The organism is Streptomyces sp. NPDC101152, assembly GCF_044768275.1.
Classification (GTDB): Bacteria; Actinomycetota; Actinomycetes; order Streptomycetales; family Streptomycetaceae; genus Streptomyces.
This window is the reverse complement of the sequence record NZ_JBIWPO010000011.1, coordinates 56,768-111,144: the sequence shown is the minus strand read 5'-3', so window position 1 is coordinate 111,144 and position 54,377 is coordinate 56,768. Positions and strand designations below refer to the sequence as shown.

The window sequence follows — 54,377 nt, the reverse complement described above, 5'->3', positions numbered from 1 at the left end:
AGGACATCACCGTGCACGAGGACGGCTCCCTGACGGTCGCACCCCCCGCCACCGCGGCGCTCGCCCAGGTGGTCGACCAGTTCTCGGCGGCCCTGGGCAGCCCGCGCCTGCTCGCCGCGGCGAGCTGAGCCCCATGTCCGCCCACGTCATCACCGACGACACCGAGGCCCTCGCCGTCGCGGCGGCCCTGGCCGAGGAGTTCCGCGCCGGGGCTTCCGCCCGGGACACCGAACGCAGGCTGCCACGCGAGGAGTTGGGCCGGCTGTCCGCCTCCGGGCTGCTCGCCGTGACCGTCCCCGCCGAGCACGGCGGCGCGGACGTCACCGCGACGACCCTCGCGGAGGTCTTCCGGCTGCTCGCCTCGGCCGACGGCAGCCTCGCCCAGATCCCGCAGAGCCACTTCGCGTACGTCAACGTGATCCGCCGTCAGGGCAGCGAGGAGCAACGGAAGTTCTTCTTCGCCGAACTGCTCGCCGGCCGCCGCTTCGGCAACGCACAGTCGGAGGCGGGCACCCGCCACGTCCAGGACATCCGCACCCGCCTGGAACCGCGGCCGGACGGCTCCTACCTGCTCACCGGCGTCAAGCACTACTCCACCGGCGCCCTCTTCGCCGACTGGATCCCCGTCCTCGCCCGGGCCGAGGACGACGACCTGCACGTCGCCTACGTCCCGCGCGACGCCCCCGGCCTGACCGTCGTCGACGACTGGGACGGCATGGGCCAGCGCACGACCGCCAGCGGCACCGTCCGCCTGGAGGGCGTCGCGGTGCCCGCCGACCGGGTCCTGCCGCACCACCTCACTTTCCAGGGACCCCAACTCCATGGCGCCGTAGCCCAGTTGCTGCACGCGGCCATCGACACCGGGATCGCCTCGGGAGCGCTCGCCGAAGCCGCCGCGTTCGTACGGACGAAGAGCCGCCCGTGGTTCGAGAGCGGCGTCGAGACGGCGGCCGAGGACCCGCTGCTCATCCAGCGTTTCGGCGAACTCGCCCTCCAGGTACGGGCGTCGGAGGCGCTGCTCCGCGAGGCGGCGAGGGCGGTCGACACGGCCCGCGGCGACCTGACCGACGACACGGCGGCCGAGGCGTCCGTGGCGGTCGCCGTGGCGAAGGTGCAGGCCGCACAGACGGCGGTCGAGGTGGCCGGTGCCCTGTTCGAGGTGTCCGGGACCCGCTCCGCGCTCAACTCCCTCAATCTGCACCGGCACTGGCGAGATGCCCGCACCCACACCCTCCACGACCCCACCCGCTGGAAGATCCAGCACATCGGCCGTTACGTGCTCAACGGCACCCGGCCACCCCGCCACGGCCTGCTCTGAAGGACGTCGCATGACGTGTCCGACGGCCCGAACCCCCGCGCACCCCTGATCGGAGACACCGTGTCCCTCACCTTCCACTGGTTCCTGCCCACCAACGGCGACAGCCGCCACGTGGTCGGCGGCGGCCACGGCACACCCGCCACCGCCTCCGGACGGGACCGGCCGCCGACGGTCGCCTACCTGAGCCAGATCGCCCGCGCCGCCGAGGATCTGGGTTTCGTCGGCGCGCTCACCCCGACCGGCGCCTGGTGCGAGGACGCCTGGCTGACCACCGCCATGGTCAGCCAGAACACCGAGCGGCTGAAGTTCCTGGTCGCCTTCCGGCCCGGCTTCGTCTCCCCGACGCTCGCAGCGCAGATGGCGTCCACCTTCCAGCGGCAGAGCGGCGGACGGCTCCTGCTCAACGTCGTCACCGGCGGCGAGAGCCACGAGCAGCGGGCCTACGGCGACTTCCTCGACAAGGACGCCCGGTACCGCCGTACCGGCGAATTCCTGGAGATCGTGCGGGGGTTGTGGGAGGGCAAGACCGTCGACCTGCGCGGCGAGCACCTCCAGGTCGAGGACGCCAAGCTGGCGCGGGTACCGGATCCGGTACCCGAGGTGTACTTCGGCGGGTCCTCGCCGGTCGCCGGGGAGGTGGCCGCCCAGTACGTCGACACCTACCTCACCTGGGGCGAGCCGCCGGCGCAGGTCGCCGAGAAGATCGCCTGGATCAGGGGGCTCGCGGCGCAGCAGGGGCGCACCCTGCGCTTCGGGATCCGGCTGCACGTCATCACCCGCGACACCTCCGTACAGGCCTGGGCGGAGGCGGACCGCCTGCTGGCCGGCTTCGACCCGGAGACCGTGCGGTCCGTGCAGGCCGGGCTCGCCCGCAGCGAGTCCGAGGGACAGCAGCGGATGCTCGCCCTGCACGGCGGCGGCAACCGCGACGGTCTGGAGATCCACCCCAACCTGTGGGCCGGCATCGGCCTGGTGCGCGGCGGGGCGGGCACCGCCCTGGTCGGCAGCCACGACGAGGTCGCCGAGCGGATCAAGGAGTACCACGCCCTCGGCATCGACGAGTTCGTCCTCTCCGGCTACCCCCACCTGGAGGAGGCGTACTGGTTCGGCGAGGGCGTCCTGCCGCGCCTGGCCGCCGACGGGGTGTGGCGGCACCCCTTCGGGACGCGGTCGGCACCGGCGGCGCAGGTGCCGTTCGCGAGCTGACGTTTCCTCAGGGCGTTCCCGACACGCCCTACCGCCCCCGGTTCGCCAGCGCCTGCCGCACCGCGCGCGTGACGATCGGGGGCATCAGGTCCACGCCTATGCGACGGGCACGGGAGCGCGGGCGGCGCGGGGCGGGAACCCGGGACGGGCTCGGGGCCGCCGCCGATTCCTGAGGCTCGGGCGCCGTGTAGTGACGCGAGTGCGGGAAGGGCGGGGCCTGCAGGCCCTTCTGGGCCCGGGTGCGCACCAGGCGGTGCCCGGCGGCGTCCTGCACGCTCAGACCGATGTCCGTGCGCCCCTCCAGCATCGCCAGCAGCTCTTCCTGGACGGCCACGGGATCGCCCCAGGTGCCGTACAGCTTCTGGGTGCTGAGGCAGATCGGGCGCAGTCCGCGGTTGAGCACCGCCTCCCAGGTGGCGACCGAGACGCCGGGGGTGTGCTCGGAGCGGAAGTCGTCGAGGACGACGATGCCGTCGGGCAGCAGCAGGTCGCGGGCGGCCGCTATGTCGTCGCGGACGTGCTCGTACAGGTGCGAGGCGTCGATGTGGACGAAGCGGCAGGTGGCCGGTTTCACCTCCGCCGAGATCACGGAGGACGGGGCCTCCAGCACCCGGGGCAGGGTGTCGTGGAAGGAGAGGTAGTTCCGTTCGAAGGCCTGGCGGGTGAGGGAGGAGTACGACTTCGCCGTCTCGGCCTGGTTGGCCCCGTCCGGTGCCTCACCGCCGAAGAGGTCGCAGACCGTGAACTCCTCGCCGTCCTGCCGGTGCCGGCCCAGCAGGATGGCGCTCTTGCCCATGTACGCGCCGAGCTCCACCAGATCGCCCCGGAACCCGGCCTTCTCCTGCCGGTCCAGGAACCAGGTGAACAGCAACTGGTCCAGTGGGGGGAACCAGCCGGGGACGTCTTTGAGCTCGCCGGGGTTGTTGTCGATTGCCTGTGCGGTCGCCATGGAACGAGTCTGCTCATCCGGCGCCGCAGAAAGTGGCCTCCGACTGAATGTCCAATGAACAGCTCAGACGGCCCACGATGCGGCCAGGGCGTCGAGGTGCGCCCGGCGCACCTCTGCCGTCTGGCCCTGCACGAGGAGGAACATCCCCTCCCGAGCGAGGCGTTGGGCGGTGCCGGTCACCGCCATGGCGCGGCCGCCGCCCGCCACGATCGCGGCGGTCGTGGCCGCGCGCATCAGGTCGTACGACCGTGTCTTGAGCGCCAGGCGTTCCTCGACGCGCTCGTGCGGGACGGGGTGTTCGGCCAGGGCGTAGACCTGCCGTCGTACCTCGTCCAGGTGCCCGCGCAGGGCCCGCGCCGTCTCGGTCTCGCCGGCCTCCTCCAGCACGTCCAGCGCGGCGTACGCCACGCCGAAGACGGCGGGCGAGGCGTTGGTGTTGCGGGGCCGGTCGACCAGGGCGAACTTCTCGTGCGGGGTGCGCAGGACCACCGACTCGCCGGGCAGCCACAGGCCGTCGAGATCGAGGGAGACGGTCCGGGCGGCGGTGAGCGCCGCCAGCCGCATCGGCGGCGAAGGGCGCAGCCCGGGCTGCTCGCGCGCCTCGGTGAAGGCGAACACGATCTCGTCCGCGTCGCTCACCCCGGCGAGCAGCATGACGTCGTTCAGGCCCCAGCCCGTGTACCAGGGCACGGTTCCGTCGAAGCGCCAGCCGCCGCGCTCGGCAGTGGCCCGCACCGGCACCCGGGGAAACGCGCGGACGTGCGCGAAGGCGATCCCGGCCAGCAGCTCACCGCTCGCCAGCGGGCGCAACAGCCGCTCCCGCACCGGGAGTTCGGACTGCGCCAGCAGCTTCACCGGCGTGTGGTGCTGGGTCTGCACGAACCAGGTCGAGCAGCAGGCCCCGGCCAGGATCTCCATGATCTCCCGCGCCACCGCGTCGGGGGCGCCGGCGCCGCCGTACTCCTGCGGCGCGCTCACACCCAGCAGTCCCGACCGCCTGATCGCCTCGATGTGCCCCGTCGGCACACCTTCCTGGTCGACGCGCGCCGCATGCGGTGCGAGGAGGGAGTCGGCGAGAGACCGGGCGGTGCTGACGAGCGGGTGCGGTGGGGTGGTCATGGAGAGGATTCTCCCGGTCCGGTCGTGCGCGGTGTCGATCCGGGGGCATGCCGTTCGTGTAGGAGGTGGAACAAGGAACACGACGCCGAGGAGGACGTCATGCAGTACTACCTGCTCAGTGTGATCACACCGGTCGACGGCACGCCGCCCGGGCCCGAGGCCATGGCCGAGATCCGCCGCGACCTCGACACCTTCCACACGGAGCTGCGCGAGGCCGGCGCCTGGGTGTTCGCCGGCGGACTGCACGGCCCGGAGACCGCGACCGTGCTGCGGCCCAAGGACGACGACGTGCTCATCACCGACGGGCCCTATGCCGAGGGCAAGGAGTACCTGGGCGGCATCTGCCTGATCAAGGCTCCCGACCTGGACGCGGCCCTGGAGTGGGGGAGGAAGGCGACCCGGGCCACCACCCTGCCCATCGAGGTGCGCCCGTTCCTGCACCAGGCACACCAGCAACATCAGGTAGAGGACTGACACCGGTGTCCGTCGACGTCGAGGCCGTCTTCCGCGCGGAGTACGGCCGAGCCGTCGCCGTCCTCGTCCGCTTCCTCGGCGACATCGACCTCGCCGAGGAAGCGGCCCAGGACGCCTTCACCACGGCGCTCGCGAAGTGGCCCGAGACCGGTGTGCCGCCGAGCCCGGCCGGTTGGATCATCACCACCGCACGCAACCGAGCGGTGGACCGGCTGCGCCGGGAGGCCAAGCGCGACGAACGGCACGCGGAGGCCGCCCTGCTGCACACCCCGGACGCCCCGGCCGAGGAGGGCCCCGTGCGCGACGACCGGCTCCGCCTGATCTTCACCTGCTGTCACCCCGCGCTCGCGCCCCAGGCCCGGGTCGCCCTCACCCTGCGCCTGCTCGGCGGCCTGACCACCGCGCAGATCGCCCGCGCGTTCCTGGTGCCGGAGCCGACCATGGCCCAGCGTGTCGTCCGCGCGAAGGCGAAGATCCGCGCCGCCCGGATCCCGTACCGCGTGCCCCGCGACGCCGACCTCCCGGACCGGCTGACGGGCGTCCTGGCCGTCGTGTACCTGATCTTCAACCAGGGCTACGAAGGCGCGCCCGAGCTGACCGCGGAGGCGCTGCGCCTGGGCCGGCTGCTCACCGAGCTGATGCCGGACGAGCCCGAGGCCGTCGGCCTGCTCGCGCTGATGCTCCTCGTCGACTCCCGCCGCGAGGCCCGCCAGGACGAGCACGGAGCGCTGGTGTCGCTGCCCGACCAGGACCGCGCCCGCTGGAACCGCGACCTGATCGCCGAGGGGCAGTCGCTGGTACGGCGCTGCCTGCGCCGCGACCGGCCGGGGCCGTACCAGATCCAGGCCGCCATCCAGGCCGTCCACTCCGACGCACCCACCGGCGAGGCCACCGACTGGGCCCAGATCCGGCAGCTGTACGACCAGCTCATGGCCCTCACCCCGAGCCCGGTCGTGGCCCTGAACCGGGCGGTCGTGGTGGCCGAGACCGAGGGCCCGTCGCGCGCACTGGACCTCGTCGACGCCCTGGACCTCGACGGCTACCACGTGTTCCACGCCGTCCGGGCCGATCTGCTGCGCCGCCTCGGCCGCCCCACCGAGGCGGTACGGGCGTACGAAGCGGCCCTCGCACGCACCGAGAGCGCCGCCGAACGCGCCTTTCTCGAGCGACGGCGACGGGAACTCCTCCGCACGTGAGCGCCACGCCACGGAAAGTAATCCTCCCGGTGGCGGAATTCGTCGCGGTGCAGGAAAGGTTGGCATATACACCTGACCGTTCCAGCAGCGAGGCACCGTGAACCACTCCACCTCCGAGCAGCCCGCCGGCATCGTCGCCCGGCTGCGCGCCACCTTCCGCACCGGCCGCACCAAGCCCGTCGAATGGCGCACGGCCCAGCTGCGCAGCCTGCGCGACCTGCTCACCGAGAACGGCTCCGAGCTGGCCGCCGCCCTCCACGCCGACCTCGGCAAGAGCGCCACCGAGGCCCAGCGCACCGAGATCGACTTCACGATCCGCGAGATCGACCACACCCTCGACCACCTCGCCGACTGGCTGCGCCCCGAGCCCGCCCCGGTACCCGCGCACCTCGGCGCCGACGCGAGCGCCTGGACGCAGTACGACCCGCTCGGCGTCGTCCTGGTCATCGCCCCCTGGAACTACCCCGCCCAGCTCCTGCTTGCTCCGCTGGTCGGCGCCCTCGCCGCGGGCAACGCGGTGGTCGTCAAGCCCAGCGAACTGGCCCCCGCGACCTCCGCCGCGATCGCGCGTCTGCTGCCCGCCCACCTCGACACCGACGCGGTCGCCGTCGTCGAGGGCGGCGTCCCCGAGACGACGGCGCTGCTCGCCGAGCGCTTCGACCACATCTTCTACACCGGCAACGGCACCGTCGGCCGCATCGTCATGCGCGCCGCCGCCGAGCACCTCACGCCGGTCACCCTCGAACTCGGCGGCAAGTCCCCGGCGTTCGTCGACCGTGACACCGACCTCGACGTCGTCGCCGACCGCCTGGCGCGCGGCAAGTTCCTCAACGCGGGGCAGACCTGCGTCGCCCCCGACTACGTGCTCACCGACCCGGAGACGGCCGCCGCCCTCGAGCCCGCGCTCACCCGCGCCGTCGAGGCCCTGTACGGCACCGACCCGTCCGCGTCCGGCGAGTACGGTCGCATCGTCAACGAACGGCACTTCGACCGGCTCACCGGCCTGCTCGACTCGGGCCGTGTCGTCGTGGGCGGCGACCGGGACCGCACGGCGAAGTACATCGCGCCGACCGTCCTGGCCGACGTCGACCCCGACTCGCCCGTGATGCAGGAGGAGATCTTCGGTCCGATCCTGCCCGTCGTCACCGTGTCGGACCTCGACAAGGCGATCGACTTCATCAACGACCGCGACAAGCCGCTCGCGCTGTACGTCTTCTCCGAGTCGGAGGGCACCCGGGCCAGGATCGCCGCCGAAACGTCCTCCGGCGGCCTCGGCCACGGTCTGCCGCTCGCCCATCTCACCGTCTCCGACCTGCCCTTCGGCGGGGTGGGGGAGAGCGGCATGGGCAGCTACCACGGCCGCTTCTCCATCGAGACGTTCAGCCACCGCAAGGCTGTGCTGGAGAAGCCGCTGGGCTGAGCCTGGTCCGGGTCGGCTCAGCGACGCCGACGGGACATCGAGGAGCACCTCCTGACCGACGACGGGCGGGGGCCGTCCTGTACGGGTATGTTCATCCCGATATGCGCCACCGTGCCGGAACGACCGCAGGGCGTGGCGCCGAACTCGGGAGGACCCATCAGCGCAACGACGTCGGAGAGCGGTTCCGGGGCCGTGGCGCGCAGTCAGCCTCCGGAAGCCGACCTGCTGCGGACCATGCTGGGCCGGCCGGAGTACCGCAAGGCCCTGGTGTTCTGCGCGTTGATCGGTGTTCCCGTCGCGCTGGTCGCATTCTGGTTCCTGGTGGCGCTGCGCCAACTGGAACAGCTGATCTGGACGACCTGGCCCAAGGACCTGGGCTGGAAACAGGCTCCCTGGTGGTGGGCACTTCCCCTGCTGACGACGGCCGGTCTCGTCGTCGGCCTGGTGGTCGCGCGATTTCCGGGGCAGGGCGGACACCTTCCTGCCGGGGGCCTGCACTCGGGCGGCGTCACCAGGGCGGCGTTGCCGGGCGTCTTGACCGCCGCTCTGGTCGGTCTTCCCCTCGGCGTCGTCCTGGGGCCCGAGGCCCCGCTGATCGCGCTGGGCGGCGGACTTGCTCTGCTCCTCGCGAGCCTGGTCAGGGCACCGGAGAACGAGGCGAGCACGGCGCTGCTCGGAGCGGCAGGCGCGGCCGCCGCCATCTCCGCGCTCTTCGGGAACCCGATCGTCGGTGCGGTGATGCTGATGGAGGTCGCCGGGGTGGGCGGGCCGCAGCTGTTCGCGGTGATGCTGCCGGTCCTGCTGGCCAGCGGGGTGGGAGACCTGATCTTCACCGGATTCGTCCACTGGACCGGCTTGCAGGCCGGGACCCTGAGCATCGGCCTGCCCAAGCCGCCACCCCTCGACTGGGGAGACGTGTTGTGGGTGCTGGTCCTTGCGCCCGCCCTCGCGTTCCTCGTCCACTGGACCTTCGTGGGTGGGCGGTTCGCGGCCCGCTTCGTGGCGACCCGGACGGTACGGAACACCATGGTCTGCGCGCTCGGCGCAGGGGTCTGCGTCACTCTCTACGCGGTCTCCACGGGGCGTTCGCCTGCCGAGGCGGCCCTGTCGGGGGAGGCGACTCTGTCCCGGCTGGCGCAGGATCCGCATGCCTTCTCGGTGGGCGCCCTCGTCGCCGTACTGGCCTTCAAGGGCCTGGCGTACTCACTGTGTCTGGGGAGCCTGCGCGGCGGCCCCGTCTTCCCCGCCCTGTTCCTGGGTGGGGCGGCCGGTGTGCTGCTTGCGCCGCTGCCCGGCCTGGGGCTGGTCCCGGGGATGGCGGTGGGGATGGCTGCCTCGGTGACCGCGGCCCTGCGGCTGCCGGTGAGCGGCGTCGTCCTGGTCGTGCTCCTGCTGGGCAACGTGCAGACGGTGGCGCTCGTCGTGCTGGCCGCGGTCGTGTCCTTCGTGCTCACCCAACTGCTGCCGCAGGGTCCGAGTATCCCGGCGGTCGGCGAGCGGCCGGCCGACCAGGCGGCTCACTGACACTTCTGGGGCCGGGTGAGGATCCGTTTCCGCCGGTCGCCCGGCGACCCGTCCGGCTACATGTCGTCGGACGGCGTGCCGGGCAGCGCGGGCGTGCCCAGACGGCTGGCCGCCCAGGGTTCACGGGCGACGACCGCGCCGGCGGTGATGCACAGGGTCGCGACCACGCAGAGCGTGATGAGCCAGGACAGCAGGGTGAAGACGGCACCCAACGAACCGTACTTGTCCAGGCTGCGGTTGAGGGCGTGGGGCATGTACAGGGGGGCGGTGGAGGTGAGGACGGTCAGGGACGCTCCGGTGAGCAGTGCGCCCGGCAGCAACGGCAGCCACGGCACCCGCGCGAGCAGCAGCAGATGCTGCGTCCACCACCAGATGGTGACCTCGGCGACCAGCAGCAGGGGCACGCCGATCCACAGGCCGAGCCCGAATCCCTCGCGCAGGCTCCCCTGCACCGCGAACATGACCAGCCAGGTCCCGAGCCATGCGATCCACCGCCAGGCGGCCATCCGCGCGCCCGCCTTGGGCAGGCTCCAGGCACGCTGGCACAACCGTTGCATGGCTCGGCTGCACGCGGTGGCCGAGATGAGCACCATCAGCCCGCCGACCACCCCTGTGGTCTGCCGAAGCTCGTTGGACGGGGCACCGGTGCCCTGGACGGCCTTGCTGAGTTCGGCGTTCGCGTTTCCGGACAGTCCGAAGGCGTCGTGCACGGAGTTGACGAGCTGGTCACGCAGCGCAGGCGGGGCGATGGAGGCCACCACGAACAGCAGCGGGACGGCCGTCAGGAACGTCTGGGCGGCCAGCCGGGTCGCCGAGTCGAGCACGTTCACCGAGATCAGGTGCGACAGCAAGTGCGTGATCACCGGGAACCGCGTCTCGGCCCGGTTCCGCAGCCCCGTCAGCCGGGACCACACCGAGGCACCCCGTTCCCGCCACGAAGCACGGTGTGCCGTGTCGTCCGGGCTGCCCTCGCCGTCGTCTGGCCCCATGGTGCAAGAGTGCCGCCATCACGACCGCGCGGCCCCCGGTGGGGGTAGCGGAAAGGTCCGCACGGGTTAACGGGACGGGCGAGCCATGGCGCGTTTGTGAGGTGTGGACACGGCGACGAGACTTATGGCCATGAGCGAAAGCCGCTCCGTGCCCGGGTGCGCAGCACCGCGCGGGGGCCGCGATGGTGCTTGATCTGGTGTTCATCGGCCTTGCGATCGCCGTGTTCCCCCTGTCGGTGACCGCGTTCGTCCTGGTGCTGTCGGCTCGCGGGGGAGTCCGGAAGGGCCTGGTCTTCATCCTCGCCTGGCTCGCGTGTTTCGTGGTCGTCCTGACCGCCGTTCTGCTCACCACCGGTGGCCAACCGCCGGCTCCCCAGTCCTCGCCCTCCACCGCCGCGTCCGCCGTCAAGCTCGCGATCGGCGTGGGGCTGGTCGGGTACGGGTGGCACCGGCACCGGAACCGCGAGCGGACCGACCGTCGGCACACAGCCTCCGGCGGGTTGATGGCACGGCTCGACCGGCTCTCGCTGTGGGGCGCTGCGGGGGTGGCCCCGCTGCTCCAGCCGTGGGGGCTCGTGGCGGCCGGCGCGGCGACGGTGGTCGACGCCGACCTGTCCCACGCCTCCTCCTACCTCGCGCTGTTCGGGTTCTGCCTCCTCGCCACGAGCAGTCTGCTGGCGATGGAGGTCTACACGACCTTCGCGCCGGACTCGGCCGGGGTGCGCCTCGGGAAGCTGCGCACCTGGATCGGGAGCCACCAGGAGCAGGCGCTCGTGGCCGTGGCGCTGGTGGCCGGGTTGTTCCTGGTGAGCAGGAGCATCAACCAGTTGACGTCCTGAGATCCAGGAACTCGCGAATGCCGAAGGCGACCGGCACGATCACAGCGGTCCAGATCACCACCAGCATGGTCGGGTAGCTCCAGGTGAACAGGACGATCGCGGCCACCGCGAGGATCGCCACTCCGATCCACTTCTTGAAGCGGTGCACGAACCGGCCCACCGGGCCCAGGCGCAGCACCGCCAGACCGCGACCACCGCGAGCAGGGCCAGCAAGGACGCCAGAGAGGTCCCGCTGAGGCGGATCGGGCGAGCGGGGGACACCGGAGGAGTGACAAGGGGCACGAAGTGCGCCGGCCCAAGCGGGGTGAACCAATGAAGAGGGCAACTCGGCCGACCTGGTATGCCAGGTCGAGATGCCGCCGGGTGCGGCTGATGGTCCAACGGACATGTCGTCGTCCATCGACTTCGGGGAAGGGGCGATTCCCACGCCAGTCAGGAGGCCCCGCCCTCGCCCGCACCCGCTGCACCCGCGGCCGGCGACATGACGAACAAGGTCGGCCAGCTCAAGCAGCTCGGCGAGCTGAAGACCCAAGGCGTCCTGGCGGAAGCCGAGTTCGAGGAACAGAAGCGCAGGCTCCTGGCCTGACGGCCCACCACTTCGGCGCGGCGCCGCGCCGGATCGGGAAGGGGGCGGAGCGGCCCACACCCATGACTGGTGCAGACGGCCGGCCGCCCGCAAGAAGCCCGACTTCCTCGCGGTGGACTGCTACGGCCTGGCCGACCCCGTCTCCGCCCTCGACACCCTCAACCCGTACACGTATCCGTAAAGCGGCCCCGGGGCAGTGCGAGCGGTGTGCGAGACTCCGCCGATGACCTCCGAAACGATCACCGCTGATGCCGCCGGCACCTGGCAACTGGCCGGCCTGACCGTCAACCGCGTGGGCTTCGGCGCCATGCGGCTGACGGGCAGCGCCGCCTTCCACCTCGGCACCCCGAGCGACCGGCAGCGCTCGATCGCCGTCCTGCACCGGGCGATCGAACTCGGCGTCAACCACATCGACACCGCCGCCTTCTACTTCTCCCGGCTGCGCTCCGCCAACGAGATCATCAACAGCGCCCTGGCCCCGTACCCCGACGACCTCCTCATCGCCACCAAGGTCGGCCCCTTCCGCGACTACTCCGGCGAGTGGGGGACCTCCGCCCGCCCCGACCAATTGCGCGGCCATGTCGAGGAGAACCTGCGCCAGCTCGGCCGCGACCACCTCGACCTGGTCTACCTGCGCCGCATGCGGCAGGAGTCCGTCGCCGAGCACTTCGGGGCCCTGGCCGATCTGCGCGAGGCCGGTCTCGTCCGGCACCTCGGCCTCTCCGACATCGAGCCCCGGCACCTGGCAGAGGCGCAGGCCATCGCACCGGTGGTGAGCGTGCAGAACCGGTACGCGCTCGACGACCCGAACCCCGTCACCGACGAGGTCCTGCGCCTGTGCGGGGAGCAGGGCATCGCCTTCGTGCCGTTCTACGCCGTCGCGGGGAAGAGCGGGGCGCACGCCGCCGCCGACGATCACGACGCCGAGGTGCGAGCCGTCGCCGTGGCCCACGGTGTCACGCCCGCGCAGGTCCGGCTCGCCTGGACCCTGCACCAGGGCCCGCACGTCCTGGCCATCCCCGGCACCGGCAACCCCGGCCACCTCGCCGAGAACGTCGCGGCGGGCGCGCTGCGTCTGACGGACGAGGAGCTGGGACGACTCGACGCCCTGCGCAGGCGGGCCGACTGAGCGCCCGTCGACCCGGTCAGCCGCGTCTTTTGGCCCCGAATCCCCGGACGACCCGTCCGGCCGCCACCTTCTGCAGCAGCCCGTAGGCGAGTACGGGCAGCAGGATCTGTGGGCGGTCCGGCAGTGTCGTCGTGATCAGCACGGCGCTTGCGCTGCTGTTGTTCATCCCGCAGGCCAGGGTCACGGACGCACCGGCTCGCGCGTCCAGGCGCAGCACACGGGAGGTGATCCGCCCCAGGGTGAACGACAGGGCGCACACGGTCGCGGCCACCGCGAGCGCGCCCGCGAGCAGCATCGGGCGCGGGTGTCTGAGGAAGGGGCCGAGCACCCCGCTGGCGTTGACGTACGTCAGCAGCAGGGACGCCGGAAGGGCCGCGGCGACGGCCGTGTCGGTGAGGCCAGCCGCGGCGCGGCGCGGCAGCAGGAACCGGAAGAGCATGCCCGCGCCGCAGGGCAGCACGACGGAGGTGAGCGCGAAGGCGTGTCCGGCCGTCCGGGCCGCGTCCGCCAGCCGACCCGCGTAGTCACCGTGCAGGAGAGGACACAGGGCGGTCAGGGTGAGGGGCACCGTCAACGGGCTGACCAGCGTGGAGGCGAGGACCAGTCCGACGGAGGTCGGCTGGTCGCCGTCCCCTTTGGCGGTCCACACCGTCGCCCCGGCCGCCACCGGCATCGCCACGAGCAGGATCATCGCGGTGACCATGCCGCTGCCCCCGTCCCGGTCGGGGGACCACCGCAGCAGGAGGGCCACACCGGGGACGATGAGCAGGGGCGCCACAACGTGCAGCGCCAGTCCGGCGATCAGGGCGGCCGGACGCCGCAGCAGCAGCCGCAGTTCGTGCAGCGGCACCTGGAGCCCGGCGCTGAAGAGGACGAGCGCGAGGAGTAACTGAGGGGTGCGGAGGGGGAGTTCAGCGAGACCCGGGACACCGGTCGGGTGCGGGGCGCGCAGCCACAGGCCGGGAGCCGGCAGCAGCGCGGCGGCCGCGTAGGCCAGGGCGATCGCCGGGCCGAGCCGGCTCCGCAGCAGGGCATGGGCACGGTGGGCGGCGGTGTTCTTCGAAGGCTGGGGACACATGCTTGCGCTCTTCCGTCGTCGGGCGTGGGCGGGGGCGGAAGGCGGGTATCGCGAAGGCGCCCGCGGGCGCTGTGGTCATGGGTTCCAGGGCCCCTTTCGTGGCATGCGGGAACATCGCGGCCGTGCACGACGACCGACTGACTACAGGGATGTAGACGATCAAGTGAACTCTAGACGATGCCTGTGACGGCGTCGGCTGGCTATCCACAGGTTTTACGTATAACCTCACCCGTCAACCGCCCCGCTCGGAAAGGTCATGATGAGCCGCATCGCCCTGGTCACCCTCGTCGTCGACGACTATGACGAGGCGATCCGCCACTACACGCAGGCCCTGGGATTCCAGCTCGTCGAGGACGCCCCCCGCCCTGACGGATCCCGCTGGGTCGTCGTCCGGCCCGGCGCCGGCGCGGAGGGTGCGGGGCTGCTGCTCGCCCGAGCCAAGGGCGAGGCGCAGCGTGCCCGGATCGGCGACCAGACCGGCGGCCGCGTCGGCTTCTTCCTGCACACCGACGACTTCGCCCGCGACCATGCCCGGATGCTCGCCGCCGGCGTGGTCTTCCTGGAGGAACCGCGCCACGAGCCGTACGGCTCGGTCGCCGTCTTCCAGGACCTGTACGGAAACCGCTGGGACCTGCTCCAGCCCGCCGCGTAACCCCCTCAGAACCCTCCCGTCCCAGAAAGTACCAGTCATGACCGCTACGCGCGTAGACGAAGATGTGATCCGCCGCCTCCCCAAGGCCGTCCTGCACGACCACCTCGACGGCGGCCTGCGCCCCGCCACCCTGGTCGAACTCGCCGCCGCGGTCGGTCACGCGTTGCCCACCACCGACCCCGACGAACTCGCCGCCTGGTACGTCGAGGCCGCGGGCTCCGGTGACCTGGTGCGCTACATAGCCACCTTCGAACACACCCTCGCCGTCCTGCAGACCCGCGAGGGCCTGCTCCGCGTCGCCGAGGAGTACGTGCTCGACCTGGCCGCCGACGGCGTCGTCTACGCCGAGGTGCGCTACGCCCCCGAGCTCAACACCACCGGCGGGCTGGCGATGGGCGAGGTCGTCGAGGCCGTCCAGGAAGGCCTCGCGGCGGGCATGGCGAAGGCGGCCGCCGCCGGCACCCCGGTCCGCGTCGGCACCCTGCTGTGCGGCATGCGAATGTTCGACCGGGTCCGCGAGGCCGCCGACCTGGCCGTCGCCTTCCGGGACGCCGGGGTGGTCGGCTTCGACATCGCCGGCGCCGAGGACGGCTTCCCGCCCGCCGACCACCTCGGCGCCTTCGAGCACCTGCGCCGCGAGAGCGTGCCGTTCACCATCCACGCCGGCGAGGCGCACGGGCTGCCCAGCATCCACCAGGCCGTGCAGGTGTGCGGCGCCCAGCGCATCGGACACGGCGTGCGGCTGGCCGAGGACATCGTCGACGGCAAGCTCGGCCGGCTCGCGGGCTGGGTGCGCGACCGCCGGATCGCGCTGGAGATGTGCCCGACCTCCAACCTCCAGACCGGCGCGGCCACGTCGATCGCCGAGCACCCGATCACCGCGCTGAAGGACCTCGGCTTCCGGGTCACCCTCAACACCGACAACCGTCTGGTGTCCGGTACGACGATGACCCGGGAGATGTCCCTGCTGGTCCAGGAGGCGGGCTGGACGCCCGAGGACCTGCGCACGGTCACGGTGAACGCCGTCAAGAGCGCGTTCATCCCGTTCGACGAGCGCAAGGCTCTGATCGAGGACGTCGTCCTGCCGGGTTACGACGCCGTGCTCTGAAGCAGCCCGCGGACGTAGGCGGCCTGTCCGACGTGCTGCAGGTCGTCGGACAGGACGCTGACGAGCCGTACGCCCAGGGTGACCGGTGGGTCCCAGCGCTCGTCGACCACACGGTCCAGATCTCCCGAGGCCAGCTCGCGCAGGACCGTGAGGGTCTGTTCGTGGACGGCGTCGTAGTAGCCCGTCAGCAGGTCACCGGAGTCGACCCGGACCTTGGCGACCTTCGTGGAGCTGTGCCCGTAGCCGGTGTCGTGGCGGGGCAGGTCGAGGTTGAATCGCTTGAGCCAGTCCTGGGTGAGCCAGACCTGCTCCCGTCCGAAGGCGTCGGCGACATGGTCGTCCTGGACCCGGGTGAGATGCCAGATCAGCCAGCTGACGGAGTTGGCGTCGTGCGAGGGGCGGGCGTTGAGCAGGTCCGCGTCGAGCCCCTCGACGGTGGCGTGGACTTCTTCCTGGATGCGGCTGTAGCCGTCGATGAGGATGTCCTTTGCATGCATGACTCCACCATCGCGCATCACATGCCGTCCTGCGTCGCCTGTTCCAGAAGGGCCATCAGTGCCCGGGCCGCGGGGCTGGTCGCCTGGGACGGCGGCAGCAGGGCCACCGTCTCGTAGACGGTCTCGCCGGTGCCCTTCACCGGCAGGGCGGTCAGCGCCTCCCGCTTGTGCCGGAAGTGCCGGGGGACGACGGCCACACCGAGGTTCTCGTCCACCAGGTCCAGCAGGCTGTGCACGTCGTTGACCTCCAGGGCGACCGTGCGCCGTACGCCAGCCGCCGTGAAGGCCGCGTCGGTGGTGCGGCGCGGGCCCCAGTCGGGCTGGAAGTCCACGAACACCTCGCAGCCCAGGTCGTCCGGGGTCACCGCCGCGCCGTCGGTCGCCAGTCGGTGGCTCGGATGGCACAGCACGGTCATCGGCTCCGCCGCCAGCGACACCGAGCGCAGTTGGTCGGTGTCCGCCTGCGTGCGGTAGGCGAACGCCAGGTCGAGCCGACCGGCCGCCACCTCCTCGGCGAGCTCCACCGAACCCGCCTGCCGCAGCCGGATCTCCACGTCCGGATGCCGGTGCCGGAAGGCGGCGAGCAGCCGGGCCACGTGCACGCCCGCGATGCACTGCTCGGTGCCCACCGAGAGCGTGCCCCGCAGCACGCCCTGCACGGCCGCGACCGCCTCGTGCGCCGCCCGCACCTGTGCCAGGATCCGCTCGGCCTCGCCCAGCAGCGCCCGTCCCGCCTCCGTCAGCGTCACCCGGCGGGTGGTGCGCACGAACAGCGGCGTCTGCAACTCCCGCTCCAGCGCGCGGATCGAGGCCGACAGCCCCGACTGGGAGACCATCAGCCGTTCGGCGGCCCGGGTGAAATGCTGGTCCTCGGCGACCGCGACGAAGTGCTGGAGATGGCGGAGTTCCATGATTGTGCAGCCTATCTGCTGAGTTCCATCGCATTCTCCTGTTGGACCACTGCCCGCAGGTCGCGCGAGAGTGGTAGCGGTCTCCCGGCATCCGAGACCCCTGTGCCAACCCCTCTGGAGTCGCGTTGTACACCGCACACCCCGACCGCTACGCGGACCTGCCCTACCGGCGCACCGGACGCAGCGGCCTGAAGCTCCCCGCGATCTCGCTCGGCCTGGGGCACAACTTCGGCCCCGCGGACCGGACCGTCGAGACCCAGCGGGCCATCCTGCGCCGCGCCTTCGACCTCGGCGTCACCCACTTCGACCTGGCCAACAACTATGGCCCGCCGCCCGGCGCCGCCGAGCTGGCCTTCGGCGAGGCCCTGAAGGACGACTTCGCGCGCTACCGCGACGAACTGGTGATCTCCACCAAGGCCGGCTACCTGATGTGGCCCGGCCCGTACGGCGAGTGGGGCTCGCGCAAGTATCTGCTGTCCTCGCTGGACCAGAGCCTCGCCCGCATGGGCCTGGACTACGTCGACATCTTCTACTCGCACCGCCCGGACCCGGACACGCCGCTCGAGGAGACGATGGGCGCCCTGCACTCCGCGGTCCAGCAGGGCAAGGCCCTCTACGTCGGCATCTCCAACTACTCGGCCGAGCAGACCCGGGAGGCCGCCCGCATCCTCGGCGAGCTGGGCACCCCGCTGCTGATCCACCAGCCGCGCTACTCCCTGCTCGACCGCCGCCCCGAGGAGGGGGGCCTGCTGGACGCCCTCGACGAGCTCCAGGTCGGCTCCATCGTCTTCTCGCCGCTGGAGCAGGGCCTGCTCTCCTCCCGCTACCTCGACGGCATCCCGGAGGACTCGCGGGCGGCGTCCGACAGCCCGTTCCTGCAGTCGGACGCGGTCACCGAGGACCTGGTGGCGAAGCTCCGCGCCCTCGACGAGATCGCCAAGGGCCGCGGCCAGACCCTCGCCCAGCTGGCCCTGGCCTGGGTGCTGCGCGGCGGCCGGGTGACCTCCGCGCTGGTCGGCGCGAGCAGCCCGCAGCAGATCGAGGACAGCGTCGCGGCCACCCGCAACCTGGACTTCGACACCGAGGAACTGGCCCGCATCGACGCCGTCGTCACGGCGTAGCACCCGCTCGCCGGAACGGGTGCCGTGCGCCTGGAGCCACTCCTCCAGGCGCACGGTCACCGACCACAAGCCGACGGGCTTCGGCCAGACCGGACAGGTCCGGCCACCGTCGTTCCCCGGGACGCCTGGCCCTCACGCGGCGTCGGGCACCCGGTCCAGGAAGCCCAGCACCGTGCGGATTCGGCCGTCCGCGTCCAGGGTGACCACGTCGGAGCCGGCCACCGGTGCCGAGCCGTCGGACTGGTCGACCAGCTCCCACGAGAAGCGGACCGTGTCGTGGTGGCCGTCCACGGCGCCGACCGGGCGGAACGCGAACCCGGGGAACTGCTCGTGGGCCGCGGTGATCACTGCGGCGATCTGGTCGTGACCGCTGACATCGGCCAGGGGGTCGGTGTAGGAGCCGTCCGCGGTCCAGGCGGCGGCGACCGCCTTCGCCAGCTCCTCCGGCCCGCCCGCGTTCCAGGCCTCGAAGTAGCGGGCGACGGCGCTCTCGTAACGGTCGGTGTTCGCGGACATGGCGATCAGCCTCCACAGAGGTAGTCGGTGCTGGTCAGGGCACGGATCGCGGTCTCGGCGACCCGGTACGACAACCATGCCCGGCCCGGCCGGGGGCGTCGATTACCCCTCGGGTAATGCCCTGACCGCAGCATTTCGGCCAACTGACCCGGTGAATATGCCAGGAGACTGGCCGGAAATTCATGGTGACAGTGGTTCAGCAGTGAACATACTCAACAGTTGAGGGACTTCACGGCGAGCGAAGTCGCCGTCACGTACCGCACATGAGCCGCACGGAAAGCGAGGCAAGGCCGAGAGGCGAACGAGCAGCGGGGGAATGACCATGCACGACGAGTTCTTATGCCACGTCACCGCGTACGGCGTCTGCGCAGGGCAGCGCATCGGCGTACCCCTGGGCACCTACCGGGCCCCCACCCTCGCTCTCGCGCTGTGGTGGCTGCGTGACCGCGCCAACTGGATCGCCGACCGCCTCGACCCGCAGCCCGAGGCCGAGCATTTCCCGTCGAGCTCGCTGGTGCCGGTCGCCGCGACCGTGCCGGACGTGCCCGCGGCGCTGCGCTGGTGGTGTGCCGACCTCGCCCAACAAGAGCTGGTCGCCGACGAGTTGGCGGCCGGACGGCTGGTGCGGGTCGCCATCAGCGACGAGACCACCGAGTACGAGCTGCTCGCCGAGTCCGTCGACGCGCTGCGCATGCAGCGGATCGTCCCCGCGCTGGTGATGCCCGTCGGCTGAGCTCTCGGGGCCGCCGCTCGCGCCGGGCACATATGTGGACCAATCGGTAGAATCTCGCACATGGCAGAGCGGCCGGTCGCTCCGACGGCGCCCGAACTCGTCCTGGAGACCGATCTGGGCTCCACGGTGATGAGTCCGAGCCACGACTACCACGTCGGACGCGACCCGTTGAGCGACATCGTCCTCGACGATGCCCGGGTCTCGTGGCACCACGCGGTGCTGCGGCCCGAGGACGGTCACTGGCTGGTCGAGGACGAGAACAGCACCAACGGCACCTTCGCCGACGGCCGCCGGGTGCACGAGTGGCGCATCGGCCCCGGCAGCGTCATCCGCTTCGGCAACCCGTCCGACGGCCCGCGCGCCGTCCTGCTCGACCGGCCGCCGCCGGTCGTGGAGCGCCCCTCGGCGGTCTCCATGCCCGGCCTCACCGGAACCTTCCGCCGCCCCACCACCGTACGGCCGCTGCCCGCCCGCACCCTGCGCATCGGCCGCGCCGCCGACAACGACCTGGTCATCGACGACCTGATCGTCTCCCGCCGGCACGCCGAACTGCGCGCCCTGCCCGACGGCAGCTACGAGATCGCCGACGTCGGCAGCCACAACGGCACGTTCCTCAACGGCACCCCCGTCACCGTCGCCCCCATCGGCCCCGGCGACATCGTCGGCATCGGCCACTCGGCGTTCTGCCTGGTCGGCGACACCCTGCAGGAGTACGTCGACACCGGCGAGGTCTCCCTCGACGTGCAGGACCTCACGGTCGCCGTCGACCGCGGCCGCAGGACGCTGCTCGATCACGTGTCCTTCCCGGTGGGGGAGAAGTGCCTGCTCGCGGTCGTCGGCCCGAGCGGCGCCGGCAAGTCCACGCTGCTGAACGCCCTCACCGGCCAGCGGCCCGCCGACCACGGCACCGTCCTGTACGACGGCCGCGACCTCTACCGCGACTACGCGGAGCTGCGCCAGCGCATCGGCCTGGTCCCGCAGGACGACATCCTGCACGCCCAGCTCACCGTCCGAGGCGCCCTGTCGTACGCCGCCGAACTGCGTTTCCCGCAGGACACCGCCAAGGCCGAACGCCGCGACAGGGTCGATGAGGTCATCCGCGAACTCGGCCTCGAGCAGCGTGCGATGCAGCCCGTGCACAGCCTCTCCGGCGGCCAGCGCAAGCGGGTCAGCGTCGCCCTGGAGCTGCTGACCAAGCCGTCCCTGCTTTTCCTCGACGAGCCGACCTCGGGCCTGGACCCCGGCATGGACCGCTCGGTGATGCACATGCTGCGCGGCCTCGCCGACGACGGCCGTACGGTCATCGTCGTCACCCACAGCGTGCTCAGCCTCGACGTCTGCGACCGCCTCCTCGTCCTCGCGCCCGGCGGCCGGGTCGCCTACTACGGGCCGCCCGAGGACGCGCTCGCCTTCTTCGGCTTCGAGCAGTGGCCCGAGGCCTTCGAGGCCTTCGAACGGGACACGGACCGCGACTGGGCGGGCGACTTCCGCCTCTCGCCCTTCCACCGGCACTACGTCACCGAGTCCACCGCCCAGCCCCGCGTGTCCCGCACCGGCCCGGTCGTGATCACCCCGCCCGCCCGGCCCCGCAGCCGCGCCGCCCAACTCGGCACGCTGGTGCGCCGCTACACCGCCGCACTGAGCGCCGACCGCACCTTCCTCGCCATCATGATCGCGCTGCCGTTCGTGATGGGCGCCATGGCCCGCGCCCTGGCCGGCCACCGGCTCACCCAGAACACGGCGATGAACGCGCTGCTCATCCTGTGCGTCGGCGGAGTCCTCACGGGCGCCGCGAACGCCGTGCGCGAGCTCGTCAAGGAGCGCACGATCTACCAACGCGAACGCGCGGTCGGCCTGTCCAGATCGGCCTACCTGATGTCGAAGGTCGTGGTCCTCGGCACCGTCACCGTGCTGCAGGCCGTCGTCCTGACCCTGGTGGCACTGCTCGGCGTCGACCTCGACGCGCCCGGCGGCACAGGCGTGTTGATGCCGCCCCTCGTCGAGATCACCGTCGCGGTCGCCCTGCTGGCGTTCACCGCGATGATGCTCGGGCTGCTGGTCTCCGCGCTGGTGCGCAAGGAGGAGGTGACGATGCCGCTGCTGGTGCTGCTCGCCATCGTCCAGGTCGTCTTCTGCGGCGCCCTGCTGAAGCTGCACGGTGTGCCGGGCCTGGAACAGCTGTCCTGGCTGGTGCCCTCGCGCTGGGCCCTCGGCGCGATGGCCGGCACGGTCGGGCTGGCCCGGATCGTGCCGGGCGACCTGACCACCGACCCGCTGTTCCGGCACTCCGCCGGGACCTGGCTGCTGGACATCGCCATGCTGGTCGTCCTGTCCGCCGTCTTCGGCTTCCTGGTGTCCCGGCTGCTGCGCCGCCACGAACCCGCCGTGATGCGTGACTAGGGGGTGTTGTGAAAGCCCCGCACAGCACCCGCGGCGCCCGGCACGCACCCTCGCCGCACCGGCCAAAGGCCCGAGTAGCTCCTCCCCCACTCTCGGCTACGCTCGAGCGGGGGGACCCCCGTCTAGGACCTTCGTCCGGCACGCCGAGGCCACGCACCGAACACCGCAGGCACCGCACTGGACTTCCACAACACCCCCTAGGAGCCGCGAGATGACGAGCCCGGGCTTCGGCCCCACCCACGTCGTCCCCCGGTGCGGCATGCCCGCCTGGGAGGCCCCCGACCCCGCCCGGCCCACGGTCCCCCTCGACCCGCTCCTGCCCGTGCAGCTGGTGGAGCGGCGCGGCGAGTGGGCCCGCGTCCTGTGCGCCAACGGCTGGTCGGCCTGGGTCGACGGCCGCCTCCTGGTCGCCGTACCCCAGGACCCGCCCGCCACCGGTGGCCCCCGGACCCGTGTCGACGACCCCCGGCCCCTCATCGCCCGCGCCGAACAGGCCCTGGCCCGCTACCGTTCCGCGGTGGAGGAACTCGCCGGCGGCCTGGACGGGGAGTCGTTCCGCGGCCGCACCCGCGGGCTGCGGATCGGGGTGGTCGTCGACGGCGAGTCCGTGTGGCTGTACGACACCGAGCAGGGCCAGTGGGTGTACGGCGACGGAGCGCGCCTGGGCACCTACGCCACGGACGACGGACCGCGTGCCGCCGCCAAGGACCCCGGCCACGCCCCGACGCAGGTCGTGACGCCCGATGGCCCATGACACGAGCCTCTTCTCGGGCGGCCCCTCCGAGCTCGTCGGCAGGCAGGTGGCCGGCTACCGCATCGAGCGCGAGATCGGCCGCGGTGGGATGGCCGTCGTCTACCGTGCCCGCGACCTGCGCCTGGACCGCACGGTCGCCCTCAAACTGCTCGCCCCGGAACTCGCCCGCAACGACACCTTCCGGCTCCGCTTCACCCACGAGTCCCGGGCGGCCGCCGCGATCGACCACCCGCACATCGTGCCGGTCTACGAGGCGGGCGAGACGGACGGCGTGCTGTACATCGCCATGCGCTACGTCGAGGGCAGCGATCTGCGCCATCTGCTGGACCGCCAGGGCCCCTTGGCGCCCGCCACGGCCCTGCGCATCGCCGCGCAGGTCGCCTCCGCGCTGGACGCGGCGCACGAGCACGGACTGGTCCACCGGGACGTGAAGCCGGGCAACATCCTGGTCGCCCGCGGCACCGACAGTGACCATCCCGAGCACACCTACCTCACGGACTTCGGCCTGACGAAGAAGTCCCTGTCGCTGACCGGCTTCACGACCGTCGGCCAGTTCGTCGGCACGCTCGACTACGTGGCCCCGGAGCAGATCTCCGGCCGCCCGGTCGACGGACGCTGCGACGTGTACGGCTTCGCCTGCGTCGTCTACGAGTCCCTCGCCGGCCGCCCGCCGTTCCGCCGCGACGACGACATGGCCCTGTTGTGGGCCCACCAGTACGACCAGCCGCCCCCGCTCACCGAGACCCGCCCGGACCTCGCCCCGGGGGTGGACACCGTGTTCACCAAGGCCCTGGCCAAGGCCCCGGACGACCGCCACGACTCCTGCCTCGCCTTCGTGGCCGCCCTGCGCGCGGCCCTGACCGCGGCGGCGACCAGCGGCCACCCGGCCACGGAGGTGGACCTGCGAGCTGTCGGGGAAGGGAAGGGGCGTCCCCAAGCGCCGCCCTTGTGGGCAGCCCCGGTCTTCCGGCCGCCCGGCCCGGCGCGCTGAGCGGGGACGACGTCAGCGCTCCCGCGCCGCGCCGGCCGCGCCCCGCCGCCGTGCCGGCCTGGCCAGCAGCGCGCCGAGGAAGCCGGTCACCAGGCCCCACAGGACGGCGAACGCGACCGCGGTCCACACCCTTGGCTGCAGGGACAGGTTTCCCGACAGGCCTCCGCCCAGGTCGCCGATGCCGAGCACCGACAGGCCGTAGTGCGCGGAGATCCGGCCGACCAGGCAGATCATCACAACGGTCAGCACGAGCGCGACCGCCATGTGCAGGGCGTGCTGCCAGGCGCGGATCCGGGCAGGGGAGCGAGCCGCCATCACGAAGGCGGCGGCGAGCAGCAGCACCGCGTCCACCACCACCAGCCACCACACCCGCCCGTCGTGGTCGGCCAGCGTGGTGAGGTTGAGCGTGGAGACGTCCTTGGTGCGCAGCACCTCGTCGAGAACGTGGGGCATGGGCAGCCCGAACGGCCCCTGCACCCTGCCGGTCCAGGTCGCGCCGAGGCCCAGGGTCAGGGCGAGCCAGACCAGGTTCGGCAGGCCCAGCAGGAGCACCGCCAGGGTCTCCGCGGCATGCCCGCGGGTCGCGGCGGTCAGCAGGCAGACGACGGCGCCGAGAGCGACGTACGCGAGGAGCAGGACGACCATCGCGTACGCGGCCGGGCGCACCGATTCCTGGAAGCGCAGCAACCGCCCCGGCAGCGGCGCCCCGCGCGATACCAGCAGTGCCAGCACCAGCACACCCAGCAGCCAGAGCAGACCGAACACCAGCGTCGTGGGCACGTCCGCCTTGAAGCCGACCTTCGGCGAGATGTCGAACAGGTTGCCGATGTCGCTGATGGTGCCGTTGCCGAGCGAGATGCCGAACGTCTGGCGGGCGCCGAGGGCGAGGCCCAGCAGGGCGAGCAGCCACAGGACGGCGATCCGGGCAGCCCAGCCCGCCAGTTCGGGGGCGCCCGCGACCGCTCGGTGGCGCAGCGGCCGCAGGAAGCCGGCCGCCAGCACGAGCGTGCCCACCAGCGTGACGGTCAACGGGATCACGGTCAGCCCGGCCCGGGAGCCGGCCAGGCCGTCGGCGTTCCCGGACAGCTCGATCGAGCCGCCGACGGCCGTCACCACGGTCGCCGTGACGATCCGGGGGAACGAGCCGCCGGGCAGGTCACGCGCTCCGGCCGCCCAGAGCCCGAGGGCGGCGGTCACCCCCATGGCGATCAGCGTGGCCAGCACCGTGAACAGGGCCTGCGCCCAGCCATGACGGGCCACGGCCGGGGCGGATGCGGTTCGCGGGCTCACGCCAGCCACGCTAAGCAGGGTCCGCCGACCCCGCCCGCCGGGAGGGCCGTCCGCGTCGGCTTGCGGGCGGCGTGAGACAGATGCAGACAATAGAGGAGAAAGTCTTCAAAGCGGCACAACTCGGGACATGCCGCAGGAGTCCAGCGTCGGGAAGTGGAGCTCGTGAGCGTCGAACCGCCGTCCTCCGGCCGCCCCACCGGACCGCCCTCCGGCCCGCTGTCGGGTCCCTCCCAGCCGCCGTCCGGGCCGCCGTCCCAGCCGCCGTCGGGCAGCAGTGGGGGCGGCCAACCCCCACCCGAACCCCACCGCCCCTGGTGGCGGTCGGCGCCGCGCGTCGCCGTCCTGACCACCGCCGTGGTCGCCGCGGTGGTCCTGGCGGTCGTCTTCACCCACTCGGGCGGCGGCTCCGGCAAGAGTGGCGAGGTCTTCCTGCAGGCCGCGGGCAAGACGGGCCCCGACCCGTTCACCCCGTCGACCGCCAACGACAGCTCCGCCGCACCCGTCTCCGCGGCCCCGCCCACCGAATCGGCCCCCGCGAACGCGGTACGGGGAGTCGACGGCGGGACAGCCGGTCTGTACGGCGGCAGCCGCAACGTCTCCAGTTGCGACGTGGAGAAGCAGATCGCGGTGCTCCAGGCCGACCCCGCCAAGAACGGCGCCTTCGCCTCCGTCGCGGGCGTCGCCCCCTCCCAGGTCCCCGGCTACCTGCGCTCGCTCACGCCCGTGCAACTGCGCATGGACACCCGCGTCACCAACCACGGATACCGCGGCGGAGCCGCCACCAGCTTCCAGGCGGTCCTGCAGTCCGGCACCGCCGTCCTGATCGACGGCCACGGCGTTCCCCGCGTCCGCTGCGCCTGTGGCAACCCGCTCACCCCGCCCGTCGCCCTGCCGACCACGCCGAAGCCGACCGGCGACACCTGGTCCTCGTACCGCTCCTCGAACGTCGTCGTGGTCACGCCCGCCCCGCAGATCATCAACGTCTTCGTGATCTACGACGCCGACCACCACGAGTGGATCGGCCGGCACCGCGGTGACACGGGACGCCACGACCGGCCGGCCAAACCGCCGGCGCAGCCCTCGCCGTCGGTGACCGTCACCACGCCCACGGCACCGTCCCCGCCGGTGTCCACCTCGCCGCCGTCGTCGCCGTGCGCCTCTCCGCCCAGCCCCGCCACGACGACGCCATCCTCATCGGCGACGCCGTCCGCGTCGACGACCTCGTGCCCGCCCACGTCGACGGCTCCGTCCTCGTCGTCGCCGAGTTCCCCGTCGTCCTCCTCGGTGCCGCCCACGCCGTCCTCGTCGCCGCCCACGACCTCGCCGCCCGCACCACCACTCACCCCGGCCACGACCGCCTCGACCTCTCTCGGCGCTCTTGTCTCGACTCTCACAACACCGGCGCTGTGATCTGAAGCGGACACTTCGGGCCGCCGCGGGGACTGCGAAGCGCGGCTCGGGGTACGAGCACTGGTGCAGCAGCGTCCGGCCGGGCCGGCTTCCGAGAGAGAAACGCATGGACGACCACGTGGGCGGAGCAGTGATACCGACTGGTTTTGACGTACCGGTGGATCCACTCCGACGGGCGGCCCACTACACCGGCGAGCCGGGATGCATCGCCGAGGCGAGGGCGTTCGCCGCGGACTTCGTCGGCCGCCTCAGAACCGAGTGGTGCGCCCAGATCGGCTCCCGGGTCGAGGAAGAGCTCATGCTGGTGGTGAGCGAACTGGTCACCAACGCGGACCGGCACAGCAACGGTCCCTACATCCTGGAGCTGGAGGGCACGGACACCTTCGTGTCGGTGTACGTGTACGACAGCAGTGGAGCCTTGCCCCGGCGCTTTCCGCGGGACCCCGAGCGGATCGGACGCCACGGTCTGGAGATCGTCCACGCGCTCGCGAAGCGGGTCACCGTGGAACGGGTGCCCGTCGGCAAAAGAGTGTGCGCCGTGGTGGGGCTCAGCTCCGACTGACGGTGACCGCCGCGACGGACGCGGCGGTCACCGGTGCGCGCGCCTGTCCCTCACGCGCAGCCCAGCTCGCCCAGCATGCCTTCGCGCAGTCGGGCGATGATGCGCTTGATCAGACGGGAGACGTGCATCTGCGAGCAGCCGAGCCGTTCGCCGATCTCCGCCTGCGTGGCCTCCTCCACGAACCGCATGTGAATGATCTGCCGGTCACGCTCCCCGAGTTCGGCCATCAGGGGGGCCAGCGACTGGAAGTCCTCGACGAGCCGCAGCCCGTCCTCCTCGACGCCGATGAAGTCGGCCAGCACCGCCTCGCCGCCCTCCGGACCGTCGCCGGTCAGCGCGGCGTCCAGGGAGGAGGAGTTGTATCCGTTGGCCGCGATCTGCGCCTCGACGACCTCGCCCTCGGAGATGTTCATGAGGGTCGCCAGTTCGGCGGTCGTCGGCTCCCGGTCCAGCCGGCTGGCCAGCTCCTCCCGGGCCTTGGCCAGCTCCACCCGCAGTTCCTGGAGCCGGCGCGGCACGTGCACCGCCCAGGTGGTGTCACGGAAGAACCGCTTGATCTCACCGACGATGTACGGCAGGGCGAAGGACGTGAACTCCACCTCGCGCGCCAGCTCGAACCGGTCGATCGCCTTGATCAGCCCGATCATGCCGGTCTGGACGAGGTCCTCCATGTCGTCGCCCCGCCCCCGGAACCTCCCGGCGGCGAACCGTACCAGCGACATGTTCATCTCGATGAGCGTGTTGCGCGCGTACTGGTACTCGTGTGTGCCCTCCTCCAGCTCCGCGAGCCGCTGGAAGAACTGGCGGGACAGCTCTCGTGCGTCGCGCGGTGCCACGGACCGGGGCTCCTCGATGCCCGGAAGGGGTCCGTCACCCGTGCCGGTCCCGGCGGTCGCCGCTGTGACCTGCGCCTTTGACCGATTCACGGCGGTATTCATTTTCCTCTCCCACGGATGTCAGGGTCCGACGTCTGGGTACCTCGGGTCCTCGGGATGCGGGTACCCAGGGTGTGACGGCGCATGCGTGCCGAGGAGCCGGCTGGCGTAAAATGTCAGTCCGGAACGCGCCCGGCGATGACGATCGCGGACGCAGACTGCAGACACGGACCGGACGGTGTGGCCGAATCTCATCGCTCCCACTGTTCGAAGTCCGCCACCCGTACGTCCACGCGCGGAAAGCTCCCTGGATTCCACCCAGGGCAGAATGCAGGTCCCCTCCCTCGGTGGCGATCGAATCTAGGCTGGAGAGGTGAGCAGCCAAGCGTCGAACGAAGTCCGGGTCATTCCGCTGCGCCGCCCGCAGGCCGAGCGCCCCGCCGCACCGCCGGCCGTGGCACCACCTGTGGACCCCGCGCCGAAGGAGCCGCTGTGGCGGGACCTGGTCGGGGACGTCCTCAGGCGTGAGCGGCTTGCTCAGGAGCGCACGCTCAAGGACGTCGCCGACGCCGCGCGGATCTCCATGCCGTACCTCTCCGAGGTGGAGCGCGGCCGCAAGGAAGCCTCCTCGGAGGTCCTCGCGGCCGCCGCCCACGCCCTCGGACTGGGCCTCGGCGACCTGCTGTCGCGGGCGCAGGGCGAGCTCACCCGCATCGGCAGCCTGCGGCACAACCGGAGCCGGGCCACGACCCCTTCGTCCTACGACGGGCTGTGCCTGGTCGCCTGAGGCAGGAAGCCCGGCCGGTGCCTCAGTACGCCACGAGGCGCCGGCTCAGCACCTCGTCCGCCAGCCCGTAGTCCACCGCCTCCTCGGCGGTGAACACCTTGTCGCGGTCCATGTCGGCGCGCAGCGTGGCGATGTCGTGGTGGGTGTGCCGGGCCAGCACCTCCTCGACCTGCGAGCGGATACGGACCATCTCCTTGGCCTGCACGGCCAGGTCCGACACGGTGCCCTGCCGGCCGCCGCTGGCCGGCTGGCCGAGCAGCACGCGCGCGTGCTCCAGCACGAACCGCCGTCCCGGGTCCCCGCCCGCCAGCAGGACGGCCGCCGTGGAGGCCGCCTGGCCGACGCAGAACGTGGAGATCGGCGCGTGCACGAACGTCATCGTGTCGTAGATCGCCATCAGCGAGGTGAACGAGCCGCCGGGGGAGTTGATGTAGATCGCGATCTCGTTCTCCGGGGCCGCCGACTCCAGGTGGAGCAGCTGCGCGATGACGACGCCCGCGACGCCGTCGTCGATCTCGGTGCCGAGGAAGATGATCCGCTCGGACAGCAGCCTGCTGAACACGTCGGAGGAGCGCTCGCCGTGCGCGGTCCGCTCGACGACGTACGGAATCGTGTAGTTCCCCATGGTCACAGCCCCATCCGTCGCTTGGAGGCGGCCGGGCGGACGTCCGCGAGGGACTCCACGACCCGGTCCACCATGCCGTACTCCCTGGCCTCCTCGGCCGTGAACCAGCGGTCGCGGTCGCCGTCCCGGGAGATCGTCTCCGGGCTCTGCCCGGTGTGCTCGGCGGTGAGCCGCTCGATGGTGCGCTTGGTGTGCTCCAGGTTCTCCGCCTGGATCTCGATGTCCGCGGTGGTGCCGCCGATCCCGGCCGACGGCTGGTGCATCATGATCCGTGCGTTCGGCAGGGCGTAGCGCTTGCCGTGGGCGCCGACGCTGAGCAGGAACTGGCCCATGCTGGCCGCGAATCCCATGGCGAGCGTGGAGACGTCGTTCGGGATCAGCCGCATGGTGTCGTAGATGGCGAGCCCGGCGTGGACCGAGCCGCCGGGGCTGTTGATGTAGAGGCTGATGTCGGTGCGCGGGTCCTCCGCGGACAGCAGGAGCAGCTGGGCGCAGACCCGGTTGGCGGAGACCTCGTCGACCTGGGTGCCGAGGAGGACGATCCGCTGCCCCAGCAGTTGGGCGGCCAGATGGTCGTCGAAGCGGCTGGGCGGGGTGTCGCCCTCCTCGGCGCGGGGTGCGAGCGGGGTGAGTGCAGTCATCGGTTCTCCCTCGAACGGTGATGCCGTCGACTCCACTCTTGGCCAGGGCGGGCGCCGCGAGGCGGATTCTCTGCCCGCGGCAGATTCGCCACCGGCAGAGGCGTGCCCTCAGCCCTTCTCGCGCAACTGCCTGAAGAACGCCCGCACATCGCCGACCAGCAGGTCCGGCTCCTCCATCGCCGCGAAGTGCCCGCCGCGGTCGAACTCCGTCCACCGCATCAGGTTCTCGGTGCGCTCCGCCTTGTGCCGCAGCGGGATCTGGGGCTCGGCCGGGAACAGGGCGAGCGCCGTGGGCGCGGTCGACGGCTCGGTCTCAAGGGCGGCGCGGCCGGTGGCGTGGGCGCGTTCGTAGTAGATGCGGGCGGCGGAGCCGGCCGTCCCGGTCAGCCAGTACAGCATCACGTTGGTGAGCAGCCGGTCCCGGTCCACGGCCTCCTCGGGCAGCAGCTGCGAGTCCGTCCACTCCTGGAACTTCTCGACGGTCCAGGCGAGTTGACCCACGGGTGAGTCCGTCAGCGCGTACGCCACGGTCTGCGGCCGGGTGGCCTGCAGGACGGCGTATCCGGTGCCCTCGCGCGACCACTCGCTCCACCGGCGCCACGACAGCAGCGCCCGCTCCTGCTCCTCCGTGCCGAGCGCGTCCAGCTCCTCCTGCGTCGGCTCGGTGATCTGCTGCGCCCCCGGCAGCAGGTTGAGGTGGACGCCGATCACCCGGTCGGGATGGGCCCGCCCCAGCTCGCGGGAGATGGCCGCGCCCCAGTCGCCGCCCTGCGCGCCGAAGCGCTCGTAACCCAGGCGCCGCATCAGCTCGGCCCACGCGTCCGCGATCCGGCCGGCCTCCCAGCCGGTGTCCGTCGGCGGTCCGGACAGCCCGAACCCGGGGACGCTCGGCACCACGACGTGGAAGGCGTCGGCCGGGTCGCCGCCGTGCGCGACCGGGTCGGCGAGCGGGCCGACCACGTCCAGGAACTCCACGATCGACCCGGGCCAGCCGTGCGTGAGGACCAGCGGGGTGGCGTCCGGCTCGGGGGAGCGGACGTGCGCGAAGTGCACGGTCGAGCCGTCGACGGTGGTCGTGAACTGCGGCCACCGGTTCAGCTGCGCCTCCGCGGCACGCCAGTCGTAGGTGTGGCGCCAGTAGTGCACCAGCTCGCGCAGGTAGTCGGCGGGCACGCCGTACGCCCATCCGGTGCCGGGCAGCTCGTCCGGCCAGCGGGTGCGGTCGAGGCGGTCGTGCAGGTCGTCGAGGGTGTGCTGCGGGATGTCGAGACGGAAGGGCAGGACCGGGTCGGTGGGGGATGACGTCATGTGCGGAGCCTAGGCCCGGGCCGCGAGGGGGCCATATGGATTAATCGGCCGCCCCGCCGATGAGTTCCGCGGCGAGGATCGGTCGATACAGGTGACCGCGTTCCACGCCCCAGGAGGTACCCGATGACCACCGACGGATTCACCACGTGTCTCTGGTTCGACGGCCAGGCCGAGGAGGCCGCCCACTACTACGTCTCGGTCTTCAAGAACTCGAGCATCGGCCGCGTCGGCCGGAACGTCGAGGGAGGAGCGGGCCCCGTCGGCTCGGTGCTGGCCGTGGAGTTCACGGCCAACGGCCAGAAGTTCGTAGCCCTCAACGGCGGCCCGCAGTTCAAGTTCAACGAGTCGGTCTCCTTCCAGATCTTCTGCGAGGACCAGGAGGAGATCGACTACTACTGGACCAAGCTCACCGAGGGCGGCGGCGAACCCGGCCCCTGCGGCTGGCTCAAGGACAGGTACGGCCTGTCCTGGCAGGTCGTGCCGGCCCGGCTCATCGACATGATCAGCGACCCGGACCAGGAGAAGGCGTCCCGTGCGACCAAGGCGTTCATGGCGATGTCCAAGTTCGACCTCGCCGCCCTGGAGAAGGCCTACGCGGGCGAGTGACGGCCGGCCCGGCACGCGCGGCCGGTGGGCCCCGAGGGGTCACCGGCCGCGTACGTGTTCCCCGATCACCCGGGTGATCTCCCGGGTCGTGCGCAGGATGCCGGGGGAGCGGACCGGGCACGGCCTTGCGGCGGACGTCGTCGGGACCAGGCAGAAGTGCAGGTAGTCCGTGTCCAGGTGGAGGGCGGTGCGGTCCTGGCCCGGCTGGGTGCAGTAGCCGGGGTGCGCGCGCTCGTAGGCGGTGCACGGCAGGTACTGCTGCCAGGTGTAGCGGGCCCCGGCCGGGCTGACCGTGGCGCCGGCGTCGGCGACCAGGTCACCGGACGCCGCGGCCTGCTGCTCGTACATCTGGTTGACCCGGCGCACCCGGTCCGGGGTCATCGGGTCGGGCCCTTGCAACACCCAGACGATCCGAGGGCGCCGGGCCCCGCCCGCGTCGGCGATCTGCGCGGTGAGCCGGCGCAGGTCGGCCTGGTACCGAGTGAGGTACCTCTGCTGCGAGCCGTTGTAGGTGATGCCGTCCATGCACCAGGTGAAGCCCCAGGCGTTGCCCCAGAACTGCATCACCACATAGTCGGGATGCCGTGCCCGCACCAGCGCGGCCGCCTTGTCCGCGTCCGGCACCAGGGAACGCGCCCCTGTGCCCTCCAGGTAGTCGCAGAGCGTGGTGCCCGAGAACGGGGCACTGGTGTAGGTCGCGTTCAGATCCGAGCGGAGCTGCTGCCCGAGGACGTTCTGGGCCTCCGTCGCCAGCGAGTCGCCGAGGTACAGCACCGTGGGGCCCACGTCCGGGGGGCCGGGAGATACGGGCGCCCGCTGGTGGGTCGTGGCGGCGGAGGCGCCCGGTACGGCGGGGGAGGGCGGCGGGCCCTCGGGTCCGGACGACGGATCGCCGCAGGCGCCGAGCAGCAGCGCGCCGGCCAGCAGCACTCCCACGATCCACGGTGTCCGCATGCAGCAACTCCCGCCCCGGCAACCGAAAACGGCTCCCCAGGCAAGCACAGGAGCATCCAAGGGGGAAGACACCAGGATGAGTTCAGGCCGAGCCCGGGCGTTCCAGGAGTTCCAGCAGGTCGGTGAGCGGCAGCGGTTTGGCCAGGTGGGCGTCGAAGCCGGCCGCGCGGGACAGGGCGCGGTCGGTGCCCTGGCTGAATCCGGACACCGCGATCAGGCGCAGCCGGTCCCCGTCGGGCCCGGCGCGCAGGGCGCGGGCGACCGCGTAGCCGTCCATGTCCGGCAGCCCCAGGTCGCACAGGACGACGTCGAAGGGCTCGGCGCCGACGGCGGCGACTGCGTCCGCGCCCGTGTGCACGGCGGTGACCCGGTGGCCGTGGCGTTCCAGGAGGGTCCGGTAGGTGGCGGCCAGGTCCGTGTTGTCCTCGACGATCAGCACGGACAGCGGGTGCGGCGCCGGGCGGCCGGCCGGGGGAGGCGACGGCCGCGGGGTCGTCGCGGCGGTGGTCGGCAGCCGTACCGTGAACGAGGCGCCCGTGCCGAGGCCGTCGCTGTGCGCTTCGATCCGGCCGCCGTGCAGCTCCACCACCGTCCGCGCCACCGCGAGTCCCAGTCCCAGGCCCTCCGGCGTGTCGGGACCGGCCGGGGCCGCCCGCATGAACACCCCGAACAGCTCCTCCGCCTGCCCGGGCGCGAAGCCGATGCCGTCGTCCCGCACCGTCAGCCGGGCCACGCCCTCCTCGAGGGTGAGACCGACCTCGGTGTGCCCGCCGGGCCGGGTGTACTTCAGCGCGTTGGACAGGAGGTTCGTGAACACCTGCGCCAGCCGCAGCCGGTCGCCGTCCACCGTCACCGGCTCGGGCGGCAGGACGACACCCAGCGTGCGGCCCTCGTGCCCGAACAGCCCGCGGATGTCCGCAGCCGCCCCGTCCAGGACCGAGCGCAGATCGACCGGCTCCCGAACCAGCTCCAGACGCCCGGTCACGGCCCGGGTGCCGTCCAGGAGGTCGTTGCTCATCCGCGCCAGCGTGCCCAGCTGCCGCTCCAGGACCGACAGGGCCGGATGCCCCTCGGGCAGGTCGAGGGCGAGGAGTTCGGTGGCCGCGGTGGCCGCGGCGAGCGGGTTGCGCAGCTCGTGCGAGAGCGTCGCGATGAACCGGTCCTTGGCCCGCTGCTCCTCCCGCAACCTGCGCCCGGCGGAGTCCAGTTCGGCGTTGACCCGGCTGAGCTGCTCGTTGACCTCGCGGATCTCCCGCGCCCGGACGAAGAGGTCGATCTCCATGCCCTCCGCCCGCATCTGCGCCTCGGCGACGGCCCGCCGCTGTTCCCGCCCCACCCGGCGCAGGTGCACGAACTCCGTGACGTCCTCGACCCGGTGCAGGATGTACCTGACCTGCCCGCCGGCGTCCAGGACCGGTACGTTGACCGGGCTCCAGTAGCGCTCGGCGAAGGTGCCCTCCTCGCCCGCCGGGATGTCGTAGCGCTGCAGCGCCATCGTGTCCGTACGGCCGCTCGCCACCACGGTCTCCAGCGAGCGCCGCAGATTGGCGACACCGTCGGCCGACGGGTCGTCCGGGTTGTCGGGGAAGACGTCGAAGACCGGACGCCCCACGATGCCGCGGTCCGTCCGGGTCGCCGTGAGATAGGCCCGGTTGACCTCGACGATGGTGAAGTCCGGGCTGAGGACGAGCAGCGGGGACAGCGTTGCGTCGAACAGGAGCCGGAAGTCCGGGACATCGGGCACGGTCGGACCTCCCGGGCCGAGGCGGGACTCAGAGATCGAGGCGGTAGCCGTAGCCGCGCACCGTCGTGATCCGCGGGGCCGGCGCGGGCGTGGCCGCGAGCTTGCCGCGCAACCGGTACACGTGCTCGACGACGGTCGCCGGCTGTTGCCAGGCCGAGCCCCAGATCCGCTCCAGCAGCTGCTCGGTGGAGAAGACCCGCCCGGGCGCCTCGGCCAGCGTCTCCAGCAGGGCGTACTCCTTGGGGCGCAGCGTCAGTGCGATGCCGCCGACGGACGCCCGGCGTCCCGCGCTGTCGATGAGCAGCGAGCCGACCCGCAGCAGGGCCGGGGCGTCGGGCGGCTGCGAGCGGCGCAGCACCGCGTGGATGCGGGCCACCAACTCCCGCTGGGAGAACGGCTTGACCAGATAGTCGTCGGCGCCGATCTCCAGGCCCGCCACCCGGTCGGCCTCCGCGCCACGCCCGGAGACGACGATGACCGGCAGCCGGCTGGTCGAGCGCAGCGCCCGCAGCAGTTCGAGGCCGCTGCCGTCCGGCAGGCCCAGGTCGAGGACGGCGAGGTCGACGCAGCCCTCGTACAGGACGGCCTTGCCGGCGCGTGCGTCCATGGCCCAGGTGACGGTGAATCCGGCCCGTTCCAGATAGGAACGGCACATCAGTGCGAAATCGGGTTCGTCCTCGATCAGCGCGAGGTGCGGACGCATTCCGCATCACCCGGCCCATCTGCCGTCCGCTCGTCGTGCAGCTCGTTGTGCGGCTCCTGAGCGGGCGTTGATGCCCCGACCATGTGGCGAAGGTAGAACAGTGAACGGCCCGGTTCAAGGGGGGAGCCGCGCGGGGGAGGTCCCGGCGCGGGCCCGTGCGGTGCGGGGATGTCGAAGCCGCCGCACGGGCCCGCACCGGGACGCGGGCCCGTGCGCGTGTCAGATCCGGTCGGCCGCGATCAGCAGGTACTGGAAACTGCCGTTCCGGTACGCGCTCAGAAACGTCTCCTCGATGCCCGTGACCAGGTGCTCCGCCTCGCGGCGCAGCTCCCAGTAGGGGATCGTGTCGGCGGTGAGGTCCTGGACGTGGACCGGGACCAGGCGGTGGCGGGCCATCGCCCGGAAGTACTCCGAGCGCGGGTGGATGTCGCAGATGTAGTGGGCGTTGATCAGGGACACCTCGCGGGAGGCACGTCCGTAGGCGTCGTTGTAGCAGCCGGTGATCACCACGTAGCGTCCGCCGCGGCGCAGCAGCCGCGCGTGCTCGGCGAACAGCAGGTCCAGCTCCACGTACATGGTCGACTCGTTGTTCCACGACGCGGCGTAGGCGCCCGTCTCGAAACCGGTGTCGAGCATGTTGCGGTGGTGGTAGCGCACCCGGTCGTCGATGCCCCGCTTGCGGGCCTGCTCGCCCGCGAACTCGGCCTGCTTCGCGGAGAGGGTCACACCGTCGGTGTGGCAGCCGTAGCGCAGGTTCGCCACCACGCTGCCGCCGCCGCGGCCGCAGCCGGCGTCGAAGACCCGGTCGTCCGGGGTGAGCGGGCCCAGATGGGCGGCGAGGAGTTCGGCCTGCGCGTGTTCCAGGCGGTGCAGCTCGACGGTGATCCGCTCGCGGCGCAGCTCCGGATCGGTCTCGTCGAGCACCGTGAGATCGGCGGCTCCGACGCCGTAGTGGTGGTGGTACAGGTCGTCGAGCTTGCCGAGTTCGAGGTTGACCGGGTTCTCCTCGGCGTTCCAGTAGTCCGCGACACGGGACTGGTACGTCGACTGGGCGGGCAGGTGGACGTTGCTGATGCGGGCGGGGGCGACGGTCAACGGTGACTCCTCGTCGTCTTGCTGACAGTTCATCGGAGCTGCGCCTACCAGTAGTCGGGAAGGTGGTAGCGGTGGGTGTTGGTGGCGTGCCACTCGTGGTTGCCGGCCACCCAGTCGGACAGGCCGCGGGCGTAGCGCTCCACGAGCGGTGAGGTGGCGGCGAGGACGGCGGACTCGTCCTCGAACGCGGTCATGATCTCGTTGTGGATGTCGACCGCCCTCAGATAGGCGGCCTTCAGCCCGCACCGCTCGTTGGCGGCGACGACCTGCGGCAGGTTGAGATGGCCGGGATCGCTCGCCAGTTCCTTGGTGAACGAGTACAGGTCGTTGACGATCGTCGTGGCGTTGCAGGCGAGCGCGGTGATCCGCTGGATCTCCGGGCGGGCGTAGACCGCTTCCGGCAGTTCGTAGCCGTCCACCGCGTCGACGATCGACAGGCAGGGCCGGAAGTTGTTGAACTGCCGCATCACCAGGTACTCCCACACCCGGGGCGCGTACCGGGTCTCCATCCAGGCGGCCTCGGCGAGGTAGCCCAGGTGGAGGCGGGCGATGTCGTGGACGAAGCGGTCGGTCTGGCTGGGTGTCGCGAAGGCTGCGTAGTCCTTCATGGCCCAGTGGTACGAGCGCAGCGGGCCGTCGGCCTGGACGCCCTCGCGCCACTCCGCCTCCAGCGCCGGCGTGCCGTGGTAGGGGTCGATAGCCGACTGGGCCATGACCAGCGGCCCGCCGAGCCCGCGGCGCGCCCCGCCGCGGCCCTCGTCCTCCTCGCAGTAGCAGCTGTCGACGAGGTTCTCGGCGAGCAGCAGCTGCCCGGCCACGGTCAGCCGCTCCAGATCGGCCGCCTCCGGATGCTGGAGCACCACGGCCCGGCCGAACTGGAACCCGGAGAAGTCCCCCTTCCAGGCGGGCGGGAACAGCTCCAGGCCGCGGGCCCAGGCCTCCAGCCTGCGGTCGACCTCCGCGGCCTTGTCCGGATCCGCGGGGGCGACCGGACGGTACTTGAGCCCGGGGACGGCCCCGCCGCGCCGGGCGCGCACACTGCGGGCCGGACTCGGCGGTCCCGGCAGGGACCAGGCGGACGTGGGCGTGCTCATCGCGTACTCCACCCTCAGTCGGCCGTCCGGCCGATCTGGACGTTCTCCAGCATCCCCGCCGCGTCCGGCACGAGGATGGCCATCGAGTAGTAGGCGGTGACGAGGTAGTTGATGATCGCGGCCGCGTCGATCCCCATGAACCGCACGTTCAGGCCCGGCTGGTACTCCTCCGGAAGGCCCGTCTGGAAGAGGCCGATCACGCCCTGGTCCGACTCGCCGGTGCGCAGCGCGATGATGCTGCTGGTGTGCCGGTCGCTGATCGGGATCTTGTTGCACGGGAAGATGGGCACCCCGCGCCAGGCGGGGATCTCGTGCCCCTCGACGTTCGCCGTCCCCGGCACCAGACCGCGCCGGTTGCACTGCCGGAAGAAGGCGGCGATCGCCTTCGGATGGGCGAGGAACACCTTGGTCTTGCGGCGCATCGACAGCAGCTCGTCCATGTCGTCCGGCGTCGGCGGTCCGGCGAAGGTGCTGATGCGCTGGCCGTAGTCGACGTTGTGCAGCAGCCCGAACTCCCGGTTGTTGACCAGCTCCCACTCCTGGCGCTCGCGGATCTCCTCGATGGTCAGGCGCAGTTGCTGCTCGGTCTGGTTCATCGGGTCGTTGTAGAGGTCGGCGACCCGGGAGTGCACCCGCAGCACGGTCTGGGTGAGCGACAGCTCGTACTCGCGCGGGGCGAGGTCGTAGTTCACGAACCCGCCGGGCAGCGTCGGCTCGCCCACATGGCCGGCCTGGACGGGGACGTCGGCCTCGCCCTTGCGGTTCATCGGCAGCTTCTGCCGCTCGGCGAACGCCTGCAGGTGCGCGGCCAGCGACGGCACCCGGTCGGTGAACTCCGTCACGACGTCCCAGGGCAGCACCAGCAGCACGCCCCCGGTCTCCGCGCGCACCGAGCTCAGCCACAGCGGATCCGACTGCCCGATGGCCTCGTCGCCCAGCTGGTCGCCGTCGGCGACGACCCCGGTGATCTCCTCCTCGCCGTACTTGCCGGTCGTGTACCGGGTGAACTTGCCGTGCACCACCAGGTACGCCTCGGTGACCGGCTGGCCCGCCTCGAACAGCACCTGTCCGGCGCGCACTTCGCGGACCCGGAATCGGGTGGCGACCTCCTTGAGGACATCGATGTCGGAGTAGCCGCGCAGCACCGGCAGCTCGGTGAGGGTCTCGGGGATGACCTTGATGTCGTTGCCGCCGTTCTGCTCGAACTGCACCCGTCCGCGCCCGATCCGCAGCTGCAGGCGCCGGTTGACCCGGTAGGTGCCGCCCCGGACGTCCACCCACGGCAGCGTCTTCAGCAGCCAGCGTGAGCTGATGGCCTGCATCTGCGGTTCGGACTTGGTGGTCGTGGTGAGCTGGCGTGCCGCCCGGGTGCTGAGACTGGTCGGCTGCGCGTCGGCGGCGGACTCGGGGACGGGTTCCTCGGTGGCGCTGTCGGGGGTGGACACGTTCCCTCCCTGGGACTGGACCGGGGTGAGCGGAGTGGTCGGGTGGTGCGGACGAGGCCGGCGCGCCTGACAGGAGCGCACCGCATGTACAAGGCAAACAGCCGGGGACAGGGCCCGGTACGGCGTGAAAGGGGCGGCTTCGTGGCCCCACGGTGCACTCGACGCGACGGCGGCGATCGTCATCCACCGCCGTGATCACGCGCCGGTCGCCTCCCTTCGCCCACCGGCGCACAAGGCGCACACCCCGCTCGCGGGCGACGCGACGGCGCCCTCTCCCGGTTGCGTCCGGGACGAACCCCGGCGTTCGGCGCGCGCTCGGCCCAACGGGTGGCTAGCGTGAGGAAACAGACCATCCGCCTATTCGGGAGAAGGGCCGCAGCCATGCCCGTACAACCTGAGGGAACCCCCTGTTGGGCCGACGCGATGTTCGGCGACGTGGAGGGAGCCAAGAGCTTCTACGGCGACGTCCTCGGCTGGACCTTCGGCGAGGCGTCGTCCGAGTACGGCAACTACACCCAGGCCTACGCGGACGGCAAGGCGGTCGCCGCCGTCGTACCGCCGATGCCCGGCCAGGACGCCCCGTCGCAGTGGTGCCTCTACTTCGCCTCCGACGATGCCGCCGCGACGGCCGCGCGGATCCGGGACAACGGCGGCGAGGTGCTGATGGAGCCGATGCAGGTCGGCGAGTTCGGCACGATGTGCATCGCCCGCGAACCCAGCGGCGCCGTCTTCGGCCTGTGGCAGGGCGGCATCCACGAGGGCTTCGAGGCGACGGCCGTGCCGGGCGCGTACGGCTGGGCCGAGGTCTTCACCCGCGAGCCGGAGCGGACGGACGCCTTCTTCAGCGCCGTCTTCCCGTACTCGGCGCAGCAGGTCGTCGACGACGCGGTCGACTTCCGCATGTTCAACCTCGGGGACAACACGGTCCTCGGCCGCATGCGGATGGGCGACGAGTTCCCGCCCGAGATCCCCTCCTACGTCAACCTGTACTTCGTCGTCCCCGACTGCGACGACGCCGTCGCCAAGGCGACCAAACTGGGCGGCACCCTGCGCTTCGGGCCCATGGACAGTCCCTATGGCAGGTTCGCGGCCCTCAGCGACCCCCAGGGCGCCAGCTTCTCGGTGATCGACATCACGCGGACGGAGGGTGAGGTGCCGCAGACCGAGAACGTCTCCTAGCGGGCTCCGGGAGGCCCCGCTCGCCGTGGCATGATCGAGTCCATGCGTGAACGTGTGGTGGCCGCCTGCGACGGGGCCTCGAAGGGAAATCCGGGACCGGCGGCCTGGGCGTGGGTGGTCTCCGACGACTCCGGGGCCCCGGTCCGCTGGGAGGCCGGGCCCCTCGGCAAGGCCACCAACAACGTCGCGGAACTCACCGCGCTGGAGCGACTGCTGACGGCGACCGACCCGGGGGTGGCGCTGGAGGTCAGGATGGACTCCCAGTACGCCATGAAGGCGGTCACCACCTGGCTGCCGGGCTGGAAGCGCAACGGCTGGAAGACGGCGGCCGGCAAGCCGGTCGCCAACCAGGACCTGGTGGTGCGCATCGACGAGCTGCTGGAGGGCCGCTCGGTCGACTTCCGCTACGTGCCGGCGCACCAGGTCGACGGCGACCCGCTCAACGACTTCGCCGACCGGGCCGCGAGCCAGGCGGCGGTCGTGCAGGAGCCGGCGGGCAGCGACCTCGGCTCACCCGAGCCGCCGCCCTCGACGGCCACCGCGAAGAAGACCGCCGCCCCACGCCGGAAGCCCGGTGGGGCCCGGCAGGGCGGCGGCTCGTCCTCCCGCACGATCAAGGCGAAGTTCCCCGGCCGCTGCCTGTGCGGCCGCTCCTACGCGGCCGGCGAGTCGATCGCCAAGAACGCGCAGGGCTGGGGGCACCCGGAGTGCCGTACGGAGGAGGCGGGTCAGCAGACGACGGTCAGATGACCGCGCCGCGCCACTCGCCGGTCTCCTGGCCGCGCTCCTCGATGAACTTCTTGAAGCGCTCCAGGTCGCCCTTGGTCTGCCGCTTCACGAACCCCAGCTTGTCGCCGACCTTCTCGGTGACGCTGTCCGGCTGGAACTCCATCTGCAGCATGACCTTGGTGTGCGCGTCGTCGAGGCGGTGGAACGTCACCACCCCGGCCTGCCTGGCCTCCCCGGAAACGGTGGTCCAGGCCACCCGCTCGTCCGGGATCTGCTCGGTGATCTCCGCGTCGAACTCCCGGTGAACCCCGTTCACGCTGGTCACCCAGTGGGTGAGCGTGTCGGTGCGCTGCTCGATGCGCTCCACGCCGTTCATGAACTGCGGGAACGTCTCGAACTGCGTCCACTGGTTGTAGGCGGTGTGCACCGGGACGCCGACCTCGATGGATTCCTCGACCTGCGACACGGGTGAACCCCTCCTTCGTTCTCACATCGGTTGCGTCCCGGGCGAGTACCCGTGACCTGCTGGGCGAACCCCGCTACAGCGCCCGGTGGTACGAGAACCTGCCGCACCGTGCACGCGCGGGCGCCGGCCTCGGGCAAGGAACCGAACGACCGGTAACCCTTGGGTGAATGGCAATTCACCGGCTATGGTGAATTGCCATTCACCCTTTCTTTTCCCCTGCCGCACACGGGAGTACCGATGGGCCAGCCCGCACCGATAGCCGAGCCCCCCGTGGCGGGGGGCCTGCGGGACCGGCTGACCATCCCGGTGCTGGCGTCCGGCGGCATCCTCATGGCCGTCATGCAGACCGTCGTCGTGCCGCTGCTCCCCGACCTGCCCCGGCTGACGCACTCCACCGCGGGCACCGTCTCCTGGATGGTGACGGCGACCCTGCTGTCCGGGGCGGTCCTCACCCCGGTGCTGGGCCGGGCCGGCGACATGTACGGCAAACGCCGGGTGCTGACGGCGGCGCTCGCGCTGATGACGGTCGGCTCGGTGATGTGCGCCCTGTCGTCCGACATCGTCGTGCTGATCACGGCCCGCGCCCTGCAGGGCGCCGCCGCCTCCGTCGTACCCCTGTCGATCAGCATCCTGCGGGACGAGCTGCCCCCGGAGCGCCGGGGGTCCGCGGTGGCCCTGATGAGCTCCACCGTCGGCATCGGGGCCGCCCTGGGGCTGCCGCTGGCCGCGCTGGTCGTGCAGTACGCCGACTGGCACACCATGTTCTGGCTGACCAGTGTGCTCGGCGCACTCGGTGTGTCGGCGGTGTGGTGGGCCGTCAAGGAGTCGCCGGTGCGGGAGCCCGGGCGGTTCGACGTGGCGGGCACGCTCGGACTGGCCGCGGGACTCGTGTGCCTGCTGCTGGGCGTCTCGCAGGGCGGGCAGTGGGGGTGGGGCAGCCCACGGGTGCTGGCCCTGTTCGCCGCCTCCGTCGCCGTCCTCGCCCTGTGGTGGTGGCAGCAACTGCGCACCGAACGGCCCCTGGTCGACCTGAGGCTGGTCTCCCGGCCCCGGGTGGGCCTGTCGCATGTGGCCGCCCTGCTCACCGGCTTCGCCTTCTACGCCAACTCCCTGGTGACCGCCCAGTTGGTCCAGGCGCCGAAGGCCACCGGATACGGCCTCGGACTGTCGATCGTGGAGACCGGCCTGTGCCTGCTGCCCGGCGGCGTCACCATGCTGCTGTTCTCGCCCGTCTCGGCCCGGATCTCCGCGTCGCGCGGCCCGCGCATCACGCTCGCCCTGGGAGCCGCGGTCATCGCCTGCGGGTACGCGGTCCGCATCGCCGACAGCCGTGACCTGTGGATGATCATTCTGGGCGCGACGGTCGTGGCGACCGGCACCACCCTCGCCTACTCGGCCCTGCCCACCCTGATCCTGCGCGCCGTGCCGGCCGAGCAGACCGCCTCCGCCAACGGCGTCAACGTCCTGATGCGCACCATCGGCCAGGCCACCTCCAGCGCCGCTGTCGCCGCCGTGCTGGTCCACCACACCAGCCCGGTCGGCGGCGTTCCGGTGCCCACCCTGCACGGCTACCTGCTCGCCTTCGGCACGGCGGGCGCCGTCGCCCTGGCCGCCGGCGCCGCCGCCCTCACCATCCCCGGCGACCCCGTGCCCGGCGGACCACGCCGGAGCCGGGGCCGCACCCGCGACACCCGGAACGAGGCGCTGGAGGGAGCATGAGTGCCGTGAGCACTTCCCCCACCGCCCCCACGCCCACCCGCCGCGACGCCGAGGCCACCAAGGCGGCCATCCTCAAGGCCGCCCGCCATCTGCTCGCGCGCCACGCCCACGCCGACATCACGTTGAAGGCGGTCGCCGAACGCGCCGGTGTCAGCGCCCCGTTGATCCTCAAGTACTTCGGCAACAAGGACGCCCTGTTCGCCCGCGTGATGTCCTTCGAGGCCGACGCCGATGCCCTGCTGGACGCCCCGCTGGAGGAACTCGGCCGGCACATGGTCCGGCTGGTGCTGGTCGGCCAGTCCCGGCAGGGCGCCGACCCGCTCCTGCGGATCGTGTTCGCCCCCCTGCACGGCGAGCAGGGCGACATCCTGCGCGCCAACTTCCGCACCCAGGTGACCGAGCGCCTCACCGCCCGCCTCACCGGCCCCGACGCGGGCCTGCGCGCCGAACTCGCCGTCGCCGCCCTCCTCGGCCTCGGTGTCATCTACGGCATCGCCCGAGGCACCCACGTCAGGAATGCCGACCTGGACACCGTGGTCACCCGCTACGCCCCGGTCGTACAGCAGCACCTCATGCCAAGAACGCCGCCACGGCAGCCGTGAACCGCTGCGGATCGTCCAGCCACGGGAAGTGCCCGGCGCCGGACAGTTCGACGAACTCGGCCTTCGGGAGGAGCCCGGCGAGTTCGGCGACGGCGGCCGACGGGGAGTTGAGGTCCACCTGCCCCGCCAGCACCAGCGTCGGTGCCGTGAACCCGGCGAGGGCCGCGCGGGTGGCGCCCGGCTCGAAGACGCCGTCCGCGGCGAAGGCGGCCGCCGCATCGTGGTTCTTCTGGGCGGCCCCGGCGGCATGGTGGGCGCGTGCCGTGTCGTCCCAACGGCCGTACAGGAAGGGTGCGATGACGTCCCAGCTGTCGGTCGTCGCGCGTCCGGCGGTGATGTCCTGCAGGGCGGCGAAGGCCACCGGGAACCACGGCTCGTCCTGCCGCAGGCGTGCCGTCCGGCGCCGGATCTCCGGGGGGACGGCGATGCCGACGGCCGACATGCTCGGTGTGATCAGCGCCAGCCTGCCGACGCGGTGCGGGTGGCCGGTGGTGTACAGCAGGGCCGGGTTGGTGCCGGCGGAGTGGCCGAGGAGGTCCACCGTGTCGAGACCCAGGTGCTCGCGCAGGGCCTCCACGTCCTCGACCAGGCGGTCGCAGCGACAGGTGGCCGGGTCCTCGGGGATCGCCGAGTCGCCGGTGCCGCGGAAGTCGAGCAGGATCAGCCGACGGTTCGCGGTCAGGCCGCCGAGGTCGCCGAGGTAGGCGGACGCCTGCATCGGGCCGCCCGGCAGACAGAGCAGCGGCGGGCCCTCCCCGCGGACGTGGTAGGCCAGTTCGGTCCCGTCGGGCGCGGCGAAGGCAGGCATGATCGGCAGCCTTGCAGCGACATCCGACGGGGGCTACCGGTTAACGCAGCAGCCCGACCCAGTTGCGGTACGCCGAGCGGTAGAGGGCGACGTCTGCGGGAAAGGCCGGCAGCTCCTCGGCCGCGACCGCGGGATCGGCCGCGATCAGGACGGGCACGGTGGCCGGCGCGGCGGCCGAGAGCAGGAAACCCCGGCGGGCCCAGGACGGGTCGTCGGCGGCGGACAGATGGTTGCTCAGTGAACGATCAGTCACGGGGCGCACCGGAGCGTCCGATTCCGTACACCGGCGTGACGGATGACAGACTGACGCCATGGACGAGCGCACTTTCGGCAGGTCGGATCAGCACGCGTCGGTCATCGGTCTCGGGACGTGGCAACTGGGCGCAGACTGGGGAGACGTCGACGACAAGGAGGCCCTCGCGGTACTGGAGGCCGCGGCCGAGTCGGGGGTGACCTTCTTCGACACCGCCGACGTCTACGGCGACGGACGCAGCGAGCAGACCATCGCCGCCTTCCTGGCCGGCCGCCCGGACCTGCACGTGGAGGTCGCCACCAAGATGGGGCGCCGGGTCGAGCAGCTGCCGGAGAACTACGTTCTCGACAACTTCCGCGCCTGGAACGACCGTTCCCGCCGCAACCTCGGCGTCGACCGTATCGACCTGGTCCAGCTGCACTGCCCGCCCACCCCCGTCTACTCCACCGACGAGGTCTTCGACGCCCTGGACACCCTGGTCGAGGAGGAGCGCATCGCCGCCTATGGGGTCAGCGTGGAGACCTGCGCGGAGGCGCTGACGGCGATCGCCCGGCCCTGTGTGGCGAGCGTGCAGATCATCCTCAACCCGTTCCGCATGAAGCCGCTGCGGGAGGTCCTGCCCGCCGCCCGGGAGGCCGGCGTCGGCATCATCGCCCGCGTCCCGCTCGCTTCCGGCCTGCTGTCGGGCAAGTACACCAAGGAGACCGTCTTCCCCGCCAACGACCACCGCGCCTACAACCGGCACGGCGAGTCCTTCGATGTCGGCGAGACCTTCTCCGGCGTCGACTACACCACCGGTGTGGAGGCAGCCGCCGAGTTCGCCGCCCTCGCGCCCGAGGGGTACACCCCGGCCCAGCTCGCCCTGCGGTGGATCGTCCAGCAGCCGGGCGTGACCACCGTGATCCCCGGCGCCCGCTCGCCCGAGCAGGCCCGCGCCAACGCGGCGGCGGCCAGGCTTCCGGAGCTGTCGGAGCAGACGCTCACCGCGATCCGCGACCTCTATGAGCGCCGGATCAAGGACCAGGTCGAGTCCCGCTGGTAGACCCCGGCGAGGTCCTCAGGGCTCCAGGAGCAGCTGCCACTCCTGCTCCTGGTCGCCGGAGACCGAGCCCTGGTCCTGGGCCGTGAAGGCGTGGGTGAGCGATTCGCGGGCCCGCGCCACCGCCTCCGGGGCGCCCTGCACGGTCACCGTCACCGCCCCGGACAGATGACCGGTGGCGCCCGCCGCGGGCGGGGTCGGCCCGTCCGCCGGATCGTGCGCGAACCTCGCCGTGTGGACCGTGACGGCGTCGTCGGCGGGCAGCTCTTCCTTCGGCTGCCCGAAAGCGGGTTCCAGGACCCGCACGACCGCACGCGCGTCGGCGGCGGTGGCGCCGCTGAGGGTGAGCGTGAGCTCGGTTGCGGACATGGTCGTCGGATCCCTCCGCTGGTCGTCGTACACCATGCGCTCCGTGTAACCGTCCCGTGATCGCCCAAACAGCGGTCGTACGCCTCGGGCCGATCAATCGCGCCCGATGCGGGAACACGGAGGGGGTAGGCGTCCGGGTCGATCGCGCCGGGAGGAACATTGCCGGCCACGCAGAGGGATACAGGTGTCAACGAGTGGGGGCGGCACGAGACCGACGAGGAGAGAGCGGACCGCAAGTGGGGTGAGCTGATCCAGGAGGTCAGGGTCGCCCAGACCGGGGTGCAGATCCTGTTCGGCTTCCTGCTGACCGTCGTGTTCCAGCAGAAGTACGCCTCGCTGGAGCAGACCGACAAGACCATCTACATCGTGACGGTGGTGCTGGGCGCCGCCGCGACCGGGGCGCTGATCGGACCCGTGTCACTGCACCGCCTGGTGTCCGGGCAACGGGTCAAGGCCCGGGCGGTCACCATGGCGTCCCGCATGACCTTCGTCGGCCTGATCCTCCTCCTCGCCACGATGACCTCCTCCCTGCTGCTGATCCTGCGGGTCGCGACCCACAACGGGGCCGTGCCGTGGATCGTCGCCGGCGTGGTCGCCTGGTACGGCCTGTGCTGGTTCGTGGTCCCGATGTGGACCCGGCGCCGCCCCACGCGGAAGTGACACCGTCACGGGAGTCAGGCCTGCGGGCCGCGCAACGCAGTCAGGCAGGTGGCGATGGCCTGCTGGAGCTCCTCCAGACGCTGGACCATGTCCTCCTCGACGAAGTCCTGGACGTCGTCGAAGGTCAGTTCCTCGAAGGCCCTGGTCGCCTTCTGCAGGCTGCTGTAGAACTTGGTGCGCCGTTCCTGGACGCGCAGTTCGGGGTCGGCCTCCACGGTCTCGGCGACGAGGGACTTCATGGTGTCGTAGGCCTCGGTGGCCCACTCGCCGGTGTCCTCGTCGTCCTCCAGCTCGTCGATGAGGGAGAGGTGCCGCTCGGCCTCGTGGCGCAGCTCGGCCGGAGCGTCGATCGTCTGCCCCGCCGGCGTCCTGACCTGGCCCGACTCGGCGATCTGACGGACGTAGCCGATCCGGTCGGCCGACCTGCTCTCGCTGGCGACGGCCTTCTTCAGGTCGTCGGTGCGGACGACGTCCCGCGCCAACTCGGCCTGCAGTTCCGGGTCCTCGCGCACCCGGTCCAGCAGCGCCTGGCGGGCCGCCCGGGCCGTGGAGGGGTCGGCGAGGATCGCGGCGCGCAGCGCGGTGGGGTTCTCGGCGACCTCCAGGGCCTTCGTCGGCCGGATGCCCTCGGCCTCGGCGGCCTCGGCGATGGCGGTGCCGCGCTCGGACGTGGCGCTGTTCCGGGAGACGTAGTAGCCGAGCCACACGTCCGCGTCCGGCAACTCCACTTCCTGGCCGGGCGCCAGCGCCTCGAAGTGCGGCACGAGACCGTCGTCGGCCGCCCGGTCCCAGGCCTTGTAGTAGCGCATCACGCGCTCCGGGGAGCAGCCCGCCAGGTCCGCGAACTGCTTCGCGGACACCTTCGGCGTCTCCTGCGCGCTCTGACCCCCGGGCCGCACGCTGCGCGCCACCATCAGGCCGAAGGTCCACCCACCGGTCCGCGCGTACACTCCGAACTCGCGCGCGTCTCTCGCCACGAGGTCGGACAGGGGCGCGGGGGACGTCTCGGGCGTCTCGGTCGGGTCGATCGCCAGTGTCACCGGTGACTCTCCTGTGCAAAGCTGGTCGGACCGCGGAACGTGCGGAACCGGCAGCCTATATGCACCTGTTGACCTCGCTTTGTTCAGCCCCCGGCGGTGGCGCGGGACCGGTCAGTCGAAGGCGTCCCGCAGCGCAGGCAGCAGCGTCTTCTCCGCCCAGTCCAGATAGGCCGGCTGCGACTCGCCGCCGATCTGCACCAGCGCGATCTCCCCGAACCCGGCCTCCGCGTACGGCCGTACGGCCTCGACGAAGTCCTCGGGGTCGTCGCCGCACGGAATCGAGTCGGCGACGTCGTCCGGGGTGACGAACTGGGTGGCGGCCTCGAACGCGTCCGGGTGCGGCAGCTCCGAGTTGACCTTCCAGCCGCTGCCGAACCAGCGGAACTGCGCGTGCGCACGCTTGACCGCCGTGTCCCGGTCGGGGTCGTAGCAGACGGGTAGCTGACCCACGCGGGGCTTGCCCTCCCCGCCGTGCCGGTCGAACGCCGTCAGCAGCCCGGCCTTGGGTTCGGTGGCGATCACCAGGTCGGCCAGCCGGCCCGCGAGCGCGCAGGACTGCTCGCCGGACACGGCGATGCCGATGGGGGGCGGCTCGTCCGGGAGGTCCCACAGCCGGGCCGACTCCACGTCGAAGTGCGTGCCGCGATGGTTGACGTGGCCGCCCTCGAACAGCGCCCGGATGATCTCGACGGCCTCCTCCAGCATCTCGTGGCGCACGTCGACCGAGGGCCAACCACCGCCCACCACGTGCTCGTTGAGGTTCTCGCCGGCGCCGAGCCCCAGCCGGAAGCGGCCCTCGGACAGCAGCTGCACCGTCGCAGCCTTCTGCGCGACGATCGCCGGGTGGTAGCGCACGGTCGGGCAGGTCACGTAGGTCATCAGCGGAATGCGCGAGGTCGCCTGGGCGGCGGCGCCCAGCACGCTCCACGCGTAGGGCGAGTGGCCCTGTGAGCGCAGCCACGGGAAGTAGTGGTCCGAGGTCACCGAGAAGTCGTAACCGGCCTGCTCGGCGCGGACCAGGTGGTCGACCAGCTCACGGGGACCGGCCTGCTCGGTCATCATCGTGTATCCGATTTGCACCATGGGGGCCGGGTCCCCTGCACCGGCGGCGGAAAACAGCCTCTCGATCCGCCGAGGACCACCGGGCAGGATGCCCCCATGAGTGCTCGCCCGCTGCCCTCCGGTTCCCCCGTCGCCCAAGGTGTCGACGTCACCGGCGTCCACGCCTTCCTCGACGCCCTCGAAGCCGCCCCCGCCATCGAACCGCACAGCCTGATGATCCTGCGCCACGGCCATCTGGTGGCCTCGGGCTGGTGGGCGCCGTACACGCCTGAGCGCCCGCACCTGCTGTACTCGCTCAGCAAGAGCTTCACCGCGACGGCCGCCGGTATGGCGGCCGGCGAGGGCCTGCTGAGCTTCGACGACCCGGTGATCTCCTACTTCCCGGAGTTCGAGGCCGACATCACCGACCCGCGCAGCCGCGCCATGCTGGTGCGGCACGTGGCGTCCATGGCCAGCGGGCACGAGGGCGAGACCTACGAACGGGCGTACGCCAACGACCCTGATGAAATCGTCCGCGGCTTCCTGCTGGTGCCGCCCGAGCGAGACCCCGGGACGGTGTTCGCCTACAACCAGCCCGCGACCTACACCCTCGCCGCGATCGTGCAGCGCGTCACGGGGCAGACGCTGACCGCGTACCTGCGTCCGCGGCTGCTGGACCCGCTGGGCATCGGCGAGACCTTCTGGCAGCGCGGCCGGTCCGGCCGCGAACTCGGCTTCAGCGGCCTGCACGCCACCACCGACGCCGTCGCCCGCCTCGGCCGGCTCTACCTCCAGGACGGCGTGTGGGAGGGCGAGCGGCTGCTTCCCGTGGGGTGGGTCGCGGAGGCCACCCGCCCACACATCGACAACAGTGACAACATGGCGGGATACGGCGGCTGGCCGGACTGGCAGCAGGGCTACGGCTACCAGTTCTGGAACGCACGGCACGGCTACCGCGGCGACGGCGCGTACGGGCAGTTCTGCCTCGTGCTGCCCGAGCACGACGCCGTGATCGCGACGACCGCGGCCACGGAGGAGATGCAGCAGGTGCTCGACCTCGTCTGGGAGCACCTTCTGCCGAGTTTCGGGCCGCACCCCTTCGCCGGCCGGGAGCACGAGGACACGGCCCTGCGGGAGCGGCTGGCGCGGCTCGCGCTGCCGCCGGCCACGGGCAAGCCGGCGCCGCCGGGCCGGGCACGCGACTGGTCCAGCGCCGAGTTCACCCCGTACGGCGGTGTCTGCGCCGACCAGCCGAAGCTGACCTCGGTCGCGGTGACGGCCACCGCGGACGGCTGGGAGTTGCGGCTCACCGAGGACGGCCACGCACTTCAGCTGTGCGGTGGCACGACCGGCTGGACCGTCTCGGAGGAACCGCTGCCGACCGCGGTCAGCGGCGGCTGGACGGACGACGACACGCTGGCCGTCGACGTCGTGTTCCTGGAGACCCCGCACCGGCTGACCCTCACCTGCGCCCTGCCCGACCGCACGTTCGAGGCCCGCTGGCACACCACCCCCCTGCACGGCTCGCCGCTGCGAGCCCTGCGGGCGCCGCGCCCCTCAGCCTGACGACGGCTTGAAGGTCCGCAGGAAAGTGGCCAGGGCCTGTTGGTCGGCGGCGGTGTCCCACTCGGCGTTCGGAGTGGTCCAGCGCAGCGAGAACCCCCGGCCGCCGCCCAGCAGGAACCCCCGCCCGAAGGTGCGTACCCGGGTGCCGTCGACCGTGGAGCGCCACTCCATGTCGGCGGCCTTGTGCCCCTGGTACGTCGTCGCCCTGATCTCGCCGATCCGCTGGAAGTCGCCCTCCTTGGCCAGCTTCGGCTCGACGTCGTCACGCCACACGGCGACCGGATCGGTGCCGAGGACGGTGCTGTAGGTGATCGCGAGGCTGCGCGGGTCGCCCTTGGCGCCGAAGGTCACCCGGTACGACAGGTCGCCGACGCGGGAGGTGTCCACGCGCTTCCAGCCGCTCGGCAGGTCGACGGAGAAACCCTCGGGGGCGGTGTAGCGGTAGAAGGCCTGCGGTTGGGCGGAGGCCGACGGCGACGCGGAGGGGGAGGCCGAGGCGGAGGGGGACGGGGTGGGCGCGGCCGAGGTGGAGGGGGTCGCCGTCGCCGAGGGGTTGGTCATGCCGTCGGTGCGGCTCCCCGGCGCCGAGGCGGACACGGACGGCTGGGGAGCGCCGGCTCCGGAGGAGGACGTGCCGATGCCGGGGAGGTGATGGGTGACCGCCAGCGCGGCGACCGCCACGGTGACCACGGCCAGCGCCGTGCCGGCCGCCATGGTGCGCCTGCTCCACGCCGGGGCGGCGTGCCAGGCGGCGGTGTAGGCGCCGCGCAGCCGGGGCCGCGGCGCGGGCTCCACGAGCGTGTCGGGGTCCTCGCTCAGGACACGGTTGAGGGCCTCGCGGACCACCGGGCGGGTCAGCCGCTCCCGGGAGTTCTTGCGCAGCAGCCCCAGCACGGTCTGGGTGAGCGGCCCGGCGTGCACCGGGGTGCGCAGCGGGAGCCGGTCCACGCCCTTCAGTGTGGACTCGGGCCGGTCCCGGTCCCGGAAGGGCGGACGGCCCTCCACCATCGTGTACAGGATCGCGCCGAGCGCCCACAGGTCGGCGGCCGGCCCGATCCGCTCGTCGCGCGCCTGCTCGGGGGAGGCGTACGACGGCGCGCTCAGCCGGGGTGCCAGGGTCGCGCCGGCCAGCCCGAAGCCCGTGACCACCACCGAACCCCGGTCCCGCACGAACACCTGTCCGGGGCTGAGCTCACCGTGGGTGATGCCCTCGCTGTGCGCCACCTCCAGCACGTTCAGCAGCCCCAGGCCGATCCGGGCCGCCCGCACGTAGTTGAACGGGCCGTCCTGGGCGAGGAGTTCGGCGAGCGGCGTGCCGTCGATCCAGTCGGTCACGATCCACAGGGTGCCGTCCTCCTCCACGGCGTCGACAACGTTCGCCACGGCCCCGGGACACAGCATCCCCATCGTCTCCGACATGCGGATGATCCGGGCGGTGGTGCGCAGTGCGGAGTCCCCTTCGGCGTCCTTCGGCAGGGCGATCTGGGTGAGCAGGTACGGCCGTTGGGCGGCGCCGTCGGCGGCCTTGCCGTACCAGCAGACCCGGTTGGTCTCGCGATGGACGACATCGACGAGCCGATACCTTCCGGCGACCAACTCGTGCGTGAAGACATGCGCCTTGACCATGGTCATCCCTCGTTGAACCCCTGGTTCTCACCTTTCACAAGAGGTACGAGGAGTGCGCCGGTGTGTGTTCAATACATCCTGAACCAACCGGCGTGCGCCCCCGATTCGGGTCACGCGCCGAACAGTTGTGTCCAGTACGTGGCCGCGGGGCCGCCGCCCGCGAAACCGATGCCGATGTGGGTGAAGTCGGGCTTGAGGATGTTGGCCCGGTGGCCGGGGCTGTTCATCCAGCCGTCCACGACCTCGGCGGGGGAGCGCTGTCCGCAGGCTATGTTCTCGCCGATGGTGCGGCGGGTCGAGCCGGCGGCTGCCGCCCGGTCCCAGGGCCGGCTGCCGCCGGGTGAGGTGTGGGAGTAGAAGGCCCGGGCCACCATGTCGGCGCTGTGCGCCTGCGCCGCTCTCGTGAGGACCGGGTCGACGGCCAGGGGAGGCAGGCCGGCCCTGGCGCGCGCCGTGTTGGTGAGGCCGACGACCTCGGCGGCGGTGCGCGTCAGCTCGCCGGGGGTGAGGGGCCGGGCCCACAGGGCGGTCCAGTAGACGTCGCCGGACCGGTCGTCGCGGACCTGGGCGAACCCGGCCTGGGTGAACACCGGGTCGCACAGGGTGCGCCGGGGCTGCTGTGCCCCGAGGCAGTACTCGACGAACTCGGCGGCCGTGCGCGGGCCCGAGACCAGGTGCTCGCCGACAGAGATGTACGCGTATCCGGCGGCCGTCATCCGCTGGTACACGGAGACGCCGTCGGCGCCCTCGACCCCGAGGCGCCCGGCGTCCGCCATGGCGGCGGCGTGGGCGCGGGCCGCCGTGGTGAGCCGGGGATCGAGGGAGACCGGTGGCCTGCCGGCGTGGGCGCGCGCGGAGTTGACGGGACCGAGGAGGCCGTCGCGGTCGCCGGAGAGGCCCGGCCGGGCGGGCGAGACCGGGCGGGGCGCGGCCGGCGGTGGTGCGGTGGCCGTACCTCCTCCGTCGACCACGTCCACCCCGAAGTCCCGTGCCGTTCCGGCGAGTCCGTCCGCGTACCCCTGCCCGAGGGCCCGCAGTTTCCAGCCGCCGCCTCGCCGGTAGATCTCGGCGAGCAGCAGCACCGTCTCCTGGCGTGGCGGATGCGGGGTGAACCGGGCCAGGCGGTGGCCGCCGGGCGCGCTGAGGTGGAGCGTGGGTGCCGGGAGGCGGCCCAGGGGGGTGCCTGGATCGGCAGGGCTGACGACGACCGTGACCCGGGTGGCCCCGGGGCGCAGTCTCGGCGGGTCCACGGTGAGGAGGTCGCCGGTGAGCCGGGCGCCCGGGGCGGACGGCTGGTTGTAGAACACGAAGTCGCGGTCGTCGCGGACCTTGCCGCCGTCGCCCGTGACGAGCGCGGACACGTCGAAGGGGCCGGATACCCGGACGGTCACGGCGCCGTCCGGCAGGGGCATGTTCGCCCCGGGGACCAACTCCAACATGCCACCGCCCTGGTGTCGTCGTCCGTGCCCGCAGGGGCCTTTCAGGACAACGCGCACCGCACCGGGAGGGTTCCGCGACCAGCGGTCACCTCCTGACGACCCCCGGCGGCACGTCCTCCGGGCGTTGCGCGACCGGCACGACGCTGCGGACCTTCGCCGCCTTGCCGCAGAACACGGACTCCAGCGTGCTCAGCATCGTGTTGTGCACGGCCGTGTTGTTCGAGGTGTTGGCCAGCGCCGTGAGGGTGCGCCGGCCGTCCTTGGTGGCGAAGGCGTACGTGTAGTAGCCCTGTACGGCGCCCGTGTGCCCGTACACCGAGACCCCGCACGACAGATCACGGCGCCGCAGTCCGAGGCCGTACGCCTGGGTGCTGTCCACCGGGATCATCCGTTCCATCTCGCGCAGTGCGGCGGCCGAGGTGAGGCGGCCGCGCAGCAGGGCCGAGAGGAACGTGTCGAGGTCGCGCGTGCTGGAGATGAGGGCGCCCGCGCTCTGCGCCCAGGACACGGTCTGCTCGGTCGCGTCGACCAGGGGCCCGCCCGCCGTGTCCGGGGTGAGATAGCCGTTCGCGTGCCGTCCGGGGATGCTCGTGGCGGGGTGCACGTAGAACGTGTCGCTCAGCCCGAGCGGCTTGATGACGCGGTTCTCGTACTCGGTGCGCACGGAGTGCCCGGTCAGCCTCTCGATGAGCATGCCGGCGACGACGAAGTTGGTGTTGGAGTACGCGTAGGCCGCGCCGGGCGCGTTGGTGCGCGCGTGCCGCAGCGCACGGTCCACCAGTTGGCGGTAGGTGAAGACCTTGGTACGCACCGCCTCGAAGCCGGGGACCGACTGCGCGAACATGTCGTCGGTGTAGTCGTACAGGCCGCTGCGGTGGCCCATCACCTGTCGCACCGTGATGTGGCGGTCGGGCAGCAGGCCCGGCAGGTAGCGGTCGACAGAGCCGTCCAGGTCCAGCTTCCCCTCGTCGGCCAGTTGGAGCAGTACCACCGCCGAGAAGACCTTGGTGACGCTGCCGATGCGGAACCGGTCGGCGTTGCTGATGGCCCGCCCGCTTCTCCGGTCGGCGACGCCTGCGGCGGCCTGCTGGACGGTGCCGTGGTCGTCGATCCGGGCGGTCGCGCCCGGCGCGCCCTGCCCGAGCGCGGTGCGCAGCGCGCCGTTCACGCCGGTGAGGTCGGGCTTCGGGGG

At 72.0% G+C, this 54,377-nt stretch carries 56 protein-coding genes (2 of these 56 running past the window's edge); 28 read left to right on the top strand and 28 right to left on the bottom strand.

The genetic code is table 11. The features are described 5' to 3' along the window. The 3 genes in view from ssuE to ACIRVK_RS17470 are tightly spaced (at most 60 nt apart) and all read left to right on the top strand, a layout consistent with a single transcriptional unit that may run on beyond the window. Positions 1–128, top strand: partial view of an NADPH-dependent FMN reductase gene (gene ssuE / locus ACIRVK_RS17480; RefSeq protein ID WP_404247823.1) — the 3' portion only. 427 nt of this gene lie to the left of the window's left edge; 128 of the gene's 555 nt are visible here — the last part of the coding sequence; its start codon lies off the left edge, out of view; it ends in the stop codon at positions 126–128. Between the two features lie 5 nt (positions 129–133). Next, positions 134–1,318 (top strand): SfnB family sulfur acquisition oxidoreductase, encoded by a 1,185-nt coding sequence (locus tag ACIRVK_RS17475; RefSeq protein ID WP_404247821.1) that lies wholly within the window; start codon positions 134–136, stop codon positions 1,316–1,318. 60 nt (positions 1,319–1,378) lie between these two features. Beyond that, complete coding sequence (locus ACIRVK_RS17470) at positions 1,379–2,524, top strand: LLM class flavin-dependent oxidoreductase (protein ID WP_404247995.1); 1,146 nt, start codon at positions 1,379–1,381, stop codon at positions 2,522–2,524. Positions 2,525–2,552: 28 nt separating this feature from the next. On the opposite strand, the gene ACIRVK_RS17465 is transcribed toward ACIRVK_RS17470, so the two are convergent. Both ACIRVK_RS17465 and ACIRVK_RS17460 read right to left on the bottom strand, forming a co-directional pair. Then, positions 2,553–3,473 (bottom strand): class I SAM-dependent methyltransferase, encoded by a 921-nt coding sequence (locus ACIRVK_RS17465; RefSeq protein ID WP_404247819.1) that lies wholly within the window; start codon positions 3,471–3,473, stop codon positions 2,553–2,555. Positions 3,474–3,536: 63 nt separating this feature from the next. Continuing rightward, positions 3,537–4,592 (bottom strand): acyl-CoA dehydrogenase family protein, encoded by a 1,056-nt coding sequence (locus tag ACIRVK_RS17460; RefSeq protein WP_404247817.1) that lies wholly within the window; start codon positions 4,590–4,592, stop codon positions 3,537–3,539. A 99-nt stretch (positions 4,593–4,691) separates the two neighbouring features. On the opposite strand from ACIRVK_RS17460, the gene ACIRVK_RS17455 reads away from it, so the two are divergent. From ACIRVK_RS17455 to ACIRVK_RS17440, 4 genes are all read left to right on the top strand, one after another. Continuing rightward, positions 4,692–5,066 carry a YciI family protein gene (locus tag ACIRVK_RS17455; protein ID WP_404247815.1) on the top strand — a complete coding sequence of 125 codons (375 nt, stop codon included), beginning with the start codon at positions 4,692–4,694 and terminating at the stop codon, positions 5,064–5,066. A gap of 5 nt (positions 5,067–5,071) precedes the next feature. Next, on the top strand, positions 5,072–6,262 hold the full coding sequence (locus ACIRVK_RS17450) for an RNA polymerase sigma factor (RefSeq protein WP_404247813.1): 1,191 nt from the start codon (positions 5,072–5,074) through the stop codon (positions 6,260–6,262). Positions 6,263–6,359: 97 nt separating this feature from the next. After that, positions 6,360–7,682 (top strand): aldehyde dehydrogenase family protein, encoded by a 1,323-nt coding sequence (locus ACIRVK_RS17445; RefSeq protein WP_404247811.1) that lies wholly within the window; start codon positions 6,360–6,362, stop codon positions 7,680–7,682. A 234-nt stretch (positions 7,683–7,916) separates the two neighbouring features. Further along, the gene (locus ACIRVK_RS17440; RefSeq protein ID WP_404247993.1) at positions 7,917–9,206 is read left to right on the top strand and encodes a chloride channel protein; all 1,290 of its coding nucleotides are present in this window, start codon (positions 7,917–7,919) and stop codon (positions 9,204–9,206) included. A gap of 56 nt (positions 9,207–9,262) precedes the next feature. Here the strand turns inward: ACIRVK_RS17440 and ACIRVK_RS17435 are convergent, their stop codons facing one another. After that, positions 9,263–10,195 carry a YhjD/YihY/BrkB family envelope integrity protein gene (locus ACIRVK_RS17435; RefSeq protein WP_404247809.1) on the bottom strand — a complete coding sequence of 311 codons (933 nt, stop codon included), beginning with the start codon at positions 10,193–10,195 and terminating at the stop codon, positions 9,263–9,265. Between the two features lie 182 nt (positions 10,196–10,377). Between ACIRVK_RS17435 and ACIRVK_RS17430 the strand changes: the two genes are divergently transcribed. Next, on the top strand, positions 10,378–11,034 hold the full coding sequence (locus ACIRVK_RS17430) for a GAP family protein (RefSeq protein WP_404247807.1): 657 nt from the start codon (positions 10,378–10,380) through the stop codon (positions 11,032–11,034). Here the strand turns inward: ACIRVK_RS17430 and ACIRVK_RS17425 are convergent. Further along, complete coding sequence (locus tag ACIRVK_RS17425) at positions 11,015–11,212, bottom strand: hypothetical protein (protein ID WP_404247805.1); 198 nt, start codon at positions 11,210–11,212, stop codon at positions 11,015–11,017. The genes ACIRVK_RS17430 and ACIRVK_RS17425 overlap by 20 nt on opposite strands. A gap of 303 nt (positions 11,213–11,515) precedes the next feature. Between ACIRVK_RS17425 and ACIRVK_RS17420 the strand changes: the two genes are divergently transcribed. Together ACIRVK_RS17420 and ACIRVK_RS17415 are read left to right on the top strand one after the other, a co-directional pair. Beyond that, complete coding sequence (locus ACIRVK_RS17420) at positions 11,516–11,620, top strand: SHOCT domain-containing protein (protein ID WP_404247803.1); 105 nt, start codon at positions 11,516–11,518, stop codon at positions 11,618–11,620. Positions 11,621–11,843: 223 nt separating this feature from the next. Next, positions 11,844–12,749: an aldo/keto reductase gene (locus ACIRVK_RS17415; protein ID WP_404247801.1), complete on the top strand. Its 906-nt coding sequence runs from the start codon at positions 11,844–11,846 to the stop codon at positions 12,747–12,749. Positions 12,750–12,765: 16 nt separating this feature from the next. Here the strand turns inward: ACIRVK_RS17415 and ACIRVK_RS17410 are convergent, their stop codons facing one another. Next, complete coding sequence (locus ACIRVK_RS17410) at positions 12,766–13,827, bottom strand: sodium-dependent transporter (protein WP_404247799.1); 1,062 nt, start codon at positions 13,825–13,827, stop codon at positions 12,766–12,768. A 259-nt stretch (positions 13,828–14,086) separates the two neighbouring features. Between ACIRVK_RS17410 and ACIRVK_RS17405 the strand changes: the two genes are divergently transcribed. Further along, complete coding sequence (locus tag ACIRVK_RS17405; protein ID WP_404247991.1) at positions 14,087–14,479, top strand: VOC family protein; 393 nt, start codon at positions 14,087–14,089, stop codon at positions 14,477–14,479. Positions 14,480–14,516: 37 nt separating this feature from the next. Next, complete coding sequence (locus tag ACIRVK_RS17400; protein WP_404247797.1) at positions 14,517–15,587, top strand: adenosine deaminase; 1,071 nt, start codon at positions 14,517–14,519, stop codon at positions 15,585–15,587. Here the strand turns inward: ACIRVK_RS17400 and ACIRVK_RS17395 are convergent. Next, positions 15,569–16,084: a DUF664 domain-containing protein gene (locus tag ACIRVK_RS17395; protein ID WP_404247795.1), complete on the bottom strand. Its 516-nt coding sequence runs from the start codon at positions 16,082–16,084 to the stop codon at positions 15,569–15,571. The genes ACIRVK_RS17400 and ACIRVK_RS17395 overlap by 19 nt on opposite strands. A gap of 17 nt (positions 16,085–16,101) precedes the next feature. Further along, positions 16,102–16,995, bottom strand: coding sequence for a LysR family transcriptional regulator (locus ACIRVK_RS17390; protein ID WP_404247793.1), 894 nt, complete (start codon positions 16,993–16,995; stop codon positions 16,102–16,104). 125 nt (positions 16,996–17,120) lie between these two features. On the opposite strand from ACIRVK_RS17390, the gene mgrA reads away from it, so the two are divergent. Beyond that, complete coding sequence (gene mgrA / locus ACIRVK_RS17385; RefSeq protein ID WP_404247791.1) at positions 17,121–18,116, top strand: L-glyceraldehyde 3-phosphate reductase; 996 nt, start codon at positions 17,121–17,123, stop codon at positions 18,114–18,116. Between the two features lie 132 nt (positions 18,117–18,248). Here mgrA and ACIRVK_RS17380 read toward each other — a convergent pair whose 3' ends face one another. Continuing rightward, entirely contained in the window at positions 18,249–18,632 is a 384-nt protein-coding gene (locus ACIRVK_RS17380; RefSeq protein WP_404247789.1) for a nuclear transport factor 2 family protein, read from the bottom strand. A gap of 322 nt (positions 18,633–18,954) precedes the next feature. Between ACIRVK_RS17380 and ACIRVK_RS17375 the strand changes: the two genes are divergently transcribed. The 4 genes from ACIRVK_RS17375 (at position 18,955) to ACIRVK_RS17360 (ending at position 23,510) form a co-directional block, all read left to right on the top strand. After that, complete coding sequence (locus ACIRVK_RS17375) at positions 18,955–19,365, top strand: hypothetical protein (protein ID WP_404247990.1); 411 nt, start codon at positions 18,955–18,957, stop codon at positions 19,363–19,365. 60 nt (positions 19,366–19,425) lie between these two features. Further along, positions 19,426–21,765: an FHA domain-containing protein gene (locus tag ACIRVK_RS17370; protein WP_404247787.1), complete on the top strand. Its 2,340-nt coding sequence runs from the start codon at positions 19,426–19,428 to the stop codon at positions 21,763–21,765. A gap of 211 nt (positions 21,766–21,976) precedes the next feature. Continuing rightward, a complete protein-coding gene (locus ACIRVK_RS17365) occupies positions 21,977–22,519 on the top strand; it encodes a hypothetical protein (protein WP_404247785.1) in 543 nt (180 codons plus the stop codon). Then, positions 22,509–23,510 carry a serine/threonine-protein kinase gene (locus ACIRVK_RS17360; protein WP_404247783.1) on the top strand — a complete coding sequence of 334 codons (1,002 nt, stop codon included), beginning with the start codon at positions 22,509–22,511 and terminating at the stop codon, positions 23,508–23,510. Before ACIRVK_RS17365 ends, ACIRVK_RS17360 begins: the two co-directional genes overlap by 11 nt. A 12-nt stretch (positions 23,511–23,522) precedes the next feature. Here the strand turns inward: ACIRVK_RS17360 and ACIRVK_RS17355 are convergent, their stop codons facing one another. Next, entirely contained in the window at positions 23,523–24,800 is a 1,278-nt protein-coding gene (locus ACIRVK_RS17355) for a streptophobe family protein (protein WP_404247781.1), read from the bottom strand. A 162-nt stretch (positions 24,801–24,962) separates the two neighbouring features. Between ACIRVK_RS17355 and ACIRVK_RS17350 the strand changes: the two genes are divergently transcribed. Both ACIRVK_RS17350 and ACIRVK_RS17345 read left to right on the top strand, forming a co-directional pair. Beyond that, positions 24,963–26,210, top strand: coding sequence for a DUF6777 domain-containing protein (locus ACIRVK_RS17350; RefSeq protein ID WP_404247779.1), 1,248 nt, complete (start codon positions 24,963–24,965; stop codon positions 26,208–26,210). Positions 26,211–26,316: 106 nt separating this feature from the next. Beyond that, a complete protein-coding gene (locus ACIRVK_RS17345) occupies positions 26,317–26,772 on the top strand; it encodes an ATP-binding protein (RefSeq protein WP_404247777.1) in 456 nt (151 codons plus the stop codon). 50 nt (positions 26,773–26,822) lie between these two features. Here the strand turns inward: ACIRVK_RS17345 and ACIRVK_RS17340 are convergent, their stop codons facing one another. After that, positions 26,823–27,710 (bottom strand): RNA polymerase sigma factor SigF, encoded by an 888-nt coding sequence (locus ACIRVK_RS17340; RefSeq protein ID WP_404247775.1) that lies wholly within the window; start codon positions 27,708–27,710, stop codon positions 26,823–26,825. A 310-nt stretch (positions 27,711–28,020) separates the two neighbouring features. Between ACIRVK_RS17340 and ACIRVK_RS17335 the strand changes: the two genes are divergently transcribed. Then, positions 28,021–28,434: a helix-turn-helix domain-containing protein gene (locus ACIRVK_RS17335; protein ID WP_404247773.1), complete on the top strand. Its 414-nt coding sequence runs from the start codon at positions 28,021–28,023 to the stop codon at positions 28,432–28,434. Positions 28,435–28,456: 22 nt separating this feature from the next. Here the strand turns inward: ACIRVK_RS17335 and ACIRVK_RS17330 are convergent, their stop codons facing one another. The 3 genes from ACIRVK_RS17330 to ACIRVK_RS17320 all read right to left on the bottom strand — a co-directional run bounded on the left by ACIRVK_RS17330 (position 28,457) and on the right by ACIRVK_RS17320 (position 31,008). Next, positions 28,457–29,059 carry a ClpP family protease gene (locus ACIRVK_RS17330; protein WP_404247771.1) on the bottom strand — a complete coding sequence of 201 codons (603 nt, stop codon included), beginning with the start codon at positions 29,057–29,059 and terminating at the stop codon, positions 28,457–28,459. 2 nt (positions 29,060–29,061) lie between these two features. After that, a complete protein-coding gene (locus ACIRVK_RS17325; protein ID WP_404247769.1) occupies positions 29,062–29,700 on the bottom strand; it encodes an ATP-dependent Clp protease proteolytic subunit in 639 nt (212 codons plus the stop codon). A 108-nt stretch (positions 29,701–29,808) separates the two neighbouring features. Then, positions 29,809–31,008 (bottom strand): epoxide hydrolase family protein, encoded by a 1,200-nt coding sequence (locus ACIRVK_RS17320; protein ID WP_404247767.1) that lies wholly within the window; start codon positions 31,006–31,008, stop codon positions 29,809–29,811. Positions 31,009–31,131: 123 nt separating this feature from the next. On the opposite strand from ACIRVK_RS17320, the gene ACIRVK_RS17315 reads away from it, so the two are divergent. Continuing rightward, positions 31,132–31,614, top strand: coding sequence for a VOC family protein (locus tag ACIRVK_RS17315; protein WP_404247765.1), 483 nt, complete (start codon positions 31,132–31,134; stop codon positions 31,612–31,614). Positions 31,615–31,653: 39 nt separating this feature from the next. On the opposite strand, the gene ACIRVK_RS17310 is transcribed toward ACIRVK_RS17315, so the two are convergent. The 6 genes from ACIRVK_RS17310 to ACIRVK_RS17285 all read right to left on the bottom strand — a co-directional run bounded on the left by ACIRVK_RS17310 (position 31,654) and on the right by ACIRVK_RS17285 (position 38,649). Continuing rightward, positions 31,654–32,568, bottom strand: coding sequence for an SGNH/GDSL hydrolase family protein (locus ACIRVK_RS17310; protein ID WP_404247763.1), 915 nt, complete (start codon positions 32,566–32,568; stop codon positions 31,654–31,656). Positions 32,569–32,650: 82 nt separating this feature from the next. Then, positions 32,651–34,312 carry an ATP-binding protein gene (locus tag ACIRVK_RS17305; RefSeq protein ID WP_404247761.1) on the bottom strand — a complete coding sequence of 554 codons (1,662 nt, stop codon included), beginning with the start codon at positions 34,310–34,312 and terminating at the stop codon, positions 32,651–32,653. 28 nt (positions 34,313–34,340) lie between these two features. Then, on the bottom strand, positions 34,341–35,015 hold the full coding sequence (locus ACIRVK_RS17300; RefSeq protein WP_404247759.1) for a response regulator transcription factor: 675 nt from the start codon (positions 35,013–35,015) through the stop codon (positions 34,341–34,343). A 219-nt stretch (positions 35,016–35,234) separates the two neighbouring features. Further along, complete coding sequence (locus ACIRVK_RS17295; protein ID WP_404247757.1) at positions 35,235–36,110, bottom strand: geranyl diphosphate 2-C-methyltransferase; 876 nt, start codon at positions 36,108–36,110, stop codon at positions 35,235–35,237. A 44-nt stretch (positions 36,111–36,154) separates the two neighbouring features. After that, positions 36,155–37,204, bottom strand: coding sequence for a family 2 encapsulin nanocompartment cargo protein terpene cyclase (locus tag ACIRVK_RS17290; RefSeq protein ID WP_404247755.1), 1,050 nt, complete (start codon positions 37,202–37,204; stop codon positions 36,155–36,157). Positions 37,205–37,218: 14 nt separating this feature from the next. Then, positions 37,219–38,649, bottom strand: a complete 1,431-nt coding sequence (locus tag ACIRVK_RS17285) for a family 2B encapsulin nanocompartment shell protein (RefSeq protein ID WP_404247753.1) — start codon at positions 38,647–38,649, stop codon at positions 37,219–37,221. Positions 38,650–39,030: 381 nt separating this feature from the next. Here ACIRVK_RS17285 and ACIRVK_RS17280 point away from each other — a divergent pair, with 381 nt between their 5' ends. Together ACIRVK_RS17280 and ACIRVK_RS17275 are read left to right on the top strand one after the other, a co-directional pair. Continuing rightward, positions 39,031–39,828: a VOC family protein gene (locus tag ACIRVK_RS17280; protein ID WP_404247751.1), complete on the top strand. Its 798-nt coding sequence runs from the start codon at positions 39,031–39,033 to the stop codon at positions 39,826–39,828. Positions 39,829–39,858: 30 nt separating this feature from the next. Next, positions 39,859–40,578 carry a ribonuclease H gene (locus tag ACIRVK_RS17275; protein WP_404247749.1) on the top strand — a complete coding sequence of 240 codons (720 nt, stop codon included), beginning with the start codon at positions 39,859–39,861 and terminating at the stop codon, positions 40,576–40,578. Here the strand turns inward: ACIRVK_RS17275 and ACIRVK_RS17270 are convergent. Beyond that, positions 40,571–41,023 (bottom strand): SRPBCC family protein, encoded by a 453-nt coding sequence (locus ACIRVK_RS17270; protein ID WP_404247747.1) that lies wholly within the window; start codon positions 41,021–41,023, stop codon positions 40,571–40,573. The two genes, ACIRVK_RS17275 and ACIRVK_RS17270, sit on opposite strands and share 8 nt — an antisense overlap. A 237-nt stretch (positions 41,024–41,260) precedes the next feature. Here ACIRVK_RS17270 and ACIRVK_RS17265 point away from each other — a divergent pair, with 237 nt between their 5' ends. Continuing rightward, positions 41,261–42,742: an MFS transporter gene (locus ACIRVK_RS17265; RefSeq protein ID WP_404247745.1), complete on the top strand. Its 1,482-nt coding sequence runs from the start codon at positions 41,261–41,263 to the stop codon at positions 42,740–42,742. Beyond that, positions 42,739–43,344 (top strand): TetR family transcriptional regulator, encoded by a 606-nt coding sequence (locus ACIRVK_RS17260; protein ID WP_404247743.1) that lies wholly within the window; start codon positions 42,739–42,741, stop codon positions 43,342–43,344. The genes ACIRVK_RS17265 and ACIRVK_RS17260 overlap by 4 nt, the downstream gene beginning before the upstream one ends. Here the strand turns inward: ACIRVK_RS17260 and ACIRVK_RS17255 are convergent. Together ACIRVK_RS17255 and ACIRVK_RS17250 are read right to left on the bottom strand one after the other, a co-directional pair. Then, positions 43,313–44,152: an alpha/beta fold hydrolase gene (locus ACIRVK_RS17255; RefSeq protein WP_404247741.1), complete on the bottom strand. Its 840-nt coding sequence runs from the start codon at positions 44,150–44,152 to the stop codon at positions 43,313–43,315. The genes ACIRVK_RS17260 and ACIRVK_RS17255 overlap by 32 nt on opposite strands. A gap of 40 nt (positions 44,153–44,192) precedes the next feature. Continuing rightward, positions 44,193–44,405: a hypothetical protein gene (locus tag ACIRVK_RS17250; protein ID WP_404247739.1), complete on the bottom strand. Its 213-nt coding sequence runs from the start codon at positions 44,403–44,405 to the stop codon at positions 44,193–44,195. Positions 44,406–44,463: 58 nt separating this feature from the next. On the opposite strand from ACIRVK_RS17250, the gene ACIRVK_RS17245 reads away from it, so the two are divergent. Beyond that, positions 44,464–45,447 (top strand): aldo/keto reductase, encoded by a 984-nt coding sequence (locus ACIRVK_RS17245; protein WP_404247737.1) that lies wholly within the window; start codon positions 44,464–44,466, stop codon positions 45,445–45,447. A 15-nt stretch (positions 45,448–45,462) separates the two neighbouring features. Here the strand turns inward: ACIRVK_RS17245 and ACIRVK_RS17240 are convergent, their stop codons facing one another. Beyond that, positions 45,463–45,813: a hypothetical protein gene (locus ACIRVK_RS17240; protein ID WP_404247735.1), complete on the bottom strand. Its 351-nt coding sequence runs from the start codon at positions 45,811–45,813 to the stop codon at positions 45,463–45,465. A gap of 159 nt (positions 45,814–45,972) precedes the next feature. Between ACIRVK_RS17240 and ACIRVK_RS17235 the strand changes: the two genes are divergently transcribed. Continuing rightward, a complete protein-coding gene (locus ACIRVK_RS17235) occupies positions 45,973–46,473 on the top strand; it encodes a DUF6328 family protein (protein ID WP_404247733.1) in 501 nt (166 codons plus the stop codon). 14 nt (positions 46,474–46,487) lie between these two features. Here the strand turns inward: ACIRVK_RS17235 and ACIRVK_RS17230 are convergent, their stop codons facing one another. Then, positions 46,488–47,513 (bottom strand): hypothetical protein, encoded by a 1,026-nt coding sequence (locus tag ACIRVK_RS17230; RefSeq protein ID WP_404247731.1) that lies wholly within the window; start codon positions 47,511–47,513, stop codon positions 46,488–46,490. Between the two features lie 111 nt (positions 47,514–47,624). Beyond that, positions 47,625–48,596 carry an LLM class F420-dependent oxidoreductase gene (locus tag ACIRVK_RS17225; RefSeq protein WP_404247729.1) on the bottom strand — a complete coding sequence of 324 codons (972 nt, stop codon included), beginning with the start codon at positions 48,594–48,596 and terminating at the stop codon, positions 47,625–47,627. 75 nt (positions 48,597–48,671) lie between these two features. On the opposite strand from ACIRVK_RS17225, the gene ACIRVK_RS17220 reads away from it, so the two are divergent. Then, positions 48,672–50,120: a serine hydrolase domain-containing protein gene (locus tag ACIRVK_RS17220; RefSeq protein ID WP_404247727.1), complete on the top strand. Its 1,449-nt coding sequence runs from the start codon at positions 48,672–48,674 to the stop codon at positions 50,118–50,120. On the opposite strand, the gene ACIRVK_RS17215 is transcribed toward ACIRVK_RS17220, so the two are convergent. The 3 genes from ACIRVK_RS17215 to ACIRVK_RS17205 form a co-directional block, all read right to left on the bottom strand. After that, complete coding sequence (locus ACIRVK_RS17215) at positions 50,112–51,752, bottom strand: serine/threonine protein kinase (protein ID WP_404247725.1); 1,641 nt, start codon at positions 51,750–51,752, stop codon at positions 50,112–50,114. The two genes, ACIRVK_RS17220 and ACIRVK_RS17215, sit on opposite strands and share 9 nt — an antisense overlap. Before the next feature lie 104 nt (positions 51,753–51,856). Then, a complete protein-coding gene (locus ACIRVK_RS17210; protein ID WP_404247723.1) occupies positions 51,857–53,185 on the bottom strand; it encodes a CAP domain-containing protein in 1,329 nt (442 codons plus the stop codon). 85 nt (positions 53,186–53,270) lie between these two features. After that, on the bottom strand, positions 53,271–54,377 hold the 3' portion of the coding sequence (locus ACIRVK_RS17205; RefSeq protein WP_404247721.1) for a serine hydrolase domain-containing protein. The gene runs 81 nt beyond the window's last position; 1,107 of the gene's 1,188 nt are visible here — the last part of the coding sequence; the start codon falls outside the window, past its right edge; the stop codon is at positions 53,271–53,273.

What these genes read in the sequence shown, in the direction of transcription:
- ACIRVK_RS17475 (WP_404247821.1), top strand. Translation starts at nt 134, where the DNA reads ATGTCCGCCCACGTCATCACCGACGACACCGAGGCCCTCGCCGTCGCG.
- ACIRVK_RS17465 (WP_404247819.1), bottom strand. Translation starts at nt 3,473, where the DNA reads ATGGCGACCGCACAGGCAATCGACAACAACCCCGGCGAGCTCAAAGAC.
- ACIRVK_RS17460 (WP_404247817.1), bottom strand. Translation starts at nt 4,592, where the DNA reads ATGACCACCCCACCGCACCCGCTCGTCAGCACCGCCCGGTCTCTCGCC.
- ACIRVK_RS17455 (WP_404247815.1), top strand. Translation starts at nt 4,692, where the DNA reads ATGCAGTACTACCTGCTCAGTGTGATCACACCGGTCGACGGCACGCCG.
- ACIRVK_RS17440 (WP_404247993.1), top strand. Translation starts at nt 7,917, where the DNA reads ATGCTGGGCCGGCCGGAGTACCGCAAGGCCCTGGTGTTCTGCGCGTTG.
- ACIRVK_RS17435 (WP_404247809.1), bottom strand. Translation starts at nt 10,195, where the DNA reads ATGGGGCCAGACGACGGCGAGGGCAGCCCGGACGACACGGCACACCGT.
- ACIRVK_RS17430 (WP_404247807.1), top strand. Translation starts at nt 10,378, where the DNA reads ATGGTGCTTGATCTGGTGTTCATCGGCCTTGCGATCGCCGTGTTCCCC.
- ACIRVK_RS17420 (WP_404247803.1), top strand. Translation starts at nt 11,516, where the DNA reads ATGACGAACAAGGTCGGCCAGCTCAAGCAGCTCGGCGAGCTGAAGACC.
- ACIRVK_RS17415 (WP_404247801.1), top strand. Translation starts at nt 11,844, where the DNA reads ATGACCTCCGAAACGATCACCGCTGATGCCGCCGGCACCTGGCAACTG.
- ACIRVK_RS17410 (WP_404247799.1), bottom strand. Translation starts at nt 13,827, where the DNA reads ATGTGTCCCCAGCCTTCGAAGAACACCGCCGCCCACCGTGCCCATGCC.
- ACIRVK_RS17405 (WP_404247991.1), top strand. Translation starts at nt 14,087, where the DNA reads ATGAGCCGCATCGCCCTGGTCACCCTCGTCGTCGACGACTATGACGAG.
- ACIRVK_RS17400 (WP_404247797.1), top strand. Translation starts at nt 14,517, where the DNA reads ATGACCGCTACGCGCGTAGACGAAGATGTGATCCGCCGCCTCCCCAAG.
- ACIRVK_RS17395 (WP_404247795.1), bottom strand. Translation starts at nt 16,084, where the DNA reads ATGCATGCAAAGGACATCCTCATCGACGGCTACAGCCGCATCCAGGAA.
- ACIRVK_RS17390 (WP_404247793.1), bottom strand. Translation starts at nt 16,995, where the DNA reads ATGGAACTCCGCCATCTCCAGCACTTCGTCGCGGTCGCCGAGGACCAG.
- ACIRVK_RS17380 (WP_404247789.1), bottom strand. Translation starts at nt 18,632, where the DNA reads ATGTCCGCGAACACCGACCGTTACGAGAGCGCCGTCGCCCGCTACTTC.
- ACIRVK_RS17375 (WP_404247990.1), top strand. Translation starts at nt 18,955, where the DNA reads ATGCACGACGAGTTCTTATGCCACGTCACCGCGTACGGCGTCTGCGCA.
- ACIRVK_RS17370 (WP_404247787.1), top strand. Translation starts at nt 19,426, where the DNA reads ATGGCAGAGCGGCCGGTCGCTCCGACGGCGCCCGAACTCGTCCTGGAG.
- ACIRVK_RS17365 (WP_404247785.1), top strand. Translation starts at nt 21,977, where the DNA reads ATGACGAGCCCGGGCTTCGGCCCCACCCACGTCGTCCCCCGGTGCGGC.
- ACIRVK_RS17360 (WP_404247783.1), top strand. Translation starts at nt 22,509, where the DNA reads ATGGCCCATGACACGAGCCTCTTCTCGGGCGGCCCCTCCGAGCTCGTC.
- ACIRVK_RS17345 (WP_404247777.1), top strand. Translation starts at nt 26,317, where the DNA reads ATGGACGACCACGTGGGCGGAGCAGTGATACCGACTGGTTTTGACGTA.
- ACIRVK_RS17340 (WP_404247775.1), bottom strand. Translation starts at nt 27,710, where the DNA reads ATGAATACCGCCGTGAATCGGTCAAAGGCGCAGGTCACAGCGGCGACC.
- ACIRVK_RS17330 (WP_404247771.1), bottom strand. Translation starts at nt 29,059, where the DNA reads ATGGGGAACTACACGATTCCGTACGTCGTCGAGCGGACCGCGCACGGC.
- ACIRVK_RS17325 (WP_404247769.1), bottom strand. Translation starts at nt 29,700, where the DNA reads ATGACTGCACTCACCCCGCTCGCACCCCGCGCCGAGGAGGGCGACACC.
- ACIRVK_RS17320 (WP_404247767.1), bottom strand. Translation starts at nt 31,008, where the DNA reads ATGACGTCATCCCCCACCGACCCGGTCCTGCCCTTCCGTCTCGACATC.
- ACIRVK_RS17315 (WP_404247765.1), top strand. Translation starts at nt 31,132, where the DNA reads ATGACCACCGACGGATTCACCACGTGTCTCTGGTTCGACGGCCAGGCC.
- ACIRVK_RS17310 (WP_404247763.1), bottom strand. Translation starts at nt 32,568, where the DNA reads ATGCGGACACCGTGGATCGTGGGAGTGCTGCTGGCCGGCGCGCTGCTG.
- ACIRVK_RS17300 (WP_404247759.1), bottom strand. Translation starts at nt 35,015, where the DNA reads ATGCGTCCGCACCTCGCGCTGATCGAGGACGAACCCGATTTCGCACTG.
- ACIRVK_RS17290 (WP_404247755.1), bottom strand. Translation starts at nt 37,204, where the DNA reads ATGAGCACGCCCACGTCCGCCTGGTCCCTGCCGGGACCGCCGAGTCCG.
- ACIRVK_RS17280 (WP_404247751.1), top strand. Translation starts at nt 39,031, where the DNA reads ATGCCCGTACAACCTGAGGGAACCCCCTGTTGGGCCGACGCGATGTTC.
- ACIRVK_RS17275 (WP_404247749.1), top strand. Translation starts at nt 39,859, where the DNA reads ATGATCGAGTCCATGCGTGAACGTGTGGTGGCCGCCTGCGACGGGGCC.
- ACIRVK_RS17265 (WP_404247745.1), top strand. Translation starts at nt 41,261, where the DNA reads ATGGGCCAGCCCGCACCGATAGCCGAGCCCCCCGTGGCGGGGGGCCTG.
- ACIRVK_RS17260 (WP_404247743.1), top strand. Translation starts at nt 42,739, where the DNA reads ATGAGTGCCGTGAGCACTTCCCCCACCGCCCCCACGCCCACCCGCCGC.
- ACIRVK_RS17255 (WP_404247741.1), bottom strand. Translation starts at nt 44,152, where the DNA reads ATGCCTGCCTTCGCCGCGCCCGACGGGACCGAACTGGCCTACCACGTC.
- ACIRVK_RS17245 (WP_404247737.1), top strand. Translation starts at nt 44,464, where the DNA reads ATGGACGAGCGCACTTTCGGCAGGTCGGATCAGCACGCGTCGGTCATC.
- ACIRVK_RS17240 (WP_404247735.1), bottom strand. Translation starts at nt 45,813, where the DNA reads ATGTCCGCAACCGAGCTCACGCTCACCCTCAGCGGCGCCACCGCCGCC.
- ACIRVK_RS17225 (WP_404247729.1), bottom strand. Translation starts at nt 48,596, where the DNA reads ATGGTGCAAATCGGATACACGATGATGACCGAGCAGGCCGGTCCCCGT.
- ACIRVK_RS17220 (WP_404247727.1), top strand. Translation starts at nt 48,672, where the DNA reads ATGAGTGCTCGCCCGCTGCCCTCCGGTTCCCCCGTCGCCCAAGGTGTC.
- ACIRVK_RS17215 (WP_404247725.1), bottom strand. Translation starts at nt 51,752, where the DNA reads ATGACCATGGTCAAGGCGCATGTCTTCACGCACGAGTTGGTCGCCGGA.
- ACIRVK_RS17210 (WP_404247723.1), bottom strand. Translation starts at nt 53,185, where the DNA reads ATGTTGGAGTTGGTCCCCGGGGCGAACATGCCCCTGCCGGACGGCGCC.